Annotated in this window: 54 protein-coding genes (2 of these 54 cut by a window edge); 36 read left to right on the top strand and 18 right to left on the bottom strand. The window is 72.5% G+C overall.

Features of this window, described 5'->3' with window-relative positions:
• Together tal and tkt are read right to left on the bottom strand one after the other, a co-directional pair.
• Positions 1-883: the 5' portion of a transaldolase gene (gene tal, locus ACGF5U_RS00655; protein ID WP_392714217.1), read on the bottom strand. Its footprint begins 236 nt before the window's first position; only the first 883 of its 1,119 coding nucleotides appear in the window; its start codon is at positions 881-883; the stop codon falls past the left edge of the window.
• 35 nt (positions 884-918) lie between these two features.
• On the bottom strand, positions 919-3,021 hold the full coding sequence (gene tkt, locus ACGF5U_RS00650; protein WP_392714219.1) for a transketolase: 2,103 nt from the start codon (positions 3,019-3,021) through the stop codon (positions 919-921).
• A 447-nt stretch (positions 3,022-3,468) separates the two neighbouring features.
• Between tkt and ACGF5U_RS00645 the strand changes: the two genes are divergently transcribed.
• From ACGF5U_RS00645 to ACGF5U_RS00635, 3 genes are all read left to right on the top strand, one after another.
• Complete coding sequence (locus ACGF5U_RS00645) at positions 3,469-4,410, top strand: heme o synthase (protein WP_392714221.1); 942 nt, start codon at positions 3,469-3,471, stop codon at positions 4,408-4,410.
• Between the two features lie 108 nt (positions 4,411-4,518).
• Positions 4,519-4,848: a hypothetical protein gene (locus ACGF5U_RS00640; protein WP_392714223.1), complete on the top strand. Its 330-nt coding sequence runs from the start codon at positions 4,519-4,521 to the stop codon at positions 4,846-4,848.
• Between the two features lie 183 nt (positions 4,849-5,031).
• A complete protein-coding gene (locus tag ACGF5U_RS00635) occupies positions 5,032-6,117 on the top strand; it encodes an amidohydrolase family protein (RefSeq protein ID WP_392714225.1) in 1,086 nt (361 codons plus the stop codon).
• Between the two features lie 52 nt (positions 6,118-6,169).
• On the opposite strand, the gene ACGF5U_RS00630 is transcribed toward ACGF5U_RS00635, so the two are convergent.
• The 3 genes from ACGF5U_RS00630 to ACGF5U_RS00620 are packed head-to-tail and all read right to left on the bottom strand — an operon-like array spanning position 6,170 to position 8,954.
• Positions 6,170-7,144 (bottom strand): heme A synthase, encoded by a 975-nt coding sequence (locus ACGF5U_RS00630; RefSeq protein WP_392714227.1) that lies wholly within the window; start codon positions 7,142-7,144, stop codon positions 6,170-6,172.
• Between the two features lie 53 nt (positions 7,145-7,197).
• The gene (locus tag ACGF5U_RS00625; RefSeq protein ID WP_392714229.1) at positions 7,198-8,031 is read right to left on the bottom strand and encodes an ABC transporter permease; all 834 of its coding nucleotides are present in this window, start codon (positions 8,029-8,031) and stop codon (positions 7,198-7,200) included.
• Entirely contained in the window at positions 8,028-8,954 is a 927-nt protein-coding gene (locus ACGF5U_RS00620; protein ID WP_392714231.1) for an ABC transporter ATP-binding protein, read from the bottom strand. Before ACGF5U_RS00620 ends, ACGF5U_RS00625 begins: the two co-directional genes overlap by 4 nt.
• 238 nt (positions 8,955-9,192) lie before the next feature.
• Between ACGF5U_RS00620 and ACGF5U_RS00615 the strand changes: the two genes are divergently transcribed.
• The 8 genes from ACGF5U_RS00615 to ACGF5U_RS00580 all read left to right on the top strand — a co-directional run bounded on the left by ACGF5U_RS00615 (position 9,193) and on the right by ACGF5U_RS00580 (position 15,808).
• The gene (locus tag ACGF5U_RS00615) at positions 9,193-9,957 is read left to right on the top strand and encodes a helix-turn-helix transcriptional regulator (protein ID WP_392714233.1); all 765 of its coding nucleotides are present in this window, start codon (positions 9,193-9,195) and stop codon (positions 9,955-9,957) included.
• Positions 9,954-11,369 (top strand): Fe-S cluster assembly protein SufB, encoded by a 1,416-nt coding sequence (gene sufB, locus ACGF5U_RS00610; protein WP_392714235.1) that lies wholly within the window; start codon positions 9,954-9,956, stop codon positions 11,367-11,369. Before ACGF5U_RS00615 ends, sufB begins: the two co-directional genes overlap by 4 nt.
• Positions 11,370-11,553: 184 nt before the next feature.
• Positions 11,554-12,651, top strand: coding sequence for a Fe-S cluster assembly protein SufD (sufD, locus tag ACGF5U_RS00605; RefSeq protein ID WP_392714415.1), 1,098 nt, complete (start codon positions 11,554-11,556; stop codon positions 12,649-12,651).
• Positions 12,651-12,968, top strand: coding sequence for a bifunctional 3-phenylpropionate/cinnamic acid dioxygenase ferredoxin subunit (locus ACGF5U_RS00600; protein WP_392714237.1), 318 nt, complete (start codon positions 12,651-12,653; stop codon positions 12,966-12,968). Before sufD ends, ACGF5U_RS00600 begins: the two co-directional genes overlap by 1 nt.
• 7 nt (positions 12,969-12,975) lie before the next feature.
• Positions 12,976-13,740 carry a Fe-S cluster assembly ATPase SufC gene (gene sufC / locus ACGF5U_RS00595; protein WP_392714239.1) on the top strand — a complete coding sequence of 255 codons (765 nt, stop codon included), beginning with the start codon at positions 12,976-12,978 and terminating at the stop codon, positions 13,738-13,740.
• A complete protein-coding gene (locus tag ACGF5U_RS00590) occupies positions 13,737-14,996 on the top strand; it encodes a cysteine desulfurase (RefSeq protein WP_392714241.1) in 1,260 nt (419 codons plus the stop codon). The genes sufC and ACGF5U_RS00590 overlap by 4 nt, the downstream gene beginning before the upstream one ends.
• A gap of 12 nt (positions 14,997-15,008) precedes the next feature.
• Positions 15,009-15,473 carry a Fe-S cluster assembly sulfur transfer protein SufU gene (gene sufU / locus ACGF5U_RS00585; RefSeq protein ID WP_392714243.1) on the top strand — a complete coding sequence of 155 codons (465 nt, stop codon included), beginning with the start codon at positions 15,009-15,011 and terminating at the stop codon, positions 15,471-15,473.
• Positions 15,470-15,808, top strand: a complete 339-nt coding sequence (locus ACGF5U_RS00580; RefSeq protein WP_392714244.1) for a metal-sulfur cluster assembly factor — start codon at positions 15,470-15,472, stop codon at positions 15,806-15,808. The genes sufU and ACGF5U_RS00580 overlap by 4 nt, the downstream gene beginning before the upstream one ends.
• Before the next feature lie 88 nt (positions 15,809-15,896).
• Here the strand turns inward: ACGF5U_RS00580 and ACGF5U_RS00575 are convergent, their stop codons facing one another.
• Complete coding sequence (locus ACGF5U_RS00575; RefSeq protein ID WP_392714246.1) at positions 15,897-16,916, bottom strand: hypothetical protein; 1,020 nt, start codon at positions 16,914-16,916, stop codon at positions 15,897-15,899.
• A 294-nt stretch (positions 16,917-17,210) separates the two neighbouring features.
• On the opposite strand from ACGF5U_RS00575, the gene dapD reads away from it, so the two are divergent.
• The 6 genes from dapD to ACGF5U_RS00545 all read left to right on the top strand — a co-directional run bounded on the left by dapD (position 17,211) and on the right by ACGF5U_RS00545 (position 20,648).
• Positions 17,211-18,194, top strand: coding sequence for a 2,3,4,5-tetrahydropyridine-2,6-dicarboxylate N-succinyltransferase (gene dapD, locus ACGF5U_RS00570; RefSeq protein WP_392714248.1), 984 nt, complete (start codon positions 17,211-17,213; stop codon positions 18,192-18,194).
• A gap of 89 nt (positions 18,195-18,283) precedes the next feature.
• Entirely contained in the window at positions 18,284-18,499 is a 216-nt protein-coding gene (locus ACGF5U_RS00565; protein ID WP_392714250.1) for a hypothetical protein, read from the top strand.
• A 210-nt stretch (positions 18,500-18,709) separates the two neighbouring features.
• Complete coding sequence (locus tag ACGF5U_RS00560) at positions 18,710-19,099, top strand: phage holin family protein (protein ID WP_392714252.1); 390 nt, start codon at positions 18,710-18,712, stop codon at positions 19,097-19,099.
• Entirely contained in the window at positions 19,096-19,407 is a 312-nt protein-coding gene (locus ACGF5U_RS00555) for a DUF3618 domain-containing protein (protein WP_392714254.1), read from the top strand. Before ACGF5U_RS00560 ends, ACGF5U_RS00555 begins: the two co-directional genes overlap by 4 nt.
• A gap of 5 nt (positions 19,408-19,412) precedes the next feature.
• Complete coding sequence (locus tag ACGF5U_RS00550) at positions 19,413-19,739, top strand: DUF4235 domain-containing protein (protein WP_392714256.1); 327 nt, start codon at positions 19,413-19,415, stop codon at positions 19,737-19,739.
• A 105-nt stretch (positions 19,740-19,844) separates the two neighbouring features.
• A complete protein-coding gene (locus ACGF5U_RS00545; protein ID WP_392714258.1) occupies positions 19,845-20,648 on the top strand; it encodes an antibiotic biosynthesis monooxygenase in 804 nt (267 codons plus the stop codon).
• An 11-nt stretch (positions 20,649-20,659) separates the two neighbouring features.
• Here ACGF5U_RS00545 and ACGF5U_RS00540 read toward each other — a convergent pair whose 3' ends face one another.
• On the bottom strand, positions 20,660-22,486 hold the full coding sequence (locus tag ACGF5U_RS00540; protein WP_392714260.1) for an endonuclease/exonuclease/phosphatase family protein: 1,827 nt from the start codon (positions 22,484-22,486) through the stop codon (positions 20,660-20,662).
• A gap of 224 nt (positions 22,487-22,710) precedes the next feature.
• Between ACGF5U_RS00540 and ACGF5U_RS00535 the strand changes: the two genes are divergently transcribed.
• Positions 22,711-24,180 carry a hypothetical protein gene (locus tag ACGF5U_RS00535; RefSeq protein ID WP_392714262.1) on the top strand — a complete coding sequence of 490 codons (1,470 nt, stop codon included), beginning with the start codon at positions 22,711-22,713 and terminating at the stop codon, positions 24,178-24,180.
• Positions 24,181-24,346: 166 nt separating this feature from the next.
• Here the strand turns inward: ACGF5U_RS00535 and ACGF5U_RS00530 are convergent, their stop codons facing one another.
• Positions 24,347-25,549, bottom strand: a complete 1,203-nt coding sequence (locus tag ACGF5U_RS00530; RefSeq protein ID WP_392714416.1) for a TerD family protein — start codon at positions 25,547-25,549, stop codon at positions 24,347-24,349.
• A gap of 112 nt (positions 25,550-25,661) precedes the next feature.
• On the opposite strand from ACGF5U_RS00530, the gene ACGF5U_RS00525 reads away from it, so the two are divergent.
• A complete protein-coding gene (locus ACGF5U_RS00525) occupies positions 25,662-26,594 on the top strand; it encodes an AraC family transcriptional regulator (protein WP_392818304.1) in 933 nt (310 codons plus the stop codon).
• 303 nt (positions 26,595-26,897) lie between these two features.
• On the opposite strand, the gene ACGF5U_RS00520 is transcribed toward ACGF5U_RS00525, so the two are convergent.
• Positions 26,898-27,707, bottom strand: coding sequence for an NAD-dependent epimerase/dehydratase family protein (locus ACGF5U_RS00520; protein WP_392714266.1), 810 nt, complete (start codon positions 27,705-27,707; stop codon positions 26,898-26,900).
• Positions 27,708-28,089: 382 nt separating this feature from the next.
• On the opposite strand from ACGF5U_RS00520, the gene ACGF5U_RS00515 reads away from it, so the two are divergent.
• The 13 genes from ACGF5U_RS00515 (at position 28,090) to ACGF5U_RS00455 (ending at position 44,035) form a co-directional block, all read left to right on the top strand.
• The gene (locus tag ACGF5U_RS00515; RefSeq protein WP_392714268.1) at positions 28,090-29,268 is read left to right on the top strand and encodes a hypothetical protein; all 1,179 of its coding nucleotides are present in this window, start codon (positions 28,090-28,092) and stop codon (positions 29,266-29,268) included.
• A gap of 576 nt (positions 29,269-29,844) precedes the next feature.
• Positions 29,845-30,519 carry a GntR family transcriptional regulator gene (locus tag ACGF5U_RS00510; RefSeq protein ID WP_392714269.1) on the top strand — a complete coding sequence of 225 codons (675 nt, stop codon included), beginning with the start codon at positions 29,845-29,847 and terminating at the stop codon, positions 30,517-30,519.
• A 29-nt stretch (positions 30,520-30,548) separates the two neighbouring features.
• A complete protein-coding gene (locus ACGF5U_RS00505) occupies positions 30,549-31,466 on the top strand; it encodes a dihydrodipicolinate synthase family protein (protein ID WP_392714271.1) in 918 nt (305 codons plus the stop codon).
• The gene (gene araD, locus ACGF5U_RS00500; RefSeq protein ID WP_392714273.1) at positions 31,463-33,376 is read left to right on the top strand and encodes an L-arabinonate dehydratase; all 1,914 of its coding nucleotides are present in this window, start codon (positions 31,463-31,465) and stop codon (positions 33,374-33,376) included. The genes ACGF5U_RS00505 and araD overlap by 4 nt, the downstream gene beginning before the upstream one ends.
• Before the next feature lie 156 nt (positions 33,377-33,532).
• A complete protein-coding gene (locus tag ACGF5U_RS00495; RefSeq protein WP_392714275.1) occupies positions 33,533-34,465 on the top strand; it encodes a carbohydrate ABC transporter permease in 933 nt (310 codons plus the stop codon).
• The gene (locus tag ACGF5U_RS00490; protein ID WP_392714277.1) at positions 34,462-35,373 is read left to right on the top strand and encodes a carbohydrate ABC transporter permease; all 912 of its coding nucleotides are present in this window, start codon (positions 34,462-34,464) and stop codon (positions 35,371-35,373) included. Before ACGF5U_RS00495 ends, ACGF5U_RS00490 begins: the two co-directional genes overlap by 4 nt.
• A 5-nt stretch (positions 35,374-35,378) precedes the next feature.
• A complete protein-coding gene (locus ACGF5U_RS00485) occupies positions 35,379-36,536 on the top strand; it encodes a Gfo/Idh/MocA family protein (RefSeq protein ID WP_392714279.1) in 1,158 nt (385 codons plus the stop codon).
• Positions 36,533-37,378: a PmoA family protein gene (locus ACGF5U_RS00480; protein WP_392714281.1), complete on the top strand. Its 846-nt coding sequence runs from the start codon at positions 36,533-36,535 to the stop codon at positions 37,376-37,378. The genes ACGF5U_RS00485 and ACGF5U_RS00480 overlap by 4 nt, the downstream gene beginning before the upstream one ends.
• Positions 37,375-38,949 carry a family 43 glycosylhydrolase gene (locus tag ACGF5U_RS00475; protein WP_392714283.1) on the top strand — a complete coding sequence of 525 codons (1,575 nt, stop codon included), beginning with the start codon at positions 37,375-37,377 and terminating at the stop codon, positions 38,947-38,949. The genes ACGF5U_RS00480 and ACGF5U_RS00475 overlap by 4 nt, the downstream gene beginning before the upstream one ends.
• 142 nt (positions 38,950-39,091) lie before the next feature.
• Positions 39,092-40,429 carry an ABC transporter substrate-binding protein gene (locus ACGF5U_RS00470; protein WP_392714285.1) on the top strand — a complete coding sequence of 446 codons (1,338 nt, stop codon included), beginning with the start codon at positions 39,092-39,094 and terminating at the stop codon, positions 40,427-40,429.
• Between the two features lie 79 nt (positions 40,430-40,508).
• Entirely contained in the window at positions 40,509-41,417 is a 909-nt protein-coding gene (locus tag ACGF5U_RS00465) for a rhamnogalacturonan acetylesterase (protein WP_392714287.1), read from the top strand.
• Positions 41,418-41,445: 28 nt separating this feature from the next.
• Positions 41,446-42,762 (top strand): polysaccharide lyase family 1 protein, encoded by a 1,317-nt coding sequence (locus ACGF5U_RS00460; RefSeq protein ID WP_392714289.1) that lies wholly within the window; start codon positions 41,446-41,448, stop codon positions 42,760-42,762.
• Positions 42,763-42,871: 109 nt separating this feature from the next.
• Entirely contained in the window at positions 42,872-44,035 is a 1,164-nt protein-coding gene (locus ACGF5U_RS00455) for a pectinesterase family protein (protein WP_392714291.1), read from the top strand.
• A 130-nt stretch (positions 44,036-44,165) separates the two neighbouring features.
• Here the strand turns inward: ACGF5U_RS00455 and ACGF5U_RS00450 are convergent, their stop codons facing one another.
• The 7 genes from ACGF5U_RS00450 to ACGF5U_RS00420 form a co-directional block, all read right to left on the bottom strand.
• Entirely contained in the window at positions 44,166-44,555 is a 390-nt protein-coding gene (locus ACGF5U_RS00450) for a hypothetical protein (protein ID WP_392714417.1), read from the bottom strand.
• Between the two features lie 226 nt (positions 44,556-44,781).
• Positions 44,782-46,236, bottom strand: coding sequence for a penicillin-binding transpeptidase domain-containing protein (locus ACGF5U_RS00445; protein WP_392714293.1), 1,455 nt, complete (start codon positions 46,234-46,236; stop codon positions 44,782-44,784).
• Positions 46,237-46,425: 189 nt separating this feature from the next.
• Positions 46,426-47,046, bottom strand: a complete 621-nt coding sequence (locus ACGF5U_RS00440) for a response regulator (protein WP_392714418.1) — start codon at positions 47,044-47,046, stop codon at positions 46,426-46,428.
• A 29-nt stretch (positions 47,047-47,075) separates the two neighbouring features.
• Positions 47,076-48,365 carry a sensor histidine kinase gene (locus ACGF5U_RS00435; protein WP_392714295.1) on the bottom strand — a complete coding sequence of 430 codons (1,290 nt, stop codon included), beginning with the start codon at positions 48,363-48,365 and terminating at the stop codon, positions 47,076-47,078.
• Complete coding sequence (locus tag ACGF5U_RS00430; protein WP_392714297.1) at positions 48,362-49,381, bottom strand: hypothetical protein; 1,020 nt, start codon at positions 49,379-49,381, stop codon at positions 48,362-48,364. Before ACGF5U_RS00430 ends, ACGF5U_RS00435 begins: the two co-directional genes overlap by 4 nt.
• Before the next feature lie 195 nt (positions 49,382-49,576).
• Positions 49,577-50,059: a GNAT family N-acetyltransferase gene (locus tag ACGF5U_RS00425; protein WP_392714298.1), complete on the bottom strand. Its 483-nt coding sequence runs from the start codon at positions 50,057-50,059 to the stop codon at positions 49,577-49,579.
• On the bottom strand, positions 50,059-50,853 hold the full coding sequence (locus tag ACGF5U_RS00420) for an IclR family transcriptional regulator (protein WP_392714300.1): 795 nt from the start codon (positions 50,851-50,853) through the stop codon (positions 50,059-50,061). The genes ACGF5U_RS00425 and ACGF5U_RS00420 overlap by 1 nt, the downstream gene beginning before the upstream one ends.
• 111 nt (positions 50,854-50,964) lie before the next feature.
• On the opposite strand from ACGF5U_RS00420, the gene ACGF5U_RS00415 reads away from it, so the two are divergent.
• On the top strand, positions 50,965-52,494 hold the full coding sequence (locus ACGF5U_RS00415; protein WP_392714301.1) for an aldehyde dehydrogenase (NADP(+)): 1,530 nt from the start codon (positions 50,965-50,967) through the stop codon (positions 52,492-52,494).
• A gap of 88 nt (positions 52,495-52,582) precedes the next feature.
• Here the strand turns inward: ACGF5U_RS00415 and ACGF5U_RS00410 are convergent, their stop codons facing one another.
• Positions 52,583-53,002 carry a hypothetical protein gene (locus ACGF5U_RS00410; RefSeq protein WP_392714302.1) on the bottom strand — a complete coding sequence of 140 codons (420 nt, stop codon included), beginning with the start codon at positions 53,000-53,002 and terminating at the stop codon, positions 52,583-52,585.
• A 110-nt stretch (positions 53,003-53,112) separates the two neighbouring features.
• On the opposite strand from ACGF5U_RS00410, the gene ACGF5U_RS00405 reads away from it, so the two are divergent.
• The 3 genes from ACGF5U_RS00405 (at position 53,113) to ACGF5U_RS00395 (ending at position 55,698) form a co-directional block, all read left to right on the top strand.
• The gene (locus tag ACGF5U_RS00405; protein ID WP_392714303.1) at positions 53,113-53,712 is read left to right on the top strand and encodes a TetR/AcrR family transcriptional regulator; all 600 of its coding nucleotides are present in this window, start codon (positions 53,113-53,115) and stop codon (positions 53,710-53,712) included.
• A 111-nt stretch (positions 53,713-53,823) separates the two neighbouring features.
• Positions 53,824-54,348 carry a hypothetical protein gene (locus ACGF5U_RS00400; RefSeq protein WP_392714305.1) on the top strand — a complete coding sequence of 175 codons (525 nt, stop codon included), beginning with the start codon at positions 53,824-53,826 and terminating at the stop codon, positions 54,346-54,348.
• 300 nt (positions 54,349-54,648) lie between these two features.
• Positions 54,649-55,698 (top strand): aminotransferase class V-fold PLP-dependent enzyme, encoded by a 1,050-nt coding sequence (locus ACGF5U_RS00395; protein WP_392714306.1) that lies wholly within the window; start codon positions 54,649-54,651, stop codon positions 55,696-55,698.
• Between the two features lie 13 nt (positions 55,699-55,711).
• Here the strand turns inward: ACGF5U_RS00395 and ACGF5U_RS00390 are convergent, their stop codons facing one another.
• Positions 55,712-56,171, bottom strand: the 3' portion of a protein-coding gene (locus tag ACGF5U_RS00390) for a MarR family winged helix-turn-helix transcriptional regulator (protein ID WP_392714419.1). 23 nt of this gene lie beyond the right edge of the window; 460 of the gene's 483 nt are visible here — the last part of the coding sequence; its start codon lies beyond the right edge, outside the window — the gene reads right to left on this strand; its stop codon occupies positions 55,712-55,714.

Raw genomic sequence — 56,171 nt, 5'->3', positions numbered from 1 at the left:
GCATGGTGTTCACCGTGCCCGGGGCGACCAGGTCGTCGACGTACAGGGTGTCCTTGTACGCCGGGTCCTTCACGCCCGTCGAGGCCCACAGCGGACGCTGCCTGTTGGCCTGCGCGCGGTCGAGGGCCGCCCAGCGCTCGGAGGCGAACACCTCCTCGTACGCCTCGTACGCCAGACGGGCGTTCGCGAGCGCCGCCTTGCCGCGCAGCGCCTTGGCCTCGTCGGTGCCGAGCCCGTCCAGCCGCTTGTCGATCTCGGTGTCCACGCGGGACACGAAGAAGGACGCCACGGAGTGGATCTTCGACAGGTCCAGGCCGCGCTCCCTGGCCTTCTCCAGACCGGCCAGGTAGGCGTCCATGACCGCCCGGTAGCGCTCCAGCGAGAAGATCAGCGTGACGTTGACGCTGATGCCCAGACCGATGGTCTCGGTGATCGCCGGCAGACCCGCCTCGGTGGCCGGGATCTTGATGAGCGTGTTCGGCCGGTCCACCAGCCACGCCAGCTGCTTGGCCTCGGCGACCGTCGCCCGCGTGTCGTGCGCCAGACGCGGGTCCACCTCGATGGAGACCCGGCCGTCCTGGCCCTGCGTCGCGTCGAACACCGGACGCAGGATGTCGGCGGCGTCCCGGACGTCCGCCGTCGTGATCATGCGAATGGCCTCCTCGACGGTCACCTTGCGGGCCGCGAGGTCCGCGAGCTGCGCGTCGTACCCGTGGCCCTCGGAGATCGCCTTCTGGAAGATCGACGGGTTCGTGGTGACACCCACGACGTGCTGCTGGTCGATCAGCTCGGCGAGGTTGCCGGACGTGATCCGCTTGCGGGACAGGTCGTCCAGCCAGATCGCGACGCCTTCGTCGGAGAGGCGCTTGAGTGCGTCTGTCATGAGAGTTGCATCTCCTATTGGTTCGTATACCGGCGTCAGCGCGCCGCGGCCTCGAGGGATTCCCGCGCGGCGGCGGCGATCGCCTCGGGCGTGAAGCCGTACTCGCGGAAGAGGACCTTGCCGTCCGCCGAAGCGCCGAAGTGCTCCAGCGAGACGATCCGGCCCGCGTCGCCCACGTACCGGTGCCAGGTCAGACCGATACCGGCCTCGACCGCCACCCGCGCCTTCACCGACGGCGGCAGCACCGAGTCCCGGTACCCCTGGTCCTGCTCCTCGAACCACTCGACCGACGGCATCGACACCACCCGGGTCGGCACACCGGCCGCCTGGAGCTGCTCCCGCGCCTCCACGGCGAGGTGCACCTCGGAACCGGTGGCGATCAGCACGGCCTGCGGCTCCGCGCTCCGCCCGTCGGACCCCTCGGCGTCGAACAGGACGTAACCGCCCTTCGCCACGGCCTCGTTGGGCTCGTACGTCGGCACGCCCTGGCGGGTCAGCGCCAGACCGTGCGGGGCGCCCTTGCCGAACTCCTTGGTCCAGCGGCGCAGGATCTCGCGCCAGGCCAGCGCCGTCTCGTTGGCGTCGGCCGGGCGGACCACGTTCAGGCCGGGGATGGCACGCAGCGAGGCCAGGTGCTCCACCGGCTGGTGGGTCGGGCCGTCCTCGCCGAGGCCGATCGAGTCGTGCGTCCACACGTACGTCACCGGCAGGTGCATCAGCGCGGAGAGCCGGACGGCGTTGCGCATGTAGTCGGAGAACACCAGGAAGGTGCCGCCGAAGATCCGGGTGTTGCCGTGCAGCGCGATGCCGTTCATCTCGGCGGCCATCGCGTGCTCACGGATACCGAAGTGGATCGTCCGCCCGTACGGGTCGGCCTCCGGCAGCGGGTTGCCCTCGGGCAGGAACGACGACGTCTTGTCGATCGTCGTGTTGTTCGAGCCGGCCAGGTCGGCCGAGCCGCCCCACAGCTCGGGGATGACCCCGCCGAGCGCCTGGAGCACCTTGCCGGACGCGGCACGGGTCGCGACGGACTTGCCCGCCTCGAAGACCGGGAGCTTCTCCTCCCAGCCCTTGGGCAGCTCGCCCGAGGCGATCCGGTCGAACTCGGCGGCGCGCTCCGGGTTGGCCGTACGCCACTCCGTGAGGGCCTTCTCCCACTCGGCGCGGTCCTCGCGGCCCCGGTCGACGGCCTTGCGGGTGTGCCCGATGACCTCGTCGGAGACCTCGAAGGTCTTCTCCGGGTCGAAGCCGAGGACGCGCTTGGTCGCCGCGATCTCCTCGTCGCCGAGCGCCGAGCCGTGCGACGCCTCGGTGTTCTGCGCGTTCGGGGCGGGCCAGGCGATGATCGAGCGCATCGCGATGAACGACGGGCGCTCGGTCTCCGCCCTGGCGGCCTGGATCGCCGCGTACAGGGCGGCCGGGTCGAGGTCGCCGTTCTCCTGCTGCTCGACGCGCTGGACGTGCCAGCCGTACGCCTCGTACCGCTTCATCGTGTCCTCGGACACGGCGGTCTCGGTGTCGCCCTCGATCGAGATGTGGTTGTCGTCCCACAGCATGATCAGGTTGCCGAGCTTCTGGTGCCCGGCCATCGAGGACGCCTCGGCGGAGATGCCCTCCTGGAGGCAGCCGTCGCCGGCGATGACGTACACGAAGTGGTCGAACGGCGAGGTGCCGGCAGCCGCCTCGGGGTCGAACAGACCGCGCTCGTAGCGGGCGGCCATCGCCATGCCCACGGCGTTGGCGACACCCTGGCCCAGCGGGCCCGTGGTCGTCTCGACGCCCGCGGTGTGGCCGTACTCCGGGTGGCCGGGGGTCTTGGAACCCCAGGTGCGGAACGCCTTGAGGTCGTCCAGCTCCAGACCGAAGCCGGCCAGGTAGAGCTGGATGTACAGCGTCAGGGACGAATGGCCCGCGGAAAGGACGAACCGGTCGCGGCCGGTCCAGTCGGCGTCCGAGGGGTCGTGGCGCATGACCTTCTGGAACAGCGTGTAGGCGGCCGGGGCCAGGCTCATCGCCGTACCGGGATGGCCGTTGCCGACCTTCTGTACGGCGTCCGCTGCCAGGACGCGGACGGTGTCCACGGCCCGCTGGTCCAACTCGGTCCACTCGAGGTCTGTGGTGGTCGGCTTGGTGCTCACCCTGGGTCAGGGCTCCTCTCCACATGTCGTATGCCGGCGACATCGGCGCACCGGCCGCTGCCGAGCCTACCCCCGGAATAACGCGCGATTTTTCGAGTCATTCCAGACTGCCGGGATCCGTCGCCCTCCGCCTCCCGACCGGTTCCTTCCGCGTTCACCATGTGTATACGGAGGCGCTCATTCGATTGCTCATTCGAGCGTGTGAACCGCCCTTTGAAGGCCGTGTTGGAGGCCGTGCGCGGAGGTGTGCGCGAAGGTGTGCGAAGAGGCGCGCGAAGAGGCGCGCGAAGAGCCCGCGGAAACCCCCCTCGCGGCGCCGCCGACAACACGACGGACCCCCGCGAAGAGCGCGGTATGGGCAACGTCTAGAGTGGCGTGGTACGCGCGAGCACCGTCGGACGTTGACGCCCGGCGCGGCTCGCTGGGATGTCTCTGTCAGGGGTGTGCGTGACGGCCGTCGAATCCCGTCCTGTGGGGGTGCTCGGGACGAGCCCCGCCAACCGGCCATTCGGGGCCCGCGTCAAGGCGTTCGTGGCGCTGACCAAGCCGCGGATCATCGAACTCCTCCTGATCACGACCGTCCCGGTGATGTTCCTCGCCGAGCAGGGCGTGCCCGACCCGTGGCTGGTGTTCCACACCTGCTTCGCCGGCTACCTCTCGGCGGGCGGCGCCAACGCGCTGAACATGTACATCGACCGCGACATCGACGCGCTGATGGACCGTACGTCGCAGCGGCCCCTGGTCACCGGCATGGTCTCGCCCCGCGAGGGCCTGGTCTTCGGTCTCGCGCTCGCCGTGGTCTCCACGCTCTGGTTCGGCCAGTTCGTCAACTGGCTGTCGGCCTGGCTCGCGCTCGGCGCGCTGCTGTTCTACGTCGTCGTCTACACGATGATCCTCAAGCGCCGGACCACCCAGAACATCGTCTGGGGCGGTATCGCGGGCTGTATGCCGGTCCTCATCGGCTGGTCGTCCGTGACCGACTCGATGTCGTGGGCCGCCGTCATCCTCTTCCTCGTCATCTTCTTCTGGACGCCGCCGCACTACTGGCCGCTGTCCATGAAGGTGAAGGAGGACTACGCGCGCGTCGGTGTCCCGATGCTGCCGGTCGTCGCCTCCAACACGGTCGTCGCCCGCCAGATCGTCCTCTACAGCTGGGTGATGGTCGGCGTGTCCCTGCTGCTCCAGCCGCTCGGCTACACCGGCTGGTTCTACACGGCCGTGGCGCTGGCCACCGGCGGCTGGTGGCTGTGGGAGGCGCACGCCCTCCAGGCCCGGGCGCGGGCGGGGGAGTCGGGCGTGAAGCTCAAGGAGATGCGCCTGTTCCACTGGTCCATCACCTACGTCTCGCTGCTCTTCGTGGCGATCGCCGTGGACCCCTTCCTGCGCTGACGCGCGGCTCCGGCACCGCCGGGCGCGGCGCCTTCCGGACGGGCGCGTGTCCAAGGCCACGCGGCACGGACGTCGCCAGTCGATCTACCCCCGAGTAGCATCCTGTTCATGGCAGACACCACCACCAAGCAGGCCGAACGCAAGGCGGCGAGGCTCGCCAAGCAGATCCAGGCGTTCTCGGCGGCGCACGGCGGCGCCGAGGGCCAGCTCGCCTACCTCGGGCAGATGGGCACGCGCATCGTGCTCGTCGGTGAGGACGGCGGCTGGGGCGACCTCGTGGCGCCGACGCACGACATCGCGCGCCGCGCCGCCGAGAAGTCCGGCATCACACTGCACGACTCCTTCGACGGCGAGTTCGCGGCGAAGGTGCGCACCGGACCGTACGAGTGGAGCCGGATGGCCGGCCTCCAGATCGGCGGCCCCTCCAACGCCGCCTGAGCGCGGGCTCCACACGCCCACGGCACGGGCGGGCTCCACACACCCCCGGCGCGTTCCGCGGCTCGCGGGGCGCGTGGAGCGCCTGTGCGGAACCGAGCAACACCTTGCGCGGGGTTCACCCGTTAGGACCTGTGGAAGCACGTACGTCGCATCTCATGGCGTCCACCGCAGGGAGCCCCCGCAATGATCGACCCCCCGACGCTGGTGGACCAGTACTGCCACGGGGTGCTCCGCACGGAGCTGGGCATCGGCACGTTCGAGGCGCAGCTCGGCCGCGACACCGGGCCGCCCGCGCCCGGCACCACCTTCTTCGACACCCAGACCGGCTTCGCGGTACGGCGCTGGTGCCCGCCGCTGCTCGGCCTGGAACCCCACTGCACCCCCGCCCGCTATCTGGCCCGGCGCCGCGAACTCGGCGTCCTGGAGGCCGGGCGGCGGCTGCTGCGGGCGACCGGCATCTCCACCTATCTGGTCGACACCGGGCTGCCGGGCGACCTGACGGGCCCGGCCGAGCTCGCCGCCGACGGCGCGGCCGACGCCCACGAGATCGTGCGCCTGGAGCCGCTCGCCGAACAGGTCGCCGACACCTCCGGCACCGTGGACGCGCTCCTCGCCAACCTCGCCGAGGCCGTGCACGCCGCCGCAGCGGGCGCCGTCGCCCTCACCTCCGCCGCCGCCGTACGGCACGGGCTCGTCCGCGCGCCCGAACCACCCGGCCCCGGCGAGGTGCGCGGCGCCGCCGGGCGCTGGCTGGCCCGCCGGCAGGCCGGCGAACCGCTGGACGACCCCGTGCTGCTGCGGCATCTGCTGTGGATCGCGGTGTCCACCGGCCGGCCGCTCCAGCTCCACGTGGGCGCCGACGACCCGACGCCGCTCGCCGGCTTCGCCGCGGCCACCACCGGACTCGGTACGGATCTCGTGCTGCTCCACGGCTACCCGTACCACCGGCAGGCCGCGCAGCTGACCAGCGCCTTCGCCCATGTGTACGCCGACCTGGGCCCCGCGCTGTCGCGGACGGGCGCGCGGGCGGCGGCGGTGCTGGCGGAGGTCCTGGAACTCGCGCCGTTCGGCAAGCTGCTGTTCTCCAGCGGGGCCCGGGGGCTGCCCGAACTGCACGTGGTGGGCGCGCGGGCGTTCCGCGAGGCGCTGAACCGGGTGCTCGCCGAGTGGGTCGGCGACGGCGCGTGGTCCCGTAGGGACGCGCAGCGGGTCGCGGGCATGATCGCCTCGGGGAACGCCCGCCGCGTCTACGGCCTGGCGGGGGCCTAGGCGGCCGAACCCCGCGCCGCAGGTCGGCGCGGGCGAGCGCCGCCTCCGTCGCCTAGGCCGCCGGGGTCAGGGCCGCGTCGCCGGTCTGCGCGGGGATGCCGGGCGTGGTGGCGGGGCGCTCGCGCAGCGACAGGGCGAGCCGCAGCACGGCGACCCACAGCAGCGACGAGCCGAGCATATGGGCGCCGACCAGGATCTCGGGGACCCCGGTGAAGTACTGCACGTACCCGATCAGGCCCTGCGCCAGCAGCACCAGCAGCAGGTCCCGGGCGCGCGCCCTGATGTCGTCCGGAGCGTCGACCACGCGCAGCACGAAGAACATGGCGACCGCCAGCACGCACACGATCCAGGCGAACGCCGCGTGCGCCTGCGCCGTGGTGGCGTAGTCGAACGGCATGCGCGGGACGTCGCTGCTGTCACCCGCGTGCTGTCCGGTGCCGGTCACCACCGTGCCCGCCGCGATCAGCACGCCCGACACGACCACCAGCGACCAGCCCAGCTTCCGCACCGGGCCCGGCACGCGGGGGCGCGGGGCGCCGTCGCCCTCGCCGGCCCGCAGCCAGGTGACCACGGTCACGGTGAGCAGCGCGTTGGCCGCGAGGAAGTGGACGGCCACGGTCCAGGGGTTGAGCTCCATCCGTACCGTGATGCCGCCGATCACGGCGTTGAGCAGCACGATCCAGAACTGGAGCCAGCCGAGCCGGCTCAGCTGCCGCCGCCACGGCTTGGTGGAGCGGGTCGCGACGATCGCCCACCCGACAGCCGCGGACACGACGTACGTCAGCAACCGGTTGCCGAACTCGATCACGCCGTGAATGCCCTGCTCCGGCGTGGTGAACAGACTGTCGTCCGTGCACTTGGGCCAGGTGTCGCAGCCCAGGCCCGAGCCGGTCAGCCGGACGGCGCCGCCCGTGACGATGATGAGGACGGTCATGACGACGGCGGACAGCGTGGCCCGCCGCACTGTCCGGGGGGACGGCGTCCAGCGCTGGGCGATGAGAGCGAGGGGGGTCAGCACGGGCACCATCGTAGGCGGCCGCTTGTGCGTGGATTCACGAGGGGTGGGCAAAGCGGACGCGTCTACTCCCAGCGGAAGAACCGGGCTGCCGCGCCCAGCCCGAGCACCGCCCAGGCGGTCAGCACGCCGAGCTCGCCCCAGGGCAGTCCGGCGCCGTGCTGGAGCACGTCCCGCAGGCCGCCCGACAGCGCCGAGATCGGCAGCAGCTCCAGCACCGGGCGGGCCGCGTCCGGGAACCGCTCCAGCGGCACGATCACTCCGCCGCCCACCAGGAGCAGCAGGAACACCAGGTTCGCGGCGGCCAGTGTCGCCTCCGCCTTGAGCGTCCCCGCCATCAGCAGGCCGAGCCCCGAGAAGGCCGCGGTACCGGCGACGAGCAGCAGCGCGACGGAGAGCGGGCCGCCGTGCGGTGACCAGCCCAGACCGAAGGCGATCGCCGTCAGCAGGGCGATCTGGAGGATCTCGGTGACCAGCACCGACAGGGTCTTGGCCGTCATCAGCGCCCAGCGGGGCAGCGGGGAGGCGCCGAGCCGCTTGAGCACCCCGTACCGGCGCTCGAAGCCCGTCGCGATGGCCTGCCCGGTGAACGCCGTCGACATCACGGCCAGCGCGAGGACGCCCGGCGCGAGGAAGTCCACGGCCTCACCGCCGCCGCCCGCCGTCCCCGTGGGCACGGCGACGATGTCGACCGTCGAGAACAGCACCAGCAGCAGCGACGGGATGATCACCGTCAGCAGCAGCTGTTCGCCGTTGCGCAGCAGCATCCTCGTCTCGAAGGCGGCCTGTGCGGCGATCATCCGTCCGACGGGCGCCGCGCCCGGCTTCGGCGCGTACGTTCCGGTGGCCCTCCCCCCGGCGGCGCCCGTTCCCCCGCCCGTACCCGTACCCGTGCTCATGCGCGCAGCTCCCTGCCGGTCAGCTCCAAGAAGACGTCCTCCAGCGTGTGCCGCTCGACCGAGATGCCGTCCGGCATGACGCCGTGCTGCGCGCACCAGGTGGTGACCGTGGCGAGCAGCTGCGGGTCGACCGTGCCGCTGATGCGGTACGCGCCGGGGGTGAGCTCGGCGGCGGCCGTGCCGTCGGGCAGGGCCTTCAGCAGGGAGCCGAGGTCGAGACCGGGGCGGCCGGTGAAGCGGAGGGTGTTCTCGGCGCCGCCCCGGCAGAGCTGCTCCGGGCTGCCCTGGGCGACGACCCGGCCGGCGTCGATGATCGCCACGTCGTCGGCGAGCGTCTCGGCCTCGTCCATGAAGTGGGTGGTGAGGACCACGGTGACACCGTCGGCGCGCAGCTCGCGCACCAGGTTCCAGGTGGAGTGGCGGGCCTGCGGGTCGAGGCCGGCGGTCGGCTCGTCCAGGAAGACCAGCTCGGGGCGGCCGACGACCGCCATCGCGAGGGCCAGGCGCTGCTGCTGTCCGCCGGAGAGCCGGCGGTAGGCGGTGCGGCCGCAGGAGCCGAGGCCGAGGCGCTCGATCAGCGCGTCCACGTCCAGCGGGTGCGCGTACAGCCTCGCCGTGTGGCGGAGCATCTCGTCGGCGCGGGCGCCGGAGTAGACGCCGCCCGACTGGAGCATCACGCCGATGCGGGGGCGGAGCCGGGCCGCGTCCGCGACCGGGTCGAGGCCGAGGACCCGCACGGTGCCGGAGTCGGCGCGGCGGTAGCCCTCGCACGTCTCGACGGTGGTGGTCTTGCCGGCCCCGTTGGGCCCGAGGACGGCGGTGACGGTGCCCGCGCCGACGTCGAGGTCGAGCCCGTTCACCGCGGTCTTGGTCCCGTACCGCTTCACCAGGCCACGGACCTGGACGACGGACTCGTATCGCATGGCAACGCAGTCTAGAGAGCACCCGGTCGGCCCCATGGCGCGGGTCGGGCCGCCCCCGGGCCCGCCTCGGACGGGGGCCGGCGGGACGGCTCGGCGGCGCCCGTCCCTGGCCTGCGGATTCATCCCACCAATGATCGTTTTCCCAGGTCAGGTTAGGTTTCCCTAAGTGATGCACGGCACCGTCCGGTGATCCGGACGCGGCTTGTCACTCGTTGAAGAATTACGCAACAATGGCGTTGTGAAAAACGTCGGCGAGGCTTCCGCGGCACCAGTGGAGGAGCTCGCGACCGGGGAGCGCTCCACGCGCAACCGGGTCGCGCGGTCCATCCTGGACCACGGCCCGTCCACCGTCGCCGAGCTCGCCAAGCGCCTCGGCCTCACCCAGGCCGCCGTGCGCCGCCACCTCGACGCCCTCGTCGCCGACGACGTCGTCGCCCCGCGTGAACAGCGCGTCTACGGCGCCCGTACCAGGGGCAGGCCCGCGAAGGTCTTCGCGCTCACGGACTGCGGCCGGGACGCCTTCGACCAGTCGTACGACACGCTCGCCCTGGACGCGCTGCGCTGGATCGAGCAGAACGCGGGCGGCGAGGCCGCCGTCGCCGCCTTCGCCCGGGACCGGATCGAGGCCCAGGCGGAGACGTACCGCGAGGCCGTCGAGACCGCGCCGCCCGAGCGGCGCACCGAGGCGCTGGCCAAGGCCCTGAGTGCCGACGGGTACGCTGCGACGGCGCGCAACGCGCCGGTCGGGCAGCAGCTCTGCCAGCACCACTGCCCGGTCGTCCACGTCGCGGAGCGCTACCCGCAGCTCTGCGAGGCGGAGACGGAGATCTTCTCCCGTCTGCTCGGCACGCATGTGCAGCGACTGGCGACCATCGCCCACGGCGACGGGGTCTGCACGACGTACATTCCGGACGGCGCGCCGCAGGCCCCGGGGGCACCGCCCACCACACAGACCAGCACACCACCAGCATCCGCAAGCACGGCCGGGAGGAACCCCGCATGACCACCGAGATCAGCCACCCCGAGCTCGAGGGCCTGGGTCGGTACGAGTACGGCTGGGCCGACTCCGACGAGGCCGGTGCCGCCGCCAAGCGCGGCCTCTCCGAGGCCGTGGTCCGCGACATCTCCGGGAAGAAGAACGAGCCGGAGTGGATGCTGAAGCTGCGGCTGAAGGGTCTGCGTCTGTTCGACAAGAAGCCCATGCCGAACTGGGGCTCCGACCTGTCCGGCATCGACTTCGACAACATCAAGTACTTCGTCCGGTCCACCGAGCGCCAGGCCGAGTCCTGGGAGGACCTGCCCGAGGACATCAAGAACACCTACGACAAGCTCGGCATCCCCGAGGCGGAGAAGCAGCGCCTCGTCGCCGGTGTCGCCGCCCAGTACGAGTCCGAGGTCGTCTACCATCAGATCCGCGAGGACCTGGAGGAGCAGGGCGTCATCTTCCTGGACACCGACACCGCGCTCAAGGAGCACCCGGAGCTCTTCCAGGAGTACTTCGGCACGGTCATCCCGGTCGGCGACAACAAGTTCGCGTCGCTGAACACCGCGGTCTGGTCCGGCGGCTCCTTCATCTACGTGCCGAAGGGCGTGCACGTCGAGATCCCGCTCCAGGCCTACTTCCGGATCAACACCGAGAACATGGGCCAGTTCGAGCGGACGCTGATCATCGTCGACGAGGACGCCTACGTCCACTACGTCGAGGGCTGCACCGCCCCGATCTACTCGTCGGACTCGCTGCACAGCGCCGTCGTCGAGATCATCGTCAAGAAGGGCGCCCGCTGCCGTTACACGACCATCCAGAACTGGTCGAACAACGTCTACAACCTGGTCACCAAGCGCGCGGTGGCCTACGAGGGCGCGACCATGGAGTGGGTCGACGGCAACATCGGCTCCAAGGTGACGATGAAGTACCCGGCCGTCTACCTGATGGGCGAGCACGCCAAGGGCGAGACCCTGTCCATCGCCTTCGCGGGCGAGGGCCAGCACCAGGACGCCGGCGCCAAGATGGTCCACATGGCCCCGAACACCTCCTCCAACATCGTCTCCAAGTCGGTGGCGCGAGGCGGCGGCCGCACCTCCTACCGCGGTCTCATCGAGATCGGCGAGGGTGCCCCCGGCGCCAAGTCGAACGTGCTCTGCGACGCGCTGCTCGTGGACACGATCTCCCGCTCCGACACGTACCCCTACGTGGACGTGCGCGAGGACGACGTCTCCATGGGCCACGAGGCGACCGTCTCCAAGGTCTCCGACGACCAGCTCTTCTACCTCATGAGCCGCGGCCTGTCCGAGGACGAGGCCATGGCCATGATCGTGCGCGGCTTCGTCGAGCCGATCGCCAAGGAGCTCCCGATGGAGTACGCGCTGGAGCTCAACCGGCTCATCGAGCTGCAGATGGAGGGCGCGGTCGGCTGACCCGCCCCGCGGCCCCGAGACTTGACGACGTACGCACGTAGGAAGAGAAATCACGACAGCCATGGCTGAGTCCCAGACCTCCCCCACGTCCTCGACTGCGCCCGGACAGGGGGGACCCCCGGCGGCGGGCTCCACCACCGCCGGCTCCATCGCGGTGGCCGCGGAGTCGACCGTCGCCACCCGGATGAGCGCGCCCCCCTCCTTCGACGTCGCGGACTTCCCCGTCCCGCACGGCCGGGAGGAGGAGTGGCGGTTCACGCCGCTGGAGCGGCTCCGCGGACTGCACGACGGTACGGCCGTCGCCACCGGTGACGGCGTACGGGTCGAGGTGGAGGCGCCCGAGGGCGTCACCGTCGAGACCGTCGCCCGCGACGACGTGCGGCTCGGCAGGGCGGGCACGCCCGTCGACCGGATCGCCGCCCAGGCGTACTCCGCGTTCGAGAAGGCCTCGGTCGTCTCCGTGCCCAAGGAGGCCGTCCTCACCGAGCCGATCCGGATCTCGGTGCACGGCCAGGGCGGCGTCGCCTTCGGCCACCAGGTCGTCGAGCTCGGCGCGTTCGCCGAGGCCGTCGTGGTCATCGACCACACCGGCGACACGGTGCTCGCCGCCAACGTCGACTTCCTCGTCGGCGACGGCGCCAAGCTCACCGTCGTCTCCGTCCAGGACTGGGACGACAAGGCCGTCCACGTCGCCCAGCACAACGCGCTGGTCGGCCGCGACGCCTCCTTCAAGTCCGTCGTCGTCACCTTCGGCGGGGACGTCGTCCGCATCCACCCGCGCGTCACCTACGCGGGCACCGGCGGCGCGGCCGAGCTGTTCGGCCTGTACTTCACCGACGCGGGCCAGCACCAGGAGCACCGCCTCCTGGTCGACCACAACACCCCGCACTGCACGTCGAACGTGGCCTACAAGGGCGCACTCCAGGGCGACGGCGCGCACGCCGTCTGGATCGGCGACGTCCTCATCCGCGCCGCGGCCGAGGGCACCGACACCTACGAGCTCAACCGCAACCTGGTCCTCACGGACGGCGCCCGGGTCGACTCCGTGCCGAACCTGGAGATCGAGACCGGCGAGATCGCCGGCGCCGGCCACGCCTCCGCCACCGGCCGCTTCGACGACGAGCAGCTGTTCTACCTGATGGCCCGCGGCATCCCGCAGACCGAGGCCCGCCGCCTCGTCGTCCGCGGCTTCTTCGCCGAGCTGGTCCAGCAGATCGGCCTGCCCGACGTCGAGGCCCGCCTCATCGACAAGATCGAGGCCGAGCTGGAGGCGTCCGTCTGATGACCTTCGTCCGCGCCTGTGGGCTGAGCGAGCTGGAGGACGACACCCCCAAGAGGGTGGAGATCGACGGCACGCCGGTCTCCGTCGTCCGCACCGAGGGCGAGGTGTTCGCGATCAACGACATCTGCTCGCACGCGAACGTCTCCCTCTCGGAGGGCGAGGTGGAGGACTGCTCGATCGAGTGCTGGCTGCACGGCTCCAGCTTCGACCTCCGTACCGGCAAGCCGTCCGGCCTTCCCGCGACGCGCCCCGTCCCCGTATACCCCGTAAAGATCGAAGGGGACGATGTGCTCGTCTCCGTCACCCAGGAGTCCTGAGTCACCCATGGCAACGCTTGAAATCCGCGACCTGCACGTCTCCGTCGAGGCCGACAACGCCACGAAGGAGATCCTCAAGGGCGTCGACCTGACCGTGAAGCAGGGCGAGACCCACGCCATCATGGGCCCCAACGGCTCCGGCAAGTCCACCCTCGCCTACTCCCTCGCGGGCCACCCCAAGTACACGATCACCGGCGGCACCGTGACGCTGGACGGCGAGGACGTCCTGGAGATGTCCGTCGACGAGCGCGCCCGCGCCGGTGTCTTCCTGGCCATGCAGTACCCGGTCGAGGTCCCGGGTGTCTCGGTCAGCAACTTCCTGCGCACCTCCGCCACCGCCATCCGCGGCGAGGCCCCCAAGCTGCGCACCTGGGTGAAGGAGGTCAAGGAGGCCATGGAGCGCCTCAACATGGACCCGTCCTTCGCCGAGCGGAACGTGAACGAGGGCTTCTCCGGCGGTGAGAAGAAGCGCCACGAGATCCTCCAGCTGGAGCTGCTCAAGCCGAAGATCGCGATCCTGGACGAGACCGACTCCGGCCTGGACGTCGACGCCCTGCGCATCGTCTCCGAGGGCGTCAACCGGGTCCGTGAGAGCGGCGAGGTCGGCACCCTGCTGATCACCCACTACACGCGCATCCTGCGTTACATCAAGCCCGACCACGTGCATGTCTTCGCCGCCGGCAAGATCGTGGAGTCGGGCGGCCCCGAGCTGGCCGACAAGCTGGAGGCCGAGGGCTACGAGGCATACACGAAGGGCGGCGTATCCGAGTGACGACACAGCTTCCGGGCCTCCTCGACACCGAGGCGATCCGCAAGGACTTCCCGATCCTGGACCGGGTCCTCCACGACGGAAAGAAGCTCGTCTACCTGGACAACGCGGCCACCTCGCAGACGCCGCGCCAGGTGATCGACGTGCTCAGCGAGTACTACGAGCGGCACAACGCCAACGTCCACCGTGGGGTGCACGTCCTGGCCGAGGAGGCCACGGAGCTGTACGAGGGCGCCCGCGACAAGGTCGCCGCCTTCATCAACGCGCCGAGCCGCGACGAGGTGATCTTCACCAAGAACGCCTCGGAGTCGCTCAACCTCGTGGCGAACATGCTGGGCTGGGCCGACGAGCCCTACCGCGTGGACCACGAGACCGAGATCGTCATCACCGAGATGGAGCACCACTCCAACATCGTTCCGTGGCAGCTGCTGTCGCAGCGCACCGGCGCGAAGCTGAAGTGGTTCGGCCTGACCGACGACGGGCGCCTCGACCTCTCCCGCATAGACGAGGTCATCACCGAGAAGACGAAGATCGTCTCCTTCGTGCTGGTGTCCAACATCCTCGGCACGCTCAACCCGGTCGAGGCCATCGTGCGCCGCGCCCAGGAGGTCGGCGCGCTCGTCCTCATCGACGCCTCGCAGGCCGCCCCGCACATGACCCTGGACGTCCAGGCGCTGCAGGCCGACTTCGTGGCGTTCACCGGCCACAAGATGTGCGGCCCGACCGGCATCGGCGTGCTGTGGGGCCGCCAGGAGCTCCTGGAGGACCTCCCCCCGTTCCTCGGCGGCGGCGAGATGATCGAGACCGTCTCGATGAGCTCGTCCACCTACGCCCCGGCGCCGCACAAGTTCGAGGCGGGTACGCCTCCGATCGCCCAGGCCGTGGGCCTCGGCGCGGCCGTGGACTACCTGTCCGCGATCGGCATGGACAAGATCGCCGCGCATGAGCACGCGATCACGGAGTACGCCATCCAGCGCCTCCAGGAGGTGCCCGACCTGCGGATCATCGGCCCGGTGACGGCCGAGGACCGCGGCGCGGCGATCTCCTTCGTGCTCGGCGACATCCACCCGCACGACGTGGGCCAGGTGCTCGACGAGCAGGGCATCGCGGTCCGGGTCGGCCACCACTGCGCCCGGCCCGTCTGCCTGCGGTACGGAATTCCCGCGACCACGCGGGCGTCTTTCTATCTGTACTCCACGCCGGCCGAGGTCGACGCCCTGGTCGAAGGCCTGGAGCACGTCCGTAATTTCTTCGGGTAGAGGCGGCTACTTGTGAAGCTGGATTCCATGTACCAGGACGTCATCCTGGACCACTACAAGCACCCGCACGGGCGGGGCTTGCGGGATGGCGACGCCGAGGTGCACCACGTCAACCCGACGTGCGGCGACGAGATCACGCTGCGCGTCAAGTACGACGGATCGCGGATCGCGGACGTGTCGTACGAGGGGCAGGGCTGCTCCATCAGCCAGGCGTCCGCCTCCGTACTGAATGAACTCCTCGTCGGCAAGGAACTCGCCGAGGCGCAGCGGATCCAGGGCACGTTCCTGGAGCTGATGCAGTCCAAGGGCAGGATCGAGCCGGACGACGCCATGGAGGAGGTGCTGGAGGACGCCGTGGCGTTCGCCGGTGTCTCCAAGTACCCGGCCCGGGTGAAGTGCGCCCTGCTGAGCTGGATGGCCTGGAAGGACGCGACCGCCCAGGTGATGGGTGAGGGCGCGGAGAGGAAGACGGCATGAGCGAGAACGAGACGGTCCAGACGAAGCCGGCGTCCGAGGAGGAGGTCCGCGAGGCGCTCTACGACGTCGTCGACCCCGAGCTGGGCATCGACGTCGTCAACCTCGGACTCATCTACGGGATCCACATCGACGACTCCAACGTCGCCACGCTGGACATGACGCTGACGTCCGCGGCCTGCCCGCTGACCGATGTGATCGAGGACCAGGCGAAGGCCGCGACCGACGGCATCGTCAACGAGCTGAAGATCAACTGGGTCTGGATGCCGCCGTGGGGCCCGGACAAGATCACCGACGACGGCCGCGAGCAGCTGCGCGCGCTCGGCTTCAACGTCTGAGCCGTCCGCGTCGACAACGGCTGTGCCCTCGGGACGTCCCGGGGGCACAGCCGTTTCTCATGCTCGGCGGCCTCTCACGCCCGGCCGTCTACCACGATCCGGCGGGCGCGGTCGGCTCGGCCACCGCCGCGGCGGCGGCCAGGGACGGGGCGAGGTCCTCGGTACGGATGCGCCGGTCCACGTACAGCAGCGCCGTCACGAGCTGGGGGAACGCGGACGTGATGGCCTGCCCCAGCAGCTGGCCGAGCAGGGTGAACAACATGCCGACCATGAACGCCGTCATGATCAGCTCCATGTCCACGGTCCCGGACGCCGGCGCGACCATGGTGCCCGGGAGCAGGTTCAGGAACGACAGCGGTATCTGGATCACCATGGCCGCCACGGCGGCGATCACGAAGCCGAGCAGCGAGATCCCGAACACCCGCCACCAGTCGCCGCGCACCAGCCGCGCGGAGCGGGACAGGGCCGCGACCGCGCCGCCGCCCTCGAAGACCACGACCGCCGGGGCGAGGCTGAACCGCACCCAGAGCCAGACGGCCGCCGGAGCGGCGGCCAGCCCGCCCAGCAGCCCCAGGGCGATGAGCCATCCCGGTGGACCGGCCGGATCAGAGACGGCCCTCGACAGCAGCGTCAGGTTCAGTGCGAAGAAGCCCAGCCCGAACAGCAGCAGGGGCAGCGCACCGATGCACCACATCAGCAGCAGCGCGCGGATCACCGCCCCCACCCGGGACCAGGACCGGCGCCAGACGGCACCGAACGTCGTCGGCCGGCCCAGTACGGCCTCCCGCAGGACGACCGAGCAGCCCGCGCTCACCAGCGCCTGCGCGATGACCATCGCGAACATGCTGAACAGCCACACCGCCGCGAACGCGAGCATCAGCGGCCACATGTCGTCCACGGTGGGCGGCCGCGTGCCAGGCTCGGACAGCACCTCTTCAAAGAGGTCCCGGAACGGCACATACGCGGCGGCCAGGGCCACGCCGATCAGCACCACCGCCATGCCGTAGGCGAGCAGCGCGACACCCAGCAGCCGCGTCCAGTGCCGTCCCAGCGTCGCGAAGGCGCCTCCCAGGATGTCGCCCAGGGTGAGCGGTGCCAGGGGTATCACCCCCGGCTTCGGGGGCGGCGGAGGCCACCCGCCCCAGCCGTAGCCGCCGCCGTACCCGCCGTACGAGCCGGGCGGCGGTCCCGGCTGTCCCGGATGCGGGCCAGGGGGCGGTCCCGGCTGTGGTCCCGGGGGCGGTCCCCACCCCGTGCTGTCCGTCATGCGCGTGCGTCCCCTGTCGCCGGTCCCGATGTGACGGCACACGGTAACCGGGGCCGCCGCGCGGGGGTACTCCGGGGGCGACCGGGAGGTGAGACCGGTTCGCACCGGCGGCGTCCGGGCGGTTAGGTTCGGGGCATGACTTCTGCACCTCGCTCCACCGGCGCCGTCGCCGCCGGCCTCGCCACGATCGCCGGTGACGGCACCGTTCTCGACACCTGGTTCCCCGCCCCCGAGCTCGCCGATGAGCCCGGTCCCGCCGGGACCGAGCGGCTCACGCCCGACCAGGCCGTGAACCTCCTCGGTGAGGGCGCCGCCAAGGCCGTCGGCGTGGACGCCCGCCGGGGCGTCGAGGTCGTCGCCGTGCGCACCGTGATCGCCTCGCTGGACGACAAGCCGCTCGACGCGCACGACGCGTACCTGCGTCTGCACCTGCTCAGCCACCGTCTGGTCAAGCCGCACGGCCAGAACCTGGACGGCATCTTCGGCCTGCTCGCCAACGTCGCGTGGACGAGCCTCGGCCCGGTCGCCGTGGACGACGTCGAGAAGGTGCGGCTCAACGCCCGTGCCGAGGGCCTGCACCTCCAGGTCACCAGCATCGACAAGTTCCCGCGCATGACCGACTACGTCGCGCCCAAGGGCGTGCGCATCGCCGACGCCGACCGCGTCCGGCTCGGCGCGCACCTGGCCGCCGGCACGACCGTGATGCACGAGGGCTTCGTCAACTTCAACGCGGGCACGCTCGGCACGTCCATGGTCGAGGGCCGGATCTCCGCCGGTGTCGTCATCGGCGACGGCTCGGACATCGGCGGCGGCGCCTCCACCATGGGCACCCTGTCCGGCGGCGGCAACGTGATCATCTCGGTCGGTGAGCGCTGCCTGATCGGCGCCGAGGCGGGCGTCGGCATCGCGCTCGGCGACGAGTGCGTCATCGAGGCCGGTCTCTACGTGACGGCCGGTACCCGGGTCACCATGCCCGACGGGCAGATCGTCAAGGCCCGTGACCTGTCCGGCGCGTCGAACATCCTCTTCCGCCGCAACTCGGTCACCGGCACCGTCGAGGCCCGTCCGAACAACGCGGTGTGGGGCGGACTCAACGACATCCTCCACAGCCACAACTGATTCGGGTGACGCCGCGTGACCTTTCCGCCGTTCGGGTGGATAAGCAGGTCGACGCGGGATCACACGAAACGGCAAGGCGAGGAACCGACATGAAGACCATCAGGCGGGTTGCCCCGGGACTGCTGACGCTCACGATCGTGCTGCCGGTCCTGCTGCCGTCCGGTGCCGCGTACGCGGACGAGGCGAACCGGGGTTCGCACAACGGGCCGCGCGTGGCGCTGATCTCGACCGGTCAGATCGACGACCCGATGGAGGACGTGCTGGAGCACGTCGCGATCCTCGGCCGCAACATCGTCAGCGGCTGACCGGTTCCTCGTACGCCCCGTGCGGCCCGTCGACCGTCTCCCGGTCGGCGGGCCGCGGCGGTTCGCGCGCCGGACCCGCGTCCGGCAGCGCGGGCTGAAGGCCCGCTTACTTCTTCTCCGCGCGACGCGCAAGCGCTGCTGAACAGTGCATGGCCTGCCCGGGAGGGGGGTACTCGCGCCGGGCCCGAGAAGGAAGGGAGGCGATCCGCCGTGGCCGGAGAACCCTCGGTCGGCGAACTCGTGAAGCAGGCGTCGGAGCAGCTCTCCGACCTGGTCAAGGTCGAGATGCGCACCGCGCAGGCCGAACTGGCGCAGAAGGGCAGGCGTGCGGGGGTCGGCGGTGGTCTGCTCGGCGCAGCCACAGCCGTCGGGTACATCGGACTGATGGCCCTGGCCGGGACGCTGGTGGCGCTGCTCGCGCTGGCCCTGGAGGTGTGGGCCGCGGCCCTGATCGTGACGGGTGTGCTCTTCGTCGTGGCCGCCGTGCTGGCGCTGGCCGGCCGCGCGCAGCTGAAGCGCGCGGTGCCACCGCTGCCCGAGCGCGCCGTCGACAGCATCCGCTCGGACGTCGACGAGATCAAGGAGAAGGTCCACCGATGACAGACCGGACGCAGCGAACACACGGGACGTCGGAAGCCCAGGGACCCGACGCACTGCGCCGCGAGGCGGCGCGCAAACGCCAGGAGCTGGGCGAGACGATCGAACAGCTGGTGGCGAAGGCGGACGTCAAGAGGCGGGCCGCGCACCTGGTGCACGACAGGACCCCGGAGGCCGTACGCGTGCGGGCGGGTCATGCCGTCGAGACCGGCCGCCGCCACCCGGGGCCGGTGCTCGCGGTCGGCGCCGCGGCGCTCGCCGGCGGGATCCTGCTGGGTCGGAAGCTGCACAACGGCCACACGAGGCGGTGACCGGCATGGCGCGGGAGCGGTCGGCGGAGCCACAGCGGCAGAAGAAGGACAGGACCAAGAAGAAGAGGAAGAAGCAGAAGCTGCTCTACCGGCCCGTCGGGATACTCCTCGGCGTGCTGAGCGGTGCCGTGGCGACCGCGCTCTTCAGCCGCCTCTGGCGGATGGTCGGTGGCGGCGACGAGGCGCCCGAGGCTCTGGACGAGGACCGGGAATGGCGGGAGGTGCTGTTCGCGGCGGCCCTCCAGGGCGCGATCTTCGCGGCCGTCAAGGCCGCCGTCGACCGCAGCGGCGCGGCCGGTGTCCGCCGGCTGACCGGCACCTGGCCGGCGTGATCGCCCCGTTCACCGAACGGCCTTGACCTCGACCTTGGTTGACCTTTCAGGATGGTCGGGCCGGCGCACCACCGGGGTGTGCCGGCCAGAGGAGGCCGACCAGCCATGTCCGACGCCACGCCCCGCACCACCACCGACGCCACGCCCCGCACCACCGGCGGCACCGCCGCGACCCCTCACAGCACGACCGCCGCGCCGTCCGTACGGGTCGTGCCGGACGCCCGCCCCGATCTGACCCGCCCCGGCGTGGGCGTCGTCAAGGTCAGCACCTGGCGGGTCGGTACGCCGGAGCGGCAGCGTGCCGCCGTCGACGCCGTCGCCCGCACCTGGCGGAGCCGCCCGTGGCCGTACGACGGGCTGCTCTCGTACAGCGTCCTCATCGGGGAGGACGGGGACACGCTGCTGCACTACTCGCAGTGGCGCGGCGAGGAGCACTTCCAGGAGTACGTCCGCTCCTACCGCGACGAGCGGAACGCCGAGATCGACGCCGCCGTCCCCGGGATCGAGCGCGTCGCCCTGGAGTCGTACACCCTCCATCGCAGTACGTCCCCGGCCGCCGACGCCACCCCTGCCCCGGGGTGCGTCGTCATCGTGGAGGTGCGGTTCGACGGTCCCGACGCCGCCCGGCAGCGGCACTGGGTGGACCTGGTGTTCGACGCGCTGGACAGCGACCCTGCCCCGGCTCCCGGCGGTATCTCCGGTCACTTCCACACCAGCCTCGACGGCACCCGGGTGCTCAACTACGCGGAGTGGGAGAGCGCCGATGCCCACCGGCGGGCGCTGGCGGGGCCGGGTGACGGCGTCGGCTCCGGCACCCCGCAGTGGCGGGCGGTGCAGCGGCACCCCGGTGTCGTCGGCAGCACCGTGACGCGCTACGCGCCCGCGCTGAGTCTCGTCGCGGGCGCGTAGGGCGCTGCCGGTTACGGGCGGAAGCGCAGCACCTGCGGGTCGTGGTCGCTGTTCTGGTCCGCGAACTCGGCGTTGATGTGCACGCTGTCGTAGTCGAAGTGGCGGATCGCCGGGCTGGTCAGGATCTGGTCGAGGACCTGGCTGTTGCCCTGGTAGACGTACGAGTAGCGCTCGCTGCGCGGCAGCGACAGCACGGCCGGGTACAGAGCTCCGCCGTCCGTCAGCGCCTGCGTCGTCGCCGAGAACTCGAAGTCGTTGATGTCGCCGAGCACGACGACGTCGGCCTTCTTCTGGACGGCGAGGATGTCCTTCACGAAGGCGTTGACGAGCTCGGCCTGCTGAAGGCGCTTCACCTCGGAGGAGCGGTTCGGCGGCTGGCGGTGGGCGACGAGCGACTCGTCCCCGCCCTTCGAGCCGAAGTGGTTCGCGATGACGATGACCGGGCGGCCGAGGAAGGTGAACTCGCCGGCCAGCGGCTTGCGGCTGTTGTCCCAGGCGGCGTTCGCCGGCTCGATCCGGCCGGGGGAGTGGGTGAGGGCGGCCTTGCCCCACTTCTTGACCACACCGGTCGCCGTCGACGCGTCGGCGGCACCCCGGTCGGTGAACGACACCCGCTCGGGGTTGAACAGGAACACCTGGCGGATGTTGCCGCCGGGCTCGCCGCCGTCCTTGTTGTTCGCCGGGTCGATGGAACGCCAGTCGTACGCCGGGCCGCCGGCCGCCGTGATCGCGTCCGTGAACTTCTTCAGCGTCTCGTCGGCCGCGACCGTACCGTCGTTCTTCGGGCCGTTGTTGTCCTGGATCTCCTCCAGGGCGAGGATGTCCGGCGACGCGAGGTTCTCGACGACCGCCTTGGCGAGCGCGTCGAACTTCTCCTGCGGGTCGGCCGGGTCGAGGTTCTCCACGTTGTACGTGGCGATCGCCAGCTCGCTGCGGTGCTGCCTGCGGGTCTTCTCCCGCGCCAGGCCCCGGTCCTCGACGGTGCCGAGGGTGCGGGCGGCGATGGTGTAGCCGCCGTACTGGTTGAAGTCGAACGGGCCCTCGGTCTCACCGGCCAGCACGTCACCGACGTTCGCGGTGGGGAACGGCTTCTGGGCGATCGGGGTCAGCGACTGCACCTTGACGCGCCCGGTGTTCTGCGCGGTGTAGGAGCCGTAGACGGTGCCGCCGCGGCGGTTCGCGTTCTCGTCCGGCTTCACCGTCACCCACAGCTCGGAGTGCGCGGACGCGCCGACGATCCGGGACGTGCCGATGCGGACGTTCGTGCCCTCCAGGGACTCGTAGTAGTCCAGCGCGTAGGCGTCCGGCCGCAGGGTCAGGCCGTTGACGGACCCGGCCGCGGCCGGGTCGCCCTCCGGCGCGTACACGTCCGGGACGGTCTCGGCCGTGATCACCACGGGCGCGGGCACCGGGTTGCCGGAGGAGACGACCGTGACGGTCGGCTTGGCGATCTGCGTCAGCGACTGGTTGCCGGACGAGGTGCCGCCGGGGATGTACTCGCCGACCGTGCCCGACACCTTGACGGCGTCGCCGACCGCGACGGTCGGGTTCGAGCTGGTGAAGACGAAGACGCCCTCGCTGGTGGCGGGGTTGGCGTCGGTCTCGGGGTCCTGGATCCAGAAGCCCTTGGAGCCGTAGGCGCGTACACCGGTGACGATGCCGAAGACATCGGTGACGCGCTGCCCGACGAGCGGGGATATGCGCGTGGTGCCCTGAATGTCATGGATGCGCACGCCGTTGTCGGCGGCGGCGACGGAGGCACCGGTGAGCAGGCCGCCGGCCAGTGCGGTCGCCACGAGGGCGGAGACTGCGGCGGTTCTCGGCAAGGAGGAATGCATAGAGCGCTCCGGAACTGATGGGAGGTGAGGGTGAGGAAGGAGACGGAGGGGGATGTGGATCCATGCGGGGATCTACGCGCGTCAATCTCTTGTCTGACCATGCCACTTGTCAAGAGCTGTCAGGTGTACGGAATCCGACAGGTGTGTGAACCGCCGGACGTACACCCAAATGCGTCTACGCTGGGGGCCGCTTGGACCACTGCCCCCGCCGAGGAGAGACCCAGATGTCCGAAGACCGCCCGACCCTGCCGCCGGTGCGGCTCCCCTCGGACGCGGAGCTCGCACGGGACGCGCTCGCCACGCCGCTGCTGGGACGCGCCGTACGGCTGGCGCGCTGGGCCGGGCCCGGGACGCGCGTGGGCGCCGGCGGCGAACTCGTGGACGAGCAGCTGCCCGCCGCCGCCGAGACGCTCGGGCTCGCACCGGACGAGGACGGCGCCGCGTACGCCAGTGAGGCATGGCGGGTCGCGGTCGACACCGGGCTCGTCGCGGTCGAGGACCCGGCGGACGACGAGGGCGACGACGAGCCCGCCCAGGGCACGGTCACGGCGGGGGAGACCCTGCCCCTGATCACGTCCGGCGGGCCGCAGGACGTGCTGGCCCTGTGGCTGGACGGCCTGGAGACGGTGTTCGCCGACGCGACCGCGCCCCTCATGGACGACATCGAGGCGCTGGTCGGCGACGACGGCGAGATCGACTTCGAGGCCCTGGACTGGGACCCCGAGGCGGAGACCGCGTTCCTCGACGGGGTGCTCGGCAACCTCTACCTGCTCACGGTCACCGAAGGCGGTGCGGGCGACGGGCCGGTGCCGCTGCCCGCGCTCGCCGCGTCGATGATCGTGCCCGACGACATGGGCGAACCGACCGACGACGTCCTGGAGCAGGTCTCCGAGGCGATGATGCGGCTGGACGACCAGTTCCGGCTGCTGGAACCCATCGGCCTGGTCGAGTACCAGCCGGTCGACGAGGCCCTGATGGTCGAGGAGGGCCAGGAGGCCGGGCCGGCGGCGCCCTCCGTCGACGACGAGGACGTCTCGCGGTACGGCATGGTCCGGCTGACCCCCCTCGGCCTGTACGGCATCCGCAGCCGGATGCTGGAGGCGGGCGTGCACGCCCCCGCGATCGGCGACCTCGCCGACAAGGGCGCGGACGTGCTGCTCGACGGGCTCGCCCACTACGCGGAGGCGTCGGCGCGGGCCGAGACCGAGCAGTGGCTCACCCGGCGTGAACCGCTGTCCGCCGCGCGCGACCTGCTCGCCGCAGCGAAGGGCACGGACGCGGGCTCGCCGCTGCGCCGTCTGCACTGCCAGCAGGCCCTGGCCCTGGTCGGCGCTGACGCGGAACCCGCGGTACGCGACGTCCTGGGCGATCCGGAGCTGGGCGGCCTCGCGCGGGTCTGGCTGGCGGAGCGCGGCGCGGCTGACGTGCCCGCGCCACCGGAGTCCATGATCTTCTGGCTGGCCGTCGACACGATCGCGGCGCAGCTCGACGCCAGCGGCGACCTGGCCGAACTCCAGGAGCTCATCGAGGGCCTGACGGGCCAGCACAGCGGGTTCTTCGACGCGGCATGGCGGGTGGACCACCCGGCGACGCCGGAGGTCCTGGAGGCGATGGGCCGCCTCCACCGGGACAAGCGGCTCGCCAAGGACGCCCGCAAGGCCGCCTTCAAGGCCCGCTCCCGCACCGGCGGCTGACACCGCGCGGGGCGGCGCCTGACACCGCGCGGGCGGCGCCGCCCGCGCGAGGCCGGTCAGGCGGGGCCGCCAGGGTGTGCGGCCCGCGCGGGCGGTCCCCGGCCTTGAGCCCGCGCGGGACCGGGCGGTGTGAGCCCGCGCGGGCCGGGACCGGGGCGCTACAGGGCTACAGGGCCTGGGCGGCGGGCTTGACCATGCCGCGGACCGTGCGGGACTTCACGAAGTCGCCCATCGCCGTCATCTCCCACTCGCCGGAGAACTGGCGGATCAGCTTGCACATCATGACGCCGGTCTGCGGCTCGGCGTTCGTCAGGTCGAAGCGGACCAGCTCCTCGCCCGTCGCCGCGTCGAGCAGGCGGCAGTACGCCTTGGCGACCTCCGTGAACTTCTGCCCCGAGAAGGAGTTCACCGTGAAGACCAGACCGGTCGCCTCGGCGGGCATCCGGCCGAGGTCGACGGTGATCACCTCGTCGTCACCGGCGCCCTCGCCGGTCAGGTTGTCGCCGGAGTGCTTGACGGCGCCGCCGAGGATGGTCAGCTTGCCGAAGTAGCAGCTGTCCAGGTGGTTGCGCTGCGGGCCGTACGCGATGACCGAGGCGTCCAGGTCGATGTCCTTGGCCCGGTACGCGGGCTCCCAGCCGAGGCCCATCTTGACCTGGGTCAGCAGCGGGCGGCCGCCCTTGACGAGGGAGACGGTCTGGTTCTTCTGGAGGTTGACCCGGCCCTTGTCGAGGTTGATCTTCCCCGACGCGGCGGGGGCGGCCGGTGCGGCGGGCGCCGGGGGAGCGGGGGGTGCGGCGGGTGCCTGCGCGGGCATCGGCGGAGCCACCGCCTGGGCGGGCGCCTGCGGGGGAGGAGCCGGTGCCGCCGCGGGCTCCTCGTCGACCGAGACGCCGAAGTCCGTGGCGATCCCGGCCAGCCCGTTCGCGTACCCCTGGCCCACCGCGCGGGCCTTCCACGCGCCGCCCCGCAGATACACCTCCACCACCACGAGCGCGGTCTCGGCGCCGAGGCGCGGTGGCGTGAACGTGGCGAGGACGCTGCCGCTGTCGGCGTCCCGGATGGTCGCGGTCGGTTCGATGCCCTGGAACGTCTGCCCGGCGGCGTCGGGGCTCGCGGTCACGACGATCTTCTCGATGCCGGCGGGCACGGCGGTCGTGTCCACCACGATCGCGTCGGGCGCCGCACCGCCGCCGGGCCGGTGGGTGACACCGGGGCCGGACGGCTGGTTGTAGAAGATGAAGTCGTCGTCGGAGCGCACTTTGCCGTTCGCGGTGAGCAGCAGGCCCGATACGTCGAGCCGCACCGGGGCGGAGACGTCCACCGCCACACGGGCGGCGGCGAGAGGGATGTTCGAGCCGGGGGTCATAGCTGTCATGCCTGGCGTAACGATCGAGGGCGCTTTACCGTTCCCTTACCTACGGCCGGACGAATTATCCTTCGGCCCCGTGGGCGGAGTAATCGCATTTCGTACGGGGGACGTGGATGAGGCGCGCCATGAGATCGGCCGGCGGTTCTACGCCAACTCCATGGACGTCATCGAGGAGCGGGAACGTTCCTTCCAGGCGCGTTTCGACACGGTGACCCTGGGGTCGCTGGTGGTCGGGGACCTCAGCTGCGGCGCCGACGTGCGGATGCGCTTCGGCGAGCTGGGCGCCTACCAGGTGAACGTGCCGCTGAGCGGCAGGCTGGAGTGGCGGCAGGGTTCCGGCGCCCGGTCGACGGCGACCCCCGAGGTCGCGGCCGCCCTCGATCCGGCTGGTGACGTCCGGGTGGACCGGTGGGCGGGCGACTGCCGGGTGCTCGCCGTGAAGATCGAGCGGACGGCGCTGACGGGCCGCCTGGAGGCACTCCTCGGCCGCCCGCCGCACCACTCCCTCGTGCTGCGACCGGACCTGGACGTCACGGGCGGACGCGGCCGCGACTGGGCGAGGCTGGTGTGTCGGCTGGCCCGCGAGGCGGTCGAACCCCAGGGGCTCGCGCAGCACCCGCTGGTGGCCCGCCCGCTGGAGGAGGCCCTGCTGACGGGGTTGCTGCTGGCGGCCGACCACCCCTACCGCGAGCTGCTGGAACGGCCGGAGCGTGCGCTGCGCCCCGCACCGGTCAAGCGGGTCATGGACGCCGTACAGGAGCGCCCCGAGTACCCGTTCACCACCGGTGAGCTCGCCGAGCTGGGCAGGGTGAGCGTGCGGCGGCTCCAGGAGTCGTTCCGCGCCCATGTCGGCATGACCCCGATGGCGTACGTACGGGACGTCCGGCTGGCCCGGGTGCGCGAGGCGCTGCTCGGCGCCGAGCCGGGCGCGGCGACAGTCGGCGAGACGGCGTGGCGCTGGGGGTTCACGCATCTGGGACGGTTCGCCGCCCAGTACCGGGACAAGTTCGGTGAGACGCCCTCACAGACCCTCAAATCCTGAGGCGGGCCCTCGCGTCGCGCGGCGGACGCGCCACCGCCTCACCCGGCGTCCACCGGTCCGGTGAGGTGGTCCGCGTTCCGCGGACAGCGGCCGCGCGCAGCGGATCGAAGATCGTTGCCCCGGGCTCGTACTGTGCTCGGGTCGTGGGCGCGTCCGGCCGTTCGAGCCGTGTCGTGACGAGAACGACGAGTACGAAGAGTCCCTCCTCGGTACTCGACGCCCCGCGTGACAGGGGTCCGGCCTGGCTCCCCCCGCTTGGCTCGGCCGGCCCCCGCGTCCCGTTCCGTTCCGTTCCGCGACGGGTCAGCGCGGCCACTGGGGCGGGCGGGTGCAGAAGTGGCCGCCCAGGTGGGCGTGGTCGGGGTTGTCGTCGTCCAGTTCGCCCTGCTCCGCGATGAGCTTGGCCGCGTACGGCTCGGAGTCGTCCCGTGGCTCGTACCCCAGCGCCCGCGCGGACGACAGGTCCCACCACAGCCGGGTGTTGGCGGACGAGCCGTACACGACGGTGTGCCGGACGGCCTCGGCGGTGAGCGCCGCGTGGAAGAGGCGGGCGGCGTCGTCCGGGCTCATCCACACCGACAGCATCCGTACGGAGGTCGGCTCGGGGAAGCACGAGCCGATCCGTATGGAGACGGTCTCCAGGCCGTGCAGGTCCCAGTAGAGCTGTGCCAGGTCCTCGCCGAAGCCCTTGGACAGGCCGTAGAAGGTGTCGGGGCGGCGGGGCGTGTCGACCGGGATGGGCGCGTCCCCCGCGCGCGGGCGCGGGGTGAAGCCGACCGCGTGGTTGCTGGACGCGAAGACGATCCGGCCGACGCCCTCCTCGCGGGCCGCCTCGTACAGGTTGTACGTCCCTTCGATGTTGGCGCGCAGGATCTTCTCGAAGGGGGCTTCCAGGGAGATGCCCGCGAGGTGGATGATCGCGTCGACGCCCCTGACGGCCTCGCGCAGCGCCGCCTTGTCGGTGAGGTCGGCGGTGACGGCGTCCGGTTCCCCCTCGACGGGTGCCACGTCGAGGAGGCGGAGCTCATAGCCGTACGCGGGCAGCAGGTCCCGCATCAGTGTGCCGAGACCTCCGGCGGCGCCGGTGAGCAGGACGGTGCGGACAGCGGGCATGGGCGGGGTCTCCTCGATCCGGCGCGGCGACGCAGAGGGCGAACTCGGCCGCAGCTCAGGAATGTGGACCGAATTCACATGCGTGGACACGCTAGAGAGTGCGCCGGGACACCGTCAAGGTGGGTTCCCCGTCGTCAACTCCGCCTGTGGATCGCGGAATTTCGCCTTGACCCGTCCAGCGCGGCTGCCCTAGCGTGGTCATGTTCAGAAATATGGACACTGATCAGAAGTGTGCACAACGTGCGGAACGGGAACTGTGCCCGACGGGAATTGTGCACGACGGCCTTGCCCAGGGAGCGCCCGTGACCCCAGCCCCGCTCGCCGACCGACTCGACGGCCCGCCGCCGTCGGCCGGGGACACCGCTCCGGACGGTGGTGTCCGGTGAGAGCCTCCGCCTTCGTCTACCCGTGGGATGTCCTCGGCGACCCGGACGCGGCCCGCAGGATCGCCGACCTCGGCGTCCAGCAGGTCACCCTGGCGTCCGCGTACCACTCCACCCGGGCCGTGACCCCGCGTCACCCGCGCCACCGGTTCGTCACCGCCGAGTACGCCGCCGTGCTCTACCCGCCCGACCCCGGCCGCTGGGCCCGCCACGCGCTGCGGCCCCACGAGGCCGGTGACTGGGCCCCCGGCGACGCCTACGGCGAGGCCGCGCGGGCCCTCGCGGACGCCGGGCTCGACGTGCACAGCTGGGTCGTCCTGGCCCACAACTCCCGGCTCGGCGCCGAGCACCCGGACACCTCCGTCGTCAACGCGTACGGCGACCGCTACCCGTGGGCGCCCTGCGTCGCCCGCCCCGACGTGCGCGCCTACCTGGTCGAGCTCGCGGCGGAGGCCGCCGCACGGCCCGGGGCGCGCGGCACCGAACTGGAGTCCTGCGGCTGGTACGGCATGAGCCATCTGCACGCGCACGACAAGATCGGCGGTGTTCCGCTCGGCGAGGCCGGCCAGTACCTGATGTCGCTGTGCTTCTGCGCCGTCTGCCGAGCCGGATACGCGGCGCGGGGCGCCGACCCCGACGAGACGGCCGCCACCGTGCGGCGCGCCCTGGAACCCGCCTGGGCCGGGGGCGGAAGCCCCGAGGCGGGCTGGCCGTCCGTCGAGAGGCTGCTGGGCGCCGACCTCGCCGCGGCCACCCTCGCGTGGCGCACCGCGGCCGCCCGCGCCTTCCAGGAGGCGGCCGTCGCCGCGGTGCGGGCGGCCGCGCCCGAGGGCTTCCAGGTCCTGCTGCACGCCGACCCGGCCGCGTACCGCACCGGCGCCAACCCGGGCGTGGACCCGGCGCACCTGCTGGGCGTCGCCGACGGGGTCGTCCTGCCGTGCACGGGCGGCGGAGCGGACGCGGTGCTCCCGCCGTTCGCCGCGCACGCGGGCCCCGGCACCGTCCTGGCGGCCAACTTCACGGTGGTGACCGGCATGGGCGGCGCGCCCGGCCGGCTCGCCGCCGACGCCGCGCACGCCGCCGCGCTCGGCGCCACCGAACTGCGCCTGTATCACGCGGGCCTGGCGTCCGGGCCCGACCTGGCGGAGGTCGCCTCCGCGCTGCGCGCCCTGCGCTGACCGGCGTCCACGCCTGCGCTGCCCGGCGTCTACGCCCGTGCTGCCCGGCGCGCACCCGTGCTGACCGGCGCGCGCACCCGTGCTGCCCAGGCCGCCCGTACCCGCGCCCAGGCTGTCCGTACCCGGGCTGCGCAGGCCGTCGTACCCGTGCTGCCCAGGCCGCCCGTACCCGCGCCCAGGGTGTCCGTACCCGGGCTGCGCAGGCCGTCGTACCCGTGCTGCCCAGGCCGTCCGCGCCGAGTCGGCGGAGCCGCGTCGCCGACCGGAACGCGCCCGTGTCCGGCGCGAACAGCGGCGTGCTCGCCGTGGCGGCGGTGCGGCCGATGACCCCCTCCGGGATCCGGCGCCGCACCGCCGTCGTCGCTGTGCCGTGTCCGCCTTCCGGCACTCGTCTCCCTCGACCCCTCGGCGTTCCGGCGCACTCCGGGCCCCGAGCCTCCGGCGCGCGCGGCCCCGATGCCCAAGCGACCAGTTCTGTCAGAAGCGTTGACGAATCCCCGGCGCCGCCCTACGTTCGTCGCCGTCGTACTTCGTACGTCATATATGAGACGCGATACGCGAGATATGAGAGCCCGTATGGCCTTCGCCGCCCCCACCCCGATTCCCTCCCGCACCCAGTTCGTGCTGGAGTCGATCAAGCACGCCATCCTGACCGGCCAGCTGCCACCCGGCAGAGCACTGGTCGAGACGGAACTGGCCGCGCAGTTCGGGGTGTCCAAGACCCCGGTGCGCGAGGCGCTGAAGACCCTCGCGGGGACCGGGCTCGTGGTGATGAGCCAGTACAAGGGCGCTACCGTCCGTACCGTCGACGCGGCCATGGCGCGCGAGGTCTACGACGTACGGCTGCTGCTCGAACCCGAGGCGCTGCGCCGCACCATCGTCCGGCGGGCCTCCCTCGACGCCGCGGGCCAGGCGCTGATCGACGCCGACGGCGCCGCCGACCAGGCCGAACGGTCCCTCGCCAACCGCGAGTTCCACCGCGCCCTGTACCTGCCCTGCGGCAACCCGCTGCTCGCCAGGATGCTCGACGAGGTCCGCGACCAGGCGGCACTCGTGTCGACGGTCGCCTGGAGCGCCGAGCCCTCGTGGCGGCGGGAGGCCGACGAGCACCGGGAGATCCTCCGTCTCGCACTGGCCGGGGACGCCGACGGCGCCGTCCAGGCCCTGTACGACCACATCGCCTCGTTCGTCCGCCGGGCGTTCCCCGAGAACGACACGGACCCGCTCACGGACCCGGACGGCGCGAAGTGACCCAGCTCTCCGTAGAAAGGCACGTCCGTATGGACCACTCAGCCCTCCGGGCGGCCCTCGCCGACGTCGTGGCGATCCCCGTGACCCCGTTCACCGAGGACGGCGACATCGACAGGGCGGCCCACCGCTCCCTGGTGCGCCGGCTGCTCGACGGCGGGGTACGGACCCTCACCCCGAACGGCAACACCGGCGAGTTCTACACCCTCACGCCGGAGGAGCGCCGCACCGCGATGGAGCTGGCGGCCGAGGAGGCCGCAGGCGACGCCGTGATCGTCGCCGGGGTCGGCCATGACGTCCCCACCGCCGTCGCCGCCGCCCGGCACGCCAGGGACCACGGCGCCCGCATGGTGATGGTCCATCAGCCCGTACACCCGTACGTCTCGCAGGACGGCTGGCTGGACTACCACCGGGCCATCGCCGACGCCGTCCCGGACCTCGGCGTCGTGCCGTACATCCGCAACGCCGCGCTGCGGGGCGAGCGGCTCGCGGAGCTGGGCGAGGCGAGCCCCAACGTCATCGGCGTGAAGTACGCGGTGCCGGACGCCGCCCGGTTCGCCGCCTTCGCCCGCGACGCGGGCCTCGACCGCTTCGTCTGGGTCGCCGGCCTCGCCGAGTTGTACGCGCCCGCCTACTTCGCGTGCGGCGCGACCGGCTTCACCTCCGGACTCGTCAACGTCGCCCCGGCCGTCTCCCGCGCCATGCTGGACGCCCTGCGCGCGGGCGACTACCCGGGCGCCATGACGGTCTGGGAGCGGATCCGCCGCCTGGAGGACCTGCGGGCCGCCGACAACTCCGCCCACAACGTGTCCGTCGTCAAGGAGGCCCTGTTCGCGCTCGGCCTGTGCCGCCGTGACGTCCGCTCGCCCGCCAGCGAGCTCCCCGACGACCAGCGCGCCGAGGTCGCCGCCATCGTCAAGGGCTGGGCGGGGGAGGGGTGGGGCATATGACCGCCACCGGACACGGCGCGACCGCCGGACAGACCACTCCCGCCACCGCGTCGCACGAGACCACCACCACCGGCCACGACGCCGCAACCACCGCGCACGACACCACCACCGGCCACGCCCCCGTCACCACCGGCCACCCCCCCGTCACCACCGGCCACGCCCTCGTCACCGCGCACGGCGGCGCCGGCCGGCGCAGAGCGCCCGAGGAGCTGCGCAGCCACCAGTGGTACGGCACGGACGGGCTCCGCTCGTTCAGCCACCGGGCCCGCACCCGGCAGCTCGGCTACCTGCCCGAGGAGCACCTCGGCAAGCCGGTCATCGCGATCCTCAACACCTGGTCCGACATCAACCCCTGCCACGTGCACCTACGCGACCGCGCCCAGGCCGTGAAGCGGGGCGTGTGGCAGGCCGGGGGCTTCCCGCTCGAATTCCCGGTCGCCACCCTCTCCGAGACCTTCCAGAAGCCCACCCCCATGCTCTACCGCAACCTCCTCGCCCTGGAGACGGAGGAGCTGCTGCGGTCCTACCCGGTCGACGGCGCCGTGCTGATGGGCGGCTGTGACAAGTCCACGCCCGCCCTGCTCATGGGGGCCGCGTCCGTCGACCTGCCGACCGTGTTCGTCCCGGCCGGACCGATGCTGCCGGGCCACTGGCGGGGCGAGGTGCTGGGCTCCGGCACGGACATGTGGAAGTACTGGGACGACAAGCGCGCCGGGCTCATCGGCGACTGCGAGATGGCCGAGCTGGAGAGCGGTCTCGCCCGCTCGCCCGGCCACTGCATGACCATGGGCACCGCCTCCACGCTGACGGCGGCCGCCGAGGCGCTGGGCGTCACCATGCCGGGCGCCTCCTCGATCCCGGCCGTCGACTCGGGACACGACCGGATGGCCGCCGCCGCCGGGCTGCGGATCGTCGAGCTCGTGCACCAGGACCTGCGGCTGTCGCGGATCCTGACCCGCGAGGCGTACGAGGACGCCGTCACGACCGTGCTCGGGCTCGGCGGCTCCACCAACGCGGTGATCCACCTGATCGCCATGGCGGGCCGCTCCGGGGTGACGCTCACGCTGGACGACTTCGACCGGATCGCCCGCACCGTGCCGGTCCTGGCCAACCTCCGGCCCGGCGGCCGCCACCTGATGGAGGACTTCCACTTCGCCGGCGGACTCCCCGGGTTCCTGGCGCGGTTGACCGATCTGCTCCACCTGGACCGGCCGACCGTCGCGCACGCCACGCTGCGCGAACAGCTCGACGGCGCGCTCGTCCACGACCCCGACGTCATCAGGACCCGCGACAACCCGCTCGCCGACGAGGGCGGTCTCGCCGTCCTGCGCGGCAACCTCTGCCCCGACGGCGCCGTCATCAAGCACATCGCCGCCGAACCGCACCTGCTGAAGCACACAGGACCCGCCGTCGTCTTCGACGACTACCGGACCATGCAGCGCACCATCGACGACCCGGCCCTCGGCATCACGCCCGACCATGTGCTGGTACTCCGCAACGCGGGCCCCAGGGGCGGCCCCGGCATGCCGGAGTACGGGATGCTGCCGATCCCCGACTACCTGCTCAAGCAGGGCGTCCGGGACATGGTGCGGATCTCCGACGCCCGGATGAGCGGCACGAGTTACGGCATGTGCGTCCTGCACATCGCCCCCGAGGCGTACGTCGGCGGCCCGCTCGCCCTCGTCCGCACCGGCGACCTCATCACCCTCGACGTCGCCGCGCGGACGCTGCACCTCGACGTGCCGGACGAGGAGCTGGACCGCCGCAGGGCGGCGTGGACACCGCCGCCCGCCCGGTACGGGCGCGGCTACGGCGCCCTGTACGACGAACAGATCACCCAGGCCGACACCGGCTGCGACTTCGCGTTCCTGGCCAGGGCGGGCGACGTGCCCGACCCCTACGCGGGCTGAACCCGCACGCCGGCGGGCGGGGGCCGGGAGCGGGGGAACGACCCCGAGCCCCCTCTGTCCGGCATCTCGAACGCTATCCGGCAACCGCTTCCTGCCCGGCGCGGAGCGACCCGCACCGCCCGCACCGCAGCACCACACGATGAACGGAGACATGTCATGGCCCAAGCCGCAGCCGTGGCTAAACCACCCCGGGCCGCTCGGCGCCGCACGGGAGCCGATCCACGCCGCCTGCCGTATCTGCTGATCGCGCCCGCCGGTCTGCTGATGCTCGGCTTCATCGCCTACCCCGTGCTGAGCGTCTTCTACTACAGCCTCCAGCACTACAACGTCACCAAGCCCTGGAAGAACGGCTACGCCGGCTTCGACAACTTCACCCGCATCTTCACCGAGGACCCGCTCTTCTGGTCCACGCTCGGCTTCAGCGCGAAGTGGGTGATCGTCCAGGTCGGCCTCCAGCTCGCCCTCGGCCTGGTCCTGGCGCTGCTCGTCAACCAGACCTTCGTCGGCCGGGGCATCGCCCGCGCGCTGGTCTTCTCGCCGTGGGCGGTCTCCGGCGTCCTCACCACCACCATCTGGATGCTGCTGTACAACCCGTCCACCGGACTCAGCCGCTACCTCGCGGACGTCGGCGTCGGCGCGTACGGCACCTCGGTGCTCTCCGACACCGGCACCGTCTTCTGGGCGGCCGTCGTCGCCGAACTCTGGCGCGGTGTGCCCTTCTTCGCGATCCTCATCCTCGCCGACCTCCAGTCCATCCCGAAGGACCTGTACGAGGCGGCCTCCGTCGACGGAGCCGGGCGGATGCGGCAGTTCCTCCACATCACCCTGCCGCACCTCAAGGACGCGATCATCCTGTCCACGCTGCTGCGCGGCGTCTGGGAGTTCAACAACGTCGACCTGCTCTACACCCTCACAGGCGGCGGCCCGGCGGGCGTCACCACCACGCTTCCGCTGATGATCGCGAACACCGGAATCGAGGGCCACGACTTCGGTTACGCCTCCGCGCTGACCACCGTCGCGTTCGTGATCCTCCTCTTCTGCTCGATCCTCTATCTGCGCCTGAGCAAGTTCGGAGGCGACCGCTCATGACCGCCGCACTCGCGGAGAAGGGCACCCACGCCCCGGTGCCCGTGACCGACACCCCGGCGCCCCCGTCCGCCCCCCGCAGGCCGAAGCGGGAGCGCGCCTTCGACGACGTACCGCGCTGGCAGATCTACCTGCCCCTCGGGCTCTACCTGCTCTTCACGCTCGTCCCGTTCTACTGGATGCTGCTCTTCGCGCTGCGCCCCGCCGGATCCACCTCGCTGGTGCCCTGGCCGCTCACCTTCGAGCACTTCGACAAGGTGTGGAACGAGCGCAGCTTCGGGATCTTCTTCCAGAACAGCATGCTCGTCGGCCTCGCCACCCTGGTCACCACCACCCTCGTGGCCCTCACCGGCGGATACGCGCTCGCCCGGTTCAACTTCCGGATCAAGACCGGCTTCATGCTGGCGCTGCTGTGCTCCCAGTTCATCCCGGGCGCGCTCATGCTGGTCCCGCTCTTCGAGATCTTCCGCAACCTGCAGATGATCAACTCCCTCGGGAGCGTCATCATCGCCGAGACCGTCTTCCAGCTGCCGCTGTCCATCATCCTCATCAGCGGCTTCATCAAGAACGTGCCGGTCTCCCTGGAGGAGGCCGCCTGGGTGGACGGCTGTTCCCGCTTCCGCGCGTTCTGCGCGGTGGTCCTGCCGCTGCTGCGGCCCGGCCTGATCGCCGTCGGCTCGTTCGCCTTCGTCCACAGCTGGAACCACTTCCTGTTCGCCCTGATGTTCCTCAGCGAACAGGACAAGCAGACGATCCCCGTCGGACTCAACACCCTGATCGGCGCCGACAGCGTCGATCTGGGCGCCCTCGCGGCGGGCGGCGTCATCGCCGCCGTCCCGGTCGTCATCGTCTTCGCGTTCATCCAGAAGTGGCTGATCACCGGATTCAGCGCCGGCGCGGTGAAGGGCTGATCCCCATGACTCACACCCCCGTCCCCGTCGTCCTCGCGGGCGCCCGCGGCCACGGCCGCTGGCACCTGCACAACATCCACCGCCTCGAACAGGCCGGGCTGGTACGCCTGGCCGGGATCTGCGAACTGCGCCCCCTGACCGCCGAGGAACTCGACGGCTTCGGCACCCCCGCCCAGTCCGACGACTTCGGTGCCCTGCTGGACTCCACCGGCGCCGGTGCCGCCGTCGTCTGCACGCCCATCGACACCCACACCGAGCTGGCGCTCGCCGCCGCCCGGCGCGGCGTGCACCTCCTGCTGGAGAAGCCGCCCGCCCCGTCGTACGCGGAGTTCCTGCGCATGGCGGACGGAGTGCGCGCCGCCGGAACCGTCTGCCAGATCGGTTTCCAGTCGCTCGGCTCGCACGCCCTGCCCGCCATCGCCGCGCTCGTCGCCGACGGCGCCATCGGCGAGGTCACCGGCATCGGCGCCGCCGGGGCGTGGGCCCGCGACGAGGCGTACTTCCGCCGCTCCCCGTGGGCGGGGAAGCGCCGCATCGGCGACACCGACGTGGTCGACGGCGTCCTCACCAACCCGCTCGCCCACGCCGTCGCCACCGCGCTCGCCCTGGCCGGCAGCCCGCACGCCGAGGACGTCGCCGACATCCGCCTGGAGCTGGCGCACGCCAACGACATCGAGGCCGACGACACCTCCTGCGTACGGATCACCACCGCGAGCGGCGTCCCCGTCACCGCCGGGGTGACCCTCTGCGCCGAACAGCCCGGCGAACCGTACGTCCTGGTCCACGGCCGCCACGGCCGCGTCACCTTCTGGTACAGGCAGGACCGGGTCCTCGTCCAGCGGGCCGGACACGGACCGGACGAGACCGTCCACGGCCGCACCGACCTCCTGGAGAACCTGGTCCACCACCTCGGCCGGGGCGACGAACTCCTGGTTCCCCCGCACCGCACCGGCGCCTTCATGCGCGTCGTCGAAGCCGTCCGCACCGCCCCCGAGCCGCGCCCGCTCCCCGCGGGGACCTGGCACACGGAGCCCGGCGAGAGCGCACCGCGCCGGGTGGTGAAGGGCGTCGACGGCCTCGTCCACGCGAGCGCCGACACCCTCTCCCTCTTCTCCGAACTGGGCGCCCCCTGGGCCGTCCCCACCGAGGTGAACGCCCCGTGACCGACTCCCTGGTCCTGCGCTGCGCGAGCCGCCCCGTCGGCCGCTACACCTTCCGCCCCGACCTGCCCGCCACGCTCTCCCCCCGTCCCTACCTGCACCCGGTCACCACCCTCGGCGGCGTCCCCGTCACCGAGGACCGGCCCGACGACCACCGCCACCACCTCGGCGTCTCGGTCGCCGTGCCCGACGTCGGCGGCAGCAACTTCTGGGGCGGCCGCACCTTCGTCCGCGACCGGGGCCCGACCGAGCTCGACAACCACGGCCGACAGCGCCACGACGGCTGGAAGCTGCGCGACCCGGACGGCTTCGTCCAGGACCTCACCTGGGTCGCCGGCGGCCGCGAACTGGTCAGGGAGCGCCGCACCGTCGCGGCCACCCCGCTGACCGCCGACGCCTGGGCACTGGACTTCACGTTCTCGCTCACCAACCCCGGCCGTGAGGAGCTGACCATCGGCTCCCCGGCCACCAACGGCCGCCCCGGCGCCGGGTACGGGGGCTTCTTCTGGCGCGCTCCCAAGGCCCCCGCCGGGGCCCCGGCGCCCGCCGTCTTCAGCGCCGACGCCGACGGCGAGGACGCCGTGCACGGCCGGACGTCCGACTGGCTCGCCCTCACCGGCGACACCTGGACGCTCGTCTTCGCCGGGGCGACCGACGACACCCGCGACGACCCCTGGTTCGTACGGACCGATGAGTACCCGGGCGTCGGCTCGTCGCTCGCCTGGGACGGCCGGCTCGCCGTCCCGGCGGGCGGGACCGCCGTACGGCGGATCGTGACCGTCGTCGCGGACGGCGTACTCGACGCGGCTGCCGCCGGGCGACTCGTAGGGAAGGCACTGTCATGAGCCCGCCGCCCCCGCCCGTGTGGACCGCCGACCTCGGCGACGGCACCTACCGCAACCCGGTCCTCAACGCCGACTGGTCCGACCCCGACGTCGTCGCCGTCGGCGAGGACTTCTACCTGACCGCCTCCAGTTTCGGCCGCGTCCCCGGGCTGCCCCTGCTGCACTCCCGCGACCTGGTCAACTGGACGCTCATCGGACACGCCCTTGAACGGCTCGAACCCGCGGCCGACTTCGCCGCGCCCCGCCACGACCGGGGCGTGTGGGCACCGTCCCTGCGCCACGCCGACGGGCGCTTCTGGATCTTCTGGGGCGACCCCGACCACGGCGTGTACCAGATCAGCGCCGAGCACATCAGGGGCCCCTGGACGGAGCCGCACCTGCTGAAGGCGGGCAGGGGCCTGATCGACGCCTGCCCCCTCTGGGACGAGGAGACCGGCGACGCGTACCTCGTGCACGCCTGGGCCAGGTCACGGTCCGGGGTGAAGAACCGGCTCACCGGGCACCGCATGAGCCGCGACGGCCGCACCCTCCTCGACGACGGCAAGGTGATCGTCGACGGCGACCGCCTCCCCGGCTGGTTCACCCTCGAGGGGCCCAAGCTGTACCGGCACGACGGCTGGTTCTGGATCCTCGCCCCCGCCGGGGGAGTGGAGACCGGCTGGCAGGGGGCGTTCCGGTCGCGGGACTTCTTCGGCCCGTACGAGGAGCGGACCGTCCTCGCACAGGGCCGCACCGACGTCAACGGCCCCCACCAGGGCGGCTGGGTGCGCACCCCGGCCGGTGAGGACTGGTTCCTGCACTTCCAGGCGCGCGGCGCGTACGGGAGGGTCGTCCACCTCCAGCCCATGGCCTGGGACGCGGAGGGCTGGCCGGTCATGGGCGACGCGGGCGAACCCGTCGCGGCCCACCGCAAACCGGTCGCCCCGCCCCAGCCCGTGGAGGCTCCCGCGACGGACGACGCGTTCCCCGGCGGCCGGTTCGGACGCCAGTGGCAGTGGACGGCCAATCCCCCGCGCTCCGAGCCTCGCCCGAACAGGGGGGACCCGCAGCCCGGCTGGACCGTCGGGCACGGCGGCGACGGGCTGCGCATGGTCTGCGTACGCACCGGCGACGCCCACGACCTGCGGCGGCTGCCGCACGTGCTCACCCAGCGGCTCCCCGCCGAGACGTTCACCGCCGAGGTCGTCCTCACCCTCGACAGCACCGAACCGGGCGCCAGGGCCGGGTTCGCCGTCCTGGGCGACGCGTTCTGCTGGCTCGGCCTGGAACGCGGCGGCGACGGAGCCGTGCGCCTCGTGCACCGGTTCGCCGAACCGGTCGCCGAGCGGGAGCGGGACGCCGCGCACCCCCGGCCCGCCCCGCACGGCCGGGTACGCCTGCGGGTCGAGGTGTCGCCCGGGGCACGGTGCCGGTTCTCCTACGACACGGGAGACGGGTGGCGGCCGACGGGACCCGTCTTCGCCGCCACGCCGTGGCGCTGGGTCGGTGCGCTGCTCGGCCTGTTCGCCGCCGCGCCCGAGGGCCGGGGCGGCGCGGGCACCGCCACGTTCCGGGACTTCCGCGTCACCTGACGCGCCTGCCCCGCCCCCCCGCAGACCCCCGCAGTAACCCCCCGCAGTGCCCACCCCCCCGCAGTACCCACCCCCACCGCAGCACCCCCCGCAAGCGCCCCCACACCCCCGCACGACCCGCACTCAGAGAGAAGAGCCGACCATGACCATCTCCAGAAGCTTCCCAGGGCGTACGGCATCGGCGGTCGCCCTGACCGCCACGCTCGCGCTCACCGCCACCGCGTGCGGTGACGACGGCAGCGGCGGCACCGGCGCCGAGGGCTCCGGCAAGGGCACCATCACCTTCTGGGACAACAACGGCGGTGTGCGGACCGCCGTCTGGCAGGAGATCATCAAGGACTTCGAGGCGAAGAACCCCGACATCACCGTCAAGTACGTCCCCATCCCGAGCGAGGACGTGCAGTCGAAGTACGACACCGCCATCGCCGGCGGCGGCCTGCCCGACGTCGGCGGCGTCGGCGCTGCCTACCTGGCCAACATGGTCGCCCAGAACGCGCTCGACCCGGTCGGCGACCGCATCGAGGACTCGTCGCTCAACGGCAAGCTCGTGCCCACGATGGTGGAGTCGGTGAAGTCGGCCGGTGGCCGCGGCGACGAGATGTACTCGGTGCCGACCTCGGCGAGCAACGGCGTCCTCTACTACCGTACGGATCTGTTCAAGGCGGCCGGCCTGGCGGCGCCCACCACCTGGGACGCGTTCTACACGGCCGCCGAGAAGCTGACCGACGCCAGGAACAACAAGTTCGGCTACACCATCCGGGGCGGCTCCGGCTCCATCGCCCAGGCCCTGGACGCCGTGTACGGCCAGTCCGGGATCACGGAGTTCTGGAACGGCGACAAGACGACGGTCAACGACCCGAAGAACGTCGCGGCGCTGGAGAAGTACGTCGGGCTGTACAAGAAGACCACGCCCGAGGCCGACGTCAACAACGACTTCAAGAAGATGAACGCCCAGTTCGACGCGGGCACCATCGCCATGATGAACCACAACCTCGGTTCGTACACCGACCATGTGAAGGCGCTCGGCAAGGAGAAGTTCGCCGGCATCCCGAACCCGCTCGGACCGGACGGCGTCCGCGTCCAGGTCTCCAACCCGGTGGACGGCCTCGGCCTCTTCAGGACCGGCAAGAACAAGGCCGCCGCCTGGAAGTTCATCGAGTTCGCCGCCTCGCACGCGTCCAACAGCAAGTGGAACGAGTCCGCGGGCGCCATCCCGTCCAACACGGAGGCGGCGGCGGACCCGTGGATGAACGAGGCCGAGGCCACCAAGCTGGGCGCGCAGGCCCTCACCGACGGCAGCACCAAGATCGTGCAGCTGCCGTACTACCTGCCCGACTGGAACAAGATCAGCAAGTCGGAGAACGAGCCCAACTTCCAGAAGGTGCTGCTCGGCTCGATGAGCGCGAAGGAGTTCCTGGACAGCCTCGCCGGCCAGCTCGACGAGGCGCAGGCCGAGTGGACGCGCCAGAGCAAGAGCTGACAGGCCCGACAGGCCCCCTGAACCGGCCGGCGGCGGTCCGGGTCGCGCCCCGCCGCCGGCCATCCCCCCCCGTACGAGAGTGAGGCACGACGACGTGTCCCTGAGCCGCAGACAGACGGTGGCGGCCCTCGCCGCCCTCCCCCTGGCCGCCACGGCGACGACCGCCACGGCCGACGCCGCCACGGCGACGACCGCCACGGCCGACGCCGCCACCGCGACGACCGCCACGGCGAGCGCCGCCGCACAGCCCGCCGCCGCACTCGGCACCCGCACCCTCTACATCGCCGGTGACTCCACGGCCGCGCAGAAGTACGCGGACGCCGCACCCGAGACCGGCTGGGGCATGGCCCTGCCCGAGTTCCTCACCCCCCGCCTCCAGGTCTCCAACCACGCGGTGAACGGCCGCAGTTCCAAGAGCTTCCTGGACGAAGGGCGGCTGGAGCCGATCCTGGAGTCCATCCGCCCCGGTGACCTCCTCCTGATCCAGTTCGGCCACAACGACCAGAAGTCGGCCGACCCCGCCCGCTACACCGAGCCCTGGACGACGTACCAGGAGCAGCTCCTGCGGTACGTGACCGGCGCCCGCGCCCATGGGGCGCGGCCGGTGCTGCTCACCTCGGTGGAGCGGCGCAGGTTCGACGCCGCGGGCAACGCCGTCCCGACGCACGGCGAGTACCCGGCGGCGATGCGGGCGCTCGCCGCCGACCAGGACGTGGCCCTGGTCGACATCCAGACCGCGTCCCTGGCCGAGTGGCAGCTGCTGGGCCCGGAACCGTCCAAGCGGTACTTCAACCACCTCGCGCCCGGAGAGTCGCCCAACTACCCGGACGGCCGCGAGGACAACACCCACTTCCGCCCGCGCGGCGCCGTCGAAGTGGCGCGCCTCGTCGCCCGCGGCCTGCTGCGGGCCGGGGTGCTCCGCACCCGCGATCTGCGCCGGCTGGACGACCCGGTCCCCGCGGACCGCATCACCTGGCCGACGGCCTGACCGCCCCACCCACCCCACAGGAGCCGCAATGCACACCCAGATCTGTCATGCCCGCGCCATGGTCGCGTCCCTCGCCGGCTGCACCGCGCTGGTGCTGACCCTCACCGCCACCGCGACCGCCCCCGCGACCGCGGCCGAGACCGGCGGCCGGGACCTCGGCCGCCAGACCCTGCCCGCCGGCGACGGCTGGGCCTCCGCCGACGGAGGCACCACGGGCGGCGCGGCCGCCACCGCCGAACACATCCACACGGTCACCACCTGGGCCGAGTTCCGCGCCGCGCTCGCCGCCGACGGCGACGCCCCGAGGATCATCCGGGTCGTGGGCACCCTGAACGCGACCGAGAACGGCTGCGAGTCGTTCGAGGCCGACGGCTACGACTTCGCCCGGTACCTCGCCGACTACGACCCGGCCGTCTGGGGCTACGACAAGAAGGTCAGCGGCCCCCAGGAGGACCTGCGCGCCGCCTCGGCCAAGAACCAGGACAAGGCCATCAAGGCGTTCGTCCCCTCCAACACCACCATCATCGGCGTCGGCCCGAACGCCGGGATCACCGGCGGCAGCCTGCAGATCCGCGGCGTCGACAACGTCGTCATCCGCAACCTCACCGTGGAGAGCCCCCTCGACTGCTTCCCGCAGTGGGACCCCACCGACGGCTCCACCGGGGCCTGGAACTCCGAGTACGACGCCATGGTCGTGTACGGCTCCACGCACGTGTGGATCGACCACAACACGTTCACCGACGGCCGCTACCCCGACAGCTCGCTGCCCCGCTACTACGGCGAGATCTACCAGCAGCACGACGGCGAGCTCGACATCGTGCGCGGCGCCGACCTCGTCACCGCGTCCTGGAACGTCTTCGCCGACCACGACAAGACCCTGATGATCGGCAACAGCGACAGCGCGGGCGCCACCGACCGGGGCAAGCTGCGCGTCACCCTCCACCACAACCTCTTCAAGAACATCATCGAGCGCGCCCCGCGCGTCCGCTTCGGCAAGGTCGACACGTACAACAACCACTACGTCGTCCCGGCGAACGGCTACGGCTACAGCTTCGGCATCGGCATCGAATCCCAGCTCGTGGCGGAGCGGAACTCGTTCTCCCTGCCCGCGGGCATCGGCGCTGGGAAGATCCTCAAGAAGTGGAAGGAGGCCCCGGTCACCGCGGTCGGCAACTACGTCAACGGCCGTGCCGTGGACCTGATCGCCGTCCACAACGCCGAGATCCCGCAGGAGACCCTCCAGCCCGGCGCCGGCTGGACGCCCACCCTGCGCACGCGCGTCGACGACCCGCGCGCCCTGCCCGGCCTGGTCACCCACAGGGCGGGCGCCGGAAAGCTGCGCTGACCACGCCGACCGGACACCAGGCGAAGGCACCGCCGACCGGACATCAGGCGAAGGCACCGCCGACCGGCACCAGGCGAAGGCACCGCCGACCGACCCGCGAAGGATCACCATGCCCCCCACCCCCTCTCCCACCCCCTCCCCCTTCCCCTTCCCCACCCGCAGGGCACTGCTCCGAGCCGGGGCGGGCGTGGCCGGAGCCGCCCTGCTCGGCCTCGCCGCGCCCGCGACCGCCCGCGCCGGCTCCCCGGCCCCCTTCGGCCCGTACGGTTCGCCCGCGCAGCGTCTCGACTCCCGCACCCGCTACGTGGACCCGCACGGCCGCGGCGACCACACCACCGTCCAGGCGGCCGTCGACGCCGCGTCCGGCACCGGCCGCACCTTGGTCATCGCGCCCGGCACCTACCGCGAGACGGTGAGCATCACGGCGGCCCGCGCCGGTCTGACCCTCGTCGGGGCGAGCGACGACCCGCGCGACACCGTCATCGTGTACGACAACGCCGCCGGCACCATGAAGCCGGACGGCTCCGGTACGTACGGCACCAGCGGCTCGGCGACCACCACGGTGCGCGCCGACGGCTTCACCGCCTACCGGATCACCTTCGCCAACGACTTCCTGCGCGCGGACCACCCGGACATCACCGGGACGCAGGCCGTCGCCATCAAGGTGACGGGCGACCGTTCGGCGTTCCACCGGTGCCGTTTCCTCGGCCACCAGGACACCCTGTACGCCGACTCGGCCGCCCTGTCCGTCTTCGCCCGCCAGTACTTCGCCCACTGCCACATCGAGGGCGACGTCGACTTCGTCTTCGGCCGGGGCACCGCCGTGTTCGAGCACTGCAGGTTCCACACGCTCGCCCGCGACGTCCCGTTCACACCGAAGGGCATGGTGTTCGCCCCGTCCACCGCACGCGCCAACCCCTACGGGTACCTGGCCGTGAAGTGCCGTATCACCAGCGGCGCCGAGGACGCCGCGTACAAGCTGTCCCGCCCCTGGGTGCCGAGCTCCGACACCACCGCCAGGCCGTCGCTGGTCGTCCGTGACACCTGGATCGGCCCCGGTATCGACGCGGCGGCGCCGTACACGAACATGCGCGACGAGTTCCCGTGGCAGGCGCAGCGGTACGCCGAGTACCGCAACACCGGCCCCGGCGCGCGGATCGTCGTCCCCGAGAACCGTCCCCGACTCGACGCCGAGGGGGCCGCGTCGGCGACCCGGGACACGTACCTGGGGGACTGGCGGCCGTGGCGGAACCCGGAACGTTACATGGCGTAAACGCGGGCGGGCAGGTGGCGGCGCGACCATCGACGTACCCCACCCGCCGAGGAGTGCCGGTACCACGTCGGCACAGGCCCCCGACCGGCCGGCAGGCAGGCCGGGGGCCGTCAGCGGGCAGGCCGGGCCGTCAGCCGGCCGTCACCCGCCGCGCCCGGCCCTCGTACCGCAGCGCGACACCGGTGGCCGCCGCGCCCAGCCCCTCCCACAGCCCGACCCCCAGGAACCCGGCCGGCGCCCGCCCCGAGACGACGGCGGCTGTGAACACCACACAGGTCAGCATCCGGAACGGCACCGTCCACCGGAAGAAGGCGCGCCAGTCGGCGAGCGCCGCCAGCACGTAGTACACGCCCATGTTGACCGCCGCCATCGAGGAGGCGGTCACGAAGACAGGCGTGTGGTCCCCCTCCGCGCGGCGGGCGTCCGGTAGGGGTTCGAAACCCATGACCATGAGCAGAGCGTCCGGGGTGACCAGTCCCACCACGCCGAGGGACGTGGCGAGCAGGCCGAAGACGGCCATGGTCCAGCCGGACAGGGAACGGGGGCGGGGCAGCCGCACAGCGGTCCTTCCGTGACGCAGGGGCAGGGTGGCGCGGGGCAGGGTGGCGCAGGGCAGAGTGACGCGGGGGCACAGTGCGAACCCCCTGCCTATCGTGCGCCGCACGACGGCCCCGCACCGGGTCCCCGTAACGCGCCACCGGCACCGGCCGCCCACGCATCGCCACCACCGCCGCACCCGCACCCGGTCAGGACGCCAGCGCGGCGGCCATCATCTTCCGCGCGACCGGAGCGGCCAGCCCGTTGCCGCTGACCTCGGCGCGGGCGGCGTCGGAGTCCTCCACGAAGACCGCGACGGCCACCTCCTCACCGCTGTCGGCGTCCTTCGCGTACGAGGTGAACCAGGCGTACGGCTTCTCGCTGTTGTCGACGCCGCGCTGTGCCGTACCGGTCTTGCCGCCTACCTCCGCGCCGTCGACGCGGGCGTTGCCGCCGGTGCCGCGCTCGACCACCGTGACCATCGCGGACCGCAGCTGTCCGGCCGTGGAGGACGACACGATCCGCTCCGCCCCGCCCCCGTCCTCGTACGACTCCAGCGTGTCGCCGTCGGCGTCCACGACCCGGGACACCATGTGCGGCGCCGCCAGGACCCCGTCGTTGGCGAGGGCGGCGGACACCATGGCGATCTGCAGCGGCGTGGCCGTCACGTCGAACTGCCCGATGCCGGTCAGCGCGGTCTGCGCCTCGTCCATCCCGGCCGGGTACACGCTCGTGTACGCCCGTACCGGTACGTCCTGCTCCGCGTCGTTGAAGCCGAACCGCTCGGCCATCGCCCTGACCTTGTCCTGGCCCAGGTCGACCGCCATCTTGCCGAACACGTTGTTGCACGAGTACTGGAGCGCGGTGCGGATCGAGGCGTTCGCACACGGCGCCGACGGGTTCTCGTTCTTCAGGACCGTCCGCGTGCCCGGCAGCGTGTACGGGGCGGGGCTCGTCGTCGGCGCGTCGACCGAGCCGTACAGCCCGTCCTCCAGGGCGGCCGCCGCGACGACCAGCTTGAACGTCGAACCGGGAGCGACGGGCTGCCGGATCGCCCGGTTCGTCATCGGTTTCGCACCGTCGGCGACGAGCTTCCGCCAGGTGCCGCCGTCCGACGACCCGGCGATGGCCGACGGGTCGTACGAGGGCGTGCTCACCATGCCGAGGATCCGGCCCGTCTTCGGGTCGATCGCGACGGCCGCGCCCTTCTTGCCGCCGAGCGCCTCGTACCCGGCCTTCTGCACGGCCGGGTCGACGGTGGTCAGGACGTCGCCGGGCTCGGTCCGCTCGCCGGTCAGCGCGTCCAGCGGGTTCTTCAGCCGGGTGTCGGTGCCGTCGAGCACCTTGGAGTAGACGCCCTCCAGCTGGCTCGCCCCGTACGCCTGCGAGCTGAATCCGGTGACCGGCGCGTACAGCTCGCCCTCGGTGTAGGTCCGCTGGTACGCCAGATCGCCCCCTGTCGTCCGCTGCGAGCCGGTGACCGGCTTGCCGGCCACGACGATGTCACCGAGTGGCTGCGCGTACCGCGCCATGACGTTCCGCCGGTTGTTGTCGCTGTCCGCCAGGGCCTTCGCTTCGTACGCCTGCACCCAGGTCGCCCGCAGCAGCAGGGCGAACACCAGCAGCAGGGAGAAGACGGCCGCTCTTCTGATCGTCTTGTTCATCCCGGAGGAGGACGAGCGGGGCCGGGCGGTACGTTCCGATCCGCCCGTCTTCTCACCGAATCCTCATCTCACCGAACGCGCCGAACGGACCATCTCACCGAGCGTGCCGAGCGTGCTCGAGCGTGCCGAGCGCAACCGCCGCACCGAGCGCGTCGGCGCGGGCGCGCCCGCCGCGCCATCGGCCGCCCCTCACGCCGGCCGGATGAATCCCGACTCGTACGCGGCGATCACCGCCTGCGTCCGGTCCCGGGCGCCCGTCTTGGCGAGCACCGCCGCCACGTGGGTCTTCGCGGTCGCCGGGCCGACGGCGAGGCGCGCCGCGATCTCCGCGTTCGTCAGCCCCCGCGCCATCAGCCGCAGCACGTCCGCCTCCCGCTCGGTCAGCCGGGCCGCCCAAGGCGCCGCCGGGGCCGGGCGCGCCCGCGTCGCGAACTCGGCGGCCAGGCCGCGCAGCGCCGCCGGGTACAGCAGGGAGTCGCTGCGCGCGACCAGCCGTACCGCGCCGACCAGGTCCTCGGCCGCGGCCCGCTTCAGCAGGAATCCCGCGGCCCCGGCCCGCAGCGCCTCGTACACGTACGCGTCGTTCTCGAACGTCGTCACCACCACGATCCGGGGTGGCTCGTCCATGGACGCCAGGACGCGCTCCGTGGCCCGGATCCCGTCGATCTCCGGCATCCGTACGTCCATCAGCACCACGTCCGGGCGCAGCTCCCGCACCACCGACACCGCCTCAGCGCCGGTCGCGGCCTCGCCGACCACGGTCAGGTCGGGCTCGGCCTCCAGGATGACCCGCAGGGCGGTGCGCACCATCCGCTCGTCGTCCGCGAGGACCACGCGGATCACCGGCGGCCTCCCGTCAGCGGCAGCCGGACGGACAGCCGCCAGGTCGTCCCGTCGCCGACCGGGCCGGACGCGGCCCGGCCGCCGAGCAGTACGGCGCGTTCGGTGACGCCCCGCAGTCCCCGGCCGCCACCGGGCCGTACGACGGGGGCCCGTCCGGACAGCGGATTCTCCATCGTGATCTCCAACTCCTCGTCCTCCACCCGCAGGCGCAGCGACACCCGCGCGGCCCCCGCGTGACGCAGGGCGTTGCTCAGGCCCTCCTGCACGATGCGGTACGCCTCGCGCGACACCGGTCCCGGCACGGTGGACGGGTCGCCCACCGCCTCGTACGCCACCCGCACGCCGCTGTGCGCGAGCAGCACGTCCAGGCCGTCCAGCCCCGGACCCGACAGCCCCACCCCGTCCCCGTCCCGGTCCGGGGGCTCGTCCTGCTCGTCCCTGCGCAACAGCCCCAGCACGGAGTCCAGTTCGCCGACGGTGCGCCGGGTCGTCTCCTCGATCGCCGCCAGCGCCTCGCGTACGAAGGAGAGATCGGCGTCCGGGCCGCCGCCGTCCAGGACCCGCCGCGCCGCACCCGCCTGGAGGGTCACGGCGCTGAGCGCATGGCCCACGGAGTCGTGCAGCTCCCGGGCGAGCCGGTTGCGCACGGCCAGTTCGGCGGCCCGCCGCTCGGCCGCGGCCAGCCGGTCGGCGGGGGTCGGCCCGAGGAGCACGGGCGCCTGCCGGGCCAGCAGCGCCCCGGCCCCGGCCGCGGCCGCGACGAGCGCGACCAGCATCAGCAGCCCGGCGGGCACGCCGAGCGCCACCAGCCACCCCGCGTCGAGGCCGTAGTACGTGGCCAGGGCCGACTCCCGCAACCCGGCCGAGAACGGTATGGCCATGGTCGCCACCGCGAACGGCGGCAGCGCCAGGGTCGCCCCGCTGATCAGCCCGCCCAGGCCCACGTGGAGCGTGAACCAGCCGGCCGTACGGGCCCTCGCCGCCCGCGACCGCGCCGGGCCCTCCGCGAACCGCCCCGCCGGGACCCCGCACAGCGCCCGCGCCGCCGCCACCGACATCGGCCGGGTCAGCGGGAACAGGGCCGTGACGGCGGCGAGCGGCAGCGCGATCCCGTACGCCCCGAACTGGGCCGCCAGGGAGCCGCCGAACGCGGCCCCGTTCGCGACCGGCGCCAGCAGGACGAGCCCCAGCAGCCAGTACGGCATCAGCAGCGCGCCGCCCAGGATCAGATGCACCCAGCGCAGCCGTGCCCGCCGCCCCAGCAGCGCCCCGACGATCCGTCTCATCCGGCGCGCCGCCGCAGGAAGACGGCCACGCAGCCGGCCAGTGCCATCCCCGTGATCATCTCGCCAGCGTAGGTGAGCGTCAGCAGCGTCGAGGGTTCCTTCGCCGGATCGCTCACGGGCGTCATGGCGGTGAGCAGCAGCCAGCCGCCCCAGCAGCCCACGGCGGCGGAGCCGACCCACGCGAGTGCCAGAGGCACCTTCACCGGCAGCTTCGCCCGTAGCGGCCGGGCGCGCCGGAACAGGAGCGCCGCGACGCCGGCCACGGCGACCGCCGCGTACAGCGTCCGCGCCAGCTCCAGGGCGTGGAAGTCGGCCGTGCGCTCCCCGACCCGGGCGGACGTCAGCCCGGCCGTCATGCCGAGCGCCCACGCCAGGTGCAGCGCGGCCGGCACCAGCAGGGCGAGGGACGCCACCAGGGCGACCGCCCGTACGCCACGTCCGGACACGGCGGGGGAGAGGTCCCCTACCGAGCCCTGCCACAGCCGGCCCCAGCGGACCCGCGCGTACCGCGCGAACAGCGCGCCGAGCGTGAGGCCCTGCACGATGAAACCGCCGTAGACGACGGTGAACACCCACGGGTCGAGGAACGGCTCCGAAGGCCGGGACGCGAGCTGCTCCCCGTCCGCCAGCAGCCCGGCCAGCAGCTGCACCGGGTACCCCACCATGATCGGCACGAGCAGTCCGGTCGCGACCCACATCGGGAAGGCGAGCAGCCAGGCCCGCACGCCCATGCCCCATCGCTGGGTGAACAGCAGCGCCAGCACGATCACGGCGGCGTCCATCAGGACGGTGACGCCGTTGGCGACCGCGACCAGCTCCGGTCGCTCCAGCAGCACACTGCCCTCGGGGATGCCGATCCGGCTCCCGGTCAGCCAGGCGGCCTTCAGCCCGAGGTAGGGGACGCAGGAGGCGATGGCGAGGGCGCGCAGCACCCGGGTCGTGGTGCCGGGCGCGGCGGGGCCGCCGGGTGCGGCCGGTGCGCCGGACGCGGGGCGGGGGAGCGATGTCGAGGTCATGCCTCCACGCTGCCGGTCGGCGCCCGTACGGCACCTCCTCCCGCCGGGCGAACCGTCTCCGCCGCACGGCGGAGACGGCCTCCGACCTCGGGCCGCGCCGCCCGGCGGCCCTGCCGCGCCCCGCCGCCTGGCGGCCCTGCCGCGACCCGCCGCCCGGCGGCCCCGCCGCGACCCGCCGCCCGCCCGGCCCGCCGGTCAGTCGGCCAGGCGCAGCACGACCTCGTCGGTCTCCTCGCCGCGCGCGTGCGCGAAGCCCCGGTCGTGGCCGACGACGACGAACCCGCACTTCTCCAGCACCCGGATCGACCCCGCGTTGTCCGCGGCGGCACGCGCGTGCAGCGGGCGCTCCGGCACCAGGTCGAGCAGCCCGCTCAGCGCGGCCGTGGCGACGCCGCGACCCCAGTACGCGCGGTCGATCCAGTAGGTGACCTCACGTTCCTCCGGCGGCCCGTACACGGCGGCGTGCCCGGCGAGGTCCCCGTCCACGAGGACGGCGCGGTTGAGGTCGCCGGAGCCCAGGACGCGTGCCCAGTGCGCGTCGAACCGGGCCCGGTCGGCGGGGTCCTCGGCCGCGAAGGCCGCCATACGGCGTGCCTCGGGGTCGCCCGTCATCGTGAAGAAGCGGTCGAGGTCCTCGGGCACCACAGGCCGCAGGACGACGAGCGACGTGCCGGCCATCAGAGCCTCCGGGTGGCGAGCGTCAGCCGGTCACGCGCGTCGAAGAGCGCGTCCTTGATCATCTGCTCATGGGCGGGGGTCAGCCGGGCCACCGGCACCGAGCAGCTGACGGCGTCCCGCGCGGGCGTCCGGTACGGAATGGCGATGCCGAAGCAGCGCAGGCCGAGCGTGTTCTCCTCGCGGTCCACGGCGTACCCCTGCTCGCGGATGCCGTGCAGTTCCTCGATGAGCTCCTCCCGGTCGGTGACCGTGTGTTCGGTGAGCGCGGGCAGCGTCTCCGGGAGCAGCTTGCGGACCTGCTCGTCGGTGTGGGTGGCGAGCAGCGCCTTGCCGAGCGACGTCGAGTGGGCGGGCAGGCGCCGGCCGACGCGGGTGAACGGCCGCAGATAGTGCTGGGACTGGCGGGTGGCGAGGTAGACGACGTTCGTGCCGTCGAGCCGGGCCAGGTGGATGGTCTCGGTGGTGTCGTCGGACAGCCGGTCGAGGGTGGGGCGGGCCGCGGTGACGACCTCGTCGCCGTCGATGTACGAGGTGCCGACCAGCAGCGCGCGCACGCCGATGCCGTAGCGCGTGCCGGTCGCGTCGGTCTCCACCCAGCCCAGTTCGACCAGGGTGCGCAGCAGCATGTACAGGCTGGACTTGGGGTAGCCGACGGCCTCCTGGACGGCGGTCAGGGAGTGCATGCCGGGGCTCCCCGCGAAGTACTCGAGCAACTCCACCGTACGGACCGCGGACTTGACCTGTGCCCCGCCGGCTCCGCCGCCGGTCTCGGCAGCGGTCTCGGTAGTAGACATCGCTCTTGACCCCTTCAGACGCCCGTTAATAGAGTCCCAGCATATTCATCATCAGGAACGCTGTTCAGAATACCGAACGAACGCGCGGGAACGCAGTCGGAGAGGACGCCGGTGTCAGCAGCACAAGTCTGGAGTGTCGACCCCCGAACCGGGAAGCGGCGGGAGCGGGTTGCGGTGGAAGCCACAGCCGGTGACGTCGACGCGGCCGTACGCGCCGCGCACGACGCCCGCGGCGCGCTCGGCGACCGCGCCGTCCGCGCCGCGTTCCTGCGTACCGCGGCCGGCCGGCTGGAAGCGGCCAAGGAGCGGCTCATCGCGGCGGCCGACGCCGAGACCGCGCTCGGCACGGCTCGTCTCACCGGTGAACTCGCCCGCACCTGCTACCAGTTGCGGGCCTTCGCCGACATCGTCGACGAGGGCGACTTCCTCGGCGTGATCATCGACCACCCCGATGACAGCGCCACCCCGCCCATCCCCGACCTGCGCCGCTACAAGGTGCCGCTGGGTGTCGTCGCGGTCTACTCGGCCTCGAACTTCCCCTTCGCGTTCTCCGTGCCGGGCGGCGACACCGCCAGCGCGCTCGCCGCCGGCTGCCCCGTCGTCGTCAAGGCCCACCCCGACCACCCGGAGACCTCCGAGGCGGTCGCCGCCGTCCTGCGCGAGGCCGCCGCCGAGCACGGCGTCCCCGAGGCGGTCGTCGGCCTGGTGCACGGCTTCGACGCGGGCGTCGAACTCGTACGGCACCCGCTCGTCGCCGCCGCCGGGTTCACCGGCTCCGTACGCGGCGGGCGGGCGCTGTTCGACGCGGCCGCCGCCCGCCCCGTACCCATCCCGTTCCATGGCGAACTCGGCTCCCTCAACCCGGTCGTCGTCACCGAGGCGGCCGCCGCCGAGCGCGCCGAGCAGATCGGGGCCGGGCTCGCCGGCTCGATGACGCTCGGTGTCGGCCAGTTCTGCGTCAAGCCGGGACTGGTGCTGGTGCCCTCCGGCGCGGCGGGCGACCAGCTGGTCAAGTCCCTCACGGACGCGGTCGGCGCGGTGGCGGAGGGCGTCCTCCTCGACCACCGCATGCGGGACAACTTCGTCGCGGGCGTCGCCGAGCGGGCCGCGCTGCCCGGGGTCGACGCCCCCGTCGCCCCGGGCGCGGCCGGCGACCACGCGGTGGCGGCGGGCTTCCTGACGGTCCCCGCGTCCCGCCTGGCGGCCGAAGGCGCGCACGACGTCCTCCTGGAGGAGTGCTTCGGCCCGGTCACCGTCGTGGCGAGGTACGAGGACGACTCCGAGGTGACATCCGTCCTCACCCGCCTCCCCGGCAACCTCACGGCGACGGTCCACCTCTCGTCGGCGGAGGCCGAGGGAGAGGGCGACGCGGCCGCCGTCCTCGCCGCGCTCACCCCGCTCGCGGGCCGCGTCCTCGTCAACGGCTGGCCCACCGGCGTCGCGGTCGCACCCGCCCAGCACCACGGCGGCCCCTACCCGGCCACCACCTCCACATCGACCTCCGTCGGCGGTACCGCCGTCGAGCGCTGGCTGCGCCCCGTCACGTACCAGTCCACCCCGGAGGCCCTGCTCCCGCCGGAGCTCCGCGACGCCAACCCGCTCGGCGTGCCGCGCCGGGTCGACGGCCGCCGCGAGAACTGACACCGGCCGGACGCGTACAGGCCAGACGCGTACAGGCCGGACGCGAATCGGCCGGGGGCGGGTGAAGCCGCCCGCCCCCGGCCGCGTGTCACACGGCCGCCCGGACGCCCTCCAGGAGGTCGGCGTCGGTGTAGGCCAGGCCGCCGATGCCCCAGCCTCCGTCGGAGGCGTGGAGGACGTTGATCCAGATGTCCGCCACGGCGTGGCCCGGCACGGTCAGCTCCTCGGCGATCGCGGTCGCCTCCTTGACGAACGCCGCACGGGTGGCGGCGTCCGGCAGCAGGACGCCGGGCAGCTTCAACTCGATCATCACGACCGGCCGGTTGACACCCCCGGCGTAGACGCGCGCGGCCGGCAGGACCTGCACCGTGCCGCCCACGATCGGGGCGAGGAACGCGTTGCCGGTCAACCCGCTGACCTCGATGAGGGCGGCGGTGAGCCGGGGCAGGATCTCGCGCTCGCCGGTTTCGGTGAGTACGCCCTGCGGGGCGGTGACGGTGATGGGCATGGGATCACGACTCCTCTGTCGACTCGCTAGTACGTACGTCCTAGCGAGAGGAACCCTGCAGTAGGATGGCCGTCCTAGTCAAGGGCGTAAGACCGGAACCGGGAGGCGGCATGGCCAAGGAGACCCGCGAGCGCATGATCGACGCGGCGGTGGACGCGCTGCGGCGTCGAGGGCTGGCCGGCATGTCCTTCACCGACGTCCTCGCGGCCAGCGGAGCCGCCCGCGGTGCGATCTACCACCACTTTCCCGGCGGTAAGAACCAGCTGGTCGCCGAGGCGGCCGCGCGGAACGGACAGGACGTCCGCGCCCGGCTGACCGCGCTGCCCGGCGCGGGCGCGGCCGGCCCCCGCGAGGTCGCCGAGGCGTTCATCGCCTTCGCCCGGCCGGTCGCCGAGGAGGCCGCGGGGGGCAGCGGCTGCGCCGTCGCCGCCGTCACCCTGCCGGCCGACGGGGACGGCAGGGAGCTGTGCCAGGTCGCGTCGGGCGTCTTCGGCTCATGGACCGAGCGGCTCACCGAGGCCCTGACGGCTGCGGGCATGGCCCCGGACGCCGCCGCCGACAGCGCGCACCTGCTGGTCAGCCTCCTGGAGGGCGCACAGGTCCTGTGCCGCGCGGCCGCCACGGCAGCCCCCTTCGACCATGCCTCCCGCGCCGCGCTCAGCCTGTTCCCCGAAGCCCCGGAGCCCCCGGGCCGACCCGGCCGGGTGTAGCGGGCGGCCGGGGGCTCGACGGCGGAAATGCATGAGCGGTGCGCCCGCCACGCGTCCTATCGTGTACCGCTGCCGTCCGCACCGGGACGGCCCGACGGGAGAGGCGGCGGAGTGCCGGACGCGTACGAGGTCATGCTGGACGCCGAGTTGAGCAAGGCGTTCGACGTGTGGTCCAGCTATCTGGACGCACGGACGGGCGAGGACCCGCGGGTACGTGCCGGACTGCGCGCCATGCTGGAGTCGGCCCGCGAGGCCGCCGCCGACGGCGAACCCGCCACCGCGCGGGCCGTGCTGGCGGACATGTACGACGAGGCCCGGGAGGCCGCCCTGCCCTGGGCCCCGTCACCGCCCCGCCCCTGCGAGGCCGACCGGCAGGCGCGCGACTACGCCAAGGACGCGCTGCCACGGGTGCTCCCCCTGGACCTCCGGGACCGCCTCGACGGCATCGCGCTCTTCCTGAGCGTCACGGGCCGCCGCCTCCGGACCGCGCCCGGCCTCGACGCGGCCACGCGCCAGGACGTCCTCTACATCACCGCCCGCGCCGGGATGGCCCTCGACCTCGCCCACCCGGCAGCGGCGCACCGCGAGCTGGACCGCCTCAAGGCGATCGCGCGCCGCTGCGGCGTCGAGCCCTGACGGGCGGTCGTACTCCCGCGTGCCACACGATGTCGCTCCGGGCGCAGGCGCCTGTCGGGGCACGTGGACCGACGAGACCACCTGCGGGGACGAACGCACGAGAGCCCCGCCCGCGCGGCTCGGGGGAGACTGCTTGGACGGGGGCTGGACGGCCCTGCAGGGCAGCGCTCAGCGTCTCGCGGACCTCCGCGCTGTGCCGACTGGGGCGTCGGCGGCACCCGCGCCATATAAGCCTCTCTTTGATGTGGTGGGTTGAAACTCGCAATTGACTTGGAGACTGGGCGCCTCCAGGGTGGTTCCATGGACACCTTGGGAGGCGCCGAATTCGCCCCGGCGCACACGTACTTGAACACCTCCAGCTGCGGCCTGCTGCCCCGCCGCACCATCGAGGCGATGAACGCCCTCATGGCGGAGACCGCCGCCGGGGCGCCCGGTGGGCTCGGGAGCCATGAGACCGTCGAGGCCGCGCGGGCCGCCTTCGCCCGGCTCGTCGGCGTCCGTACGGACCGGGTGGCCGTCGGCAGCTCGGTGGCCGTCCATGTCGGGCTCATCGCCGCCTCCCTGCCGGCCGGGGCCGAAGTCCTGCTGCCGGAGGGGGACTTCAGCTCCGTCGTGACGCCCTTCACCGTACGGCCGGACCTCAAGCCGAGGTTCGTGCCGCTGGACGAGCTGGCCGGGGCCGTGCGGCCGGGGACGGCGCTCGTCGCCCTCTCCGCCGTACAGTCGTCGAACGGCAGGGTCGCCGATCTCGCGGCGGTCCGGGAGGCGGCCTCCGCCCACGGCGCGCGGACCCTGCTGGACGCGACCCAGTCCGCGGGCTGGCTCCCGCTCGACGCGGGCGCCTACGACTACACCGTGACCGGCGCCTACAAGTACCTCGTGTCCCCGCGCGGCGCCTCGTTCCTCACCGTCACCGAGGACGCGCAGGACTCGCTGCTCCCGATCCACGCGGGCTGGTACGCCGCCGAGAACCGGACGGCCGAGAACTCGTACGGCCCCGCGGACCCGCTCGCCTCCACCGCCCTGCGGTTCGACGAAGGGCCCGTGTACCTCTCGTACCACGGAGCCGAACAGTCCCTCGCCCTGCTGAGCGCGGTCGGCGTCGACACGATCCACGCCCATGTCACCGCGCTGGCCGCGCGCCTGCGGTCCGGGCTGGCCTCCCTCGGGTACGCGCCGCAGCCCGGCGAGTCCGCGATCGTCGCCGTCCCGGGCCTCGCCGGCCGGCTGCCCGAGCTGGAGCGCGCCGGTGTCGTCACCGCCGCCCGCGCGGGCAACCTCCGGGTGTCCTTCCACCTCTACAACTCGGCCGCCGACGTGGACCGGGTCCTGGACGTGCTCGGCGGCTGAGCCCCGCGCCGGGTCAGGGGCACACCTCGGTGTCGGCGCCCGGGTGGCAGGACTCGCCCGTCTGCTTGCAGAGGTTCGCCTCGACCCTGTCCAGCAGCCTCGTCAGCTCGGCCCGCTCCGCCGGTCCGAGCCCGGCGAGGGTCTGCTCCTCGAGACCGGCCCAGGCGTCCGCCACCTCGCCGAGCAGCCCGCCGTCCTCGCAGGTCGCCTCGACGAGCACCGCGCGGCGGTCCGCCGGGTCTGGGCAGCGGCGTACGTGTCCGGCCTGCTCCAGACGCTGGAGCATCTTGGTCACGGTCGACGGGTCGAGATCCATCGCCTTGATCAGCTCCGACTGGCGTACGGGGCCCCGGTCCCAGAGGTACATCATCACGAACTCCTGGCCGGGGTAGAGCCCGGCCGTCCGCAGCAGTCGGCCGGCGGCGATGCGGTGGAGCCGGGCGACCCGGGAGATCGCGAGGCTGACCGGGCCG

This window comes from Streptomyces sp. NPDC047886 (genome assembly GCF_043204435.1).
GTDB lineage: Bacteria > Actinomycetota > Actinomycetes > Streptomycetales > Streptomycetaceae > Streptomyces.
This window is presented reverse-complemented; position numbering and strand designations above follow the sequence as displayed.

Coding starts and splice junctions, on each gene's coding strand:
- ACGF5U_RS00495 (WP_392714275.1), top strand. CDS start 33,533: ATGGCCCAAGCCGCAGCCGTGGCTAAACCACCCCGGGCCGCTCGGCGC.
- ACGF5U_RS00455 (WP_392714291.1), top strand. CDS start 42,872: ATGCCCCCCACCCCCTCTCCCACCCCCTCCCCCTTCCCCTTCCCCACC.
- ACGF5U_RS00475 (WP_392714283.1), top strand. CDS start 37,375: ATGAGCCCGCCGCCCCCGCCCGTGTGGACCGCCGACCTCGGCGACGGC.
- ACGF5U_RS00405 (WP_392714303.1), top strand. CDS start 53,113: ATGGCCAAGGAGACCCGCGAGCGCATGATCGACGCGGCGGTGGACGCG.
- ACGF5U_RS00395 (WP_392714306.1), top strand. CDS start 54,649: ATGGACACCTTGGGAGGCGCCGAATTCGCCCCGGCGCACACGTACTTG.
- ACGF5U_RS00460 (WP_392714289.1), top strand. CDS start 41,446: ATGCACACCCAGATCTGTCATGCCCGCGCCATGGTCGCGTCCCTCGCC.
- ACGF5U_RS00630 (WP_392714227.1), bottom strand. CDS start 7,144: ATGGTGCCCGTGCTGACCCCCCTCGCTCTCATCGCCCAGCGCTGGACG.
- ACGF5U_RS00640 (WP_392714223.1), top strand. CDS start 4,519: ATGGCAGACACCACCACCAAGCAGGCCGAACGCAAGGCGGCGAGGCTC.
- ACGF5U_RS00545 (WP_392714258.1), top strand. CDS start 19,845: ATGTCCGACGCCACGCCCCGCACCACCACCGACGCCACGCCCCGCACC.
- ACGF5U_RS00445 (WP_392714293.1), bottom strand. CDS start 46,236: ATGAACAAGACGATCAGAAGAGCGGCCGTCTTCTCCCTGCTGCTGGTG.
- sufB (WP_392714235.1), top strand. CDS start 9,954: ATGACCACCGAGATCAGCCACCCCGAGCTCGAGGGCCTGGGTCGGTAC.
- ACGF5U_RS00635 (WP_392714225.1), top strand. CDS start 5,032: ATGATCGACCCCCCGACGCTGGTGGACCAGTACTGCCACGGGGTGCTC.
- ACGF5U_RS00520 (WP_392714266.1), bottom strand. CDS start 27,707: ATGCCCGCTGTCCGCACCGTCCTGCTCACCGGCGCCGCCGGAGGTCTC.
- ACGF5U_RS00450 (WP_392714417.1), bottom strand. CDS start 44,555: ATGGCCGTCTTCGGCCTGCTCGCCACGTCCCTCGGCGTGGTGGGACTG.
- araD (WP_392714273.1), top strand. CDS start 31,463: ATGACCGCCACCGGACACGGCGCGACCGCCGGACAGACCACTCCCGCC.
- ACGF5U_RS00425 (WP_392714298.1), bottom strand. CDS start 50,059: ATGGCCGGCACGTCGCTCGTCGTCCTGCGGCCTGTGGTGCCCGAGGAC.
- ACGF5U_RS00485 (WP_392714279.1), top strand. CDS start 35,379: ATGACTCACACCCCCGTCCCCGTCGTCCTCGCGGGCGCCCGCGGCCAC.
- ACGF5U_RS00620 (WP_392714231.1), bottom strand. CDS start 8,954: ATGCGATACGAGTCCGTCGTCCAGGTCCGTGGCCTGGTGAAGCGGTAC.
- ACGF5U_RS00550 (WP_392714256.1), top strand. CDS start 19,413: ATGGCGCGGGAGCGGTCGGCGGAGCCACAGCGGCAGAAGAAGGACAGG.
- ACGF5U_RS00440 (WP_392714418.1), bottom strand. CDS start 47,046: ATGGTGCGCACCGCCCTGCGGGTCATCCTGGAGGCCGAGCCCGACCTG.
- ACGF5U_RS00510 (WP_392714269.1), top strand. CDS start 29,845: ATGGCCTTCGCCGCCCCCACCCCGATTCCCTCCCGCACCCAGTTCGTG.
- ACGF5U_RS00580 (WP_392714244.1), top strand. CDS start 15,470: ATGAGCGAGAACGAGACGGTCCAGACGAAGCCGGCGTCCGAGGAGGAG.
- ACGF5U_RS00625 (WP_392714229.1), bottom strand. CDS start 8,031: ATGAGCACGGGTACGGGTACGGGCGGGGGAACGGGCGCCGCCGGGGGG.
- ACGF5U_RS00505 (WP_392714271.1), top strand. CDS start 30,549: ATGGACCACTCAGCCCTCCGGGCGGCCCTCGCCGACGTCGTGGCGATC.
- ACGF5U_RS00600 (WP_392714237.1), top strand. CDS start 12,651: ATGACCTTCGTCCGCGCCTGTGGGCTGAGCGAGCTGGAGGACGACACC.
- ACGF5U_RS00490 (WP_392714277.1), top strand. CDS start 34,462: ATGACCGCCGCACTCGCGGAGAAGGGCACCCACGCCCCGGTGCCCGTG.
- ACGF5U_RS00565 (WP_392714250.1), top strand. CDS start 18,284: ATGAAGACCATCAGGCGGGTTGCCCCGGGACTGCTGACGCTCACGATC.
- sufD (WP_392714415.1), top strand. CDS start 11,554: ATGAGCGCGCCCCCCTCCTTCGACGTCGCGGACTTCCCCGTCCCGCAC.
- ACGF5U_RS00435 (WP_392714295.1), bottom strand. CDS start 48,365: ATGAGACGGATCGTCGGGGCGCTGCTGGGGCGGCGGGCACGGCTGCGC.
- ACGF5U_RS00535 (WP_392714262.1), top strand. CDS start 22,711: ATGTCCGAAGACCGCCCGACCCTGCCGCCGGTGCGGCTCCCCTCGGAC.
- ACGF5U_RS00470 (WP_392714285.1), top strand. CDS start 39,092: ATGACCATCTCCAGAAGCTTCCCAGGGCGTACGGCATCGGCGGTCGCC.
- sufC (WP_392714239.1), top strand. CDS start 12,976: ATGGCAACGCTTGAAATCCGCGACCTGCACGTCTCCGTCGAGGCCGAC.
- ACGF5U_RS00555 (WP_392714254.1), top strand. CDS start 19,096: ATGACAGACCGGACGCAGCGAACACACGGGACGTCGGAAGCCCAGGGA.
- ACGF5U_RS00410 (WP_392714302.1), bottom strand. CDS start 53,002: ATGCCCATCACCGTCACCGCCCCGCAGGGCGTACTCACCGAAACCGGC.
- dapD (WP_392714248.1), top strand. CDS start 17,211: ATGACTTCTGCACCTCGCTCCACCGGCGCCGTCGCCGCCGGCCTCGCC.
- ACGF5U_RS00430 (WP_392714297.1), bottom strand. CDS start 49,381: ATGACCTCGACATCGCTCCCCCGCCCCGCGTCCGGCGCACCGGCCGCA.
- ACGF5U_RS00420 (WP_392714300.1), bottom strand. CDS start 50,853: ATGTCTACTACCGAGACCGCTGCCGAGACCGGCGGCGGAGCCGGCGGG.
- ACGF5U_RS00540 (WP_392714260.1), bottom strand. CDS start 22,486: ATGCATTCCTCCTTGCCGAGAACCGCCGCAGTCTCCGCCCTCGTGGCG.
- ACGF5U_RS00530 (WP_392714416.1), bottom strand. CDS start 25,549: ATGACCCCCGGCTCGAACATCCCTCTCGCCGCCGCCCGTGTGGCGGTG.